Origin of the sequence: Chryseobacterium sp. CFS2 (assembly GCF_036543225.1) — a bacterium.
Lineage (GTDB): Bacteria > Bacteroidota > Bacteroidia > Flavobacteriales > Weeksellaceae > Chryseobacterium > Chryseobacterium culicis_A.
In genome coordinates this window covers 57,672-115,342 of sequence record NZ_JAZHQU010000008.1, presented here as the reverse complement: position 1 = coordinate 115,342, position 57,671 = coordinate 57,672, and the positions used below count along the sequence as shown (strand labels likewise).

55 protein-coding genes and 1 riboswitch (2 of these 56 cut by a window edge) are annotated in these 57,671 nt (G+C 36.3%); of the genes, 38 read left to right on the top strand and 17 right to left on the bottom strand.

What is annotated here, in order from left to right:
• From panB to ODR02_RS18185, 12 genes are all read left to right on the top strand, one after another.
• Positions 1 to 215, top strand: partial view of a 3-methyl-2-oxobutanoate hydroxymethyltransferase gene (gene panB / locus ODR02_RS18240; protein ID WP_047381678.1) — the 3' portion only. Its footprint begins 601 nt before the window's first position; only the last 215 of its 816 coding nucleotides appear in the window; its start codon lies beyond the left edge, outside the window; its stop codon occupies positions 213 to 215.
• Between the two features lie 3 nt (positions 216 to 218).
• Entirely contained in the window at positions 219 to 536 is a 318-nt protein-coding gene (locus ODR02_RS18235) for a hypothetical protein (protein WP_209786723.1), read from the top strand.
• 11 nt (positions 537 to 547) lie between these two features.
• The gene (locus ODR02_RS18230) at positions 548 to 1,225 is read left to right on the top strand and encodes an RluA family pseudouridine synthase (RefSeq protein ID WP_209786724.1); all 678 of its coding nucleotides are present in this window, start codon (positions 548 to 550) and stop codon (positions 1,223 to 1,225) included.
• 21 nt (positions 1,226 to 1,246) lie between these two features.
• A complete protein-coding gene (locus ODR02_RS18225; protein WP_309512988.1) occupies positions 1,247 to 2,089 on the top strand; it encodes a hypothetical protein in 843 nt (280 codons plus the stop codon).
• 106 nt (positions 2,090 to 2,195) lie between these two features.
• A riboswitch (TPP riboswitch) is annotated at positions 2,196 to 2,291 on the top strand.
• 58 nt (positions 2,292 to 2,349) lie between these two features.
• The gene (gene thiS, locus ODR02_RS18220; RefSeq protein WP_105684220.1) at positions 2,350 to 2,556 is read left to right on the top strand and encodes a sulfur carrier protein ThiS; all 207 of its coding nucleotides are present in this window, start codon (positions 2,350 to 2,352) and stop codon (positions 2,554 to 2,556) included.
• Between the two features lie 24 nt (positions 2,557 to 2,580).
• Positions 2,581 to 4,392, top strand: coding sequence for a phosphomethylpyrimidine synthase ThiC (gene thiC, locus ODR02_RS18215; protein WP_209786726.1), 1,812 nt, complete (start codon positions 2,581 to 2,583; stop codon positions 4,390 to 4,392).
• Positions 4,389 to 4,976 carry a thiamine phosphate synthase gene (locus ODR02_RS18210; RefSeq protein ID WP_309512987.1) on the top strand — a complete coding sequence of 196 codons (588 nt, stop codon included), beginning with the start codon at positions 4,389 to 4,391 and terminating at the stop codon, positions 4,974 to 4,976. Before thiC ends, ODR02_RS18210 begins: the two co-directional genes overlap by 4 nt.
• Entirely contained in the window at positions 4,952 to 5,689 is a 738-nt protein-coding gene (locus ODR02_RS18205) for a hydroxymethylpyrimidine/phosphomethylpyrimidine kinase (protein WP_309512986.1), read from the top strand. The genes ODR02_RS18210 and ODR02_RS18205 overlap by 25 nt, the downstream gene beginning before the upstream one ends.
• 5 nt (positions 5,690 to 5,694) lie before the next feature.
• The gene (locus ODR02_RS18200; RefSeq protein WP_209786729.1) at positions 5,695 to 6,309 is read left to right on the top strand and encodes a thiamine phosphate synthase; all 615 of its coding nucleotides are present in this window, start codon (positions 5,695 to 5,697) and stop codon (positions 6,307 to 6,309) included.
• On the top strand, positions 6,306 to 7,082 hold the full coding sequence (locus ODR02_RS18195; protein ID WP_209786730.1) for a thiazole synthase: 777 nt from the start codon (positions 6,306 to 6,308) through the stop codon (positions 7,080 to 7,082). The genes ODR02_RS18200 and ODR02_RS18195 overlap by 4 nt, the downstream gene beginning before the upstream one ends.
• Before the next feature lie 9 nt (positions 7,083 to 7,091).
• Positions 7,092 to 8,210, top strand: coding sequence for a 2-iminoacetate synthase ThiH (thiH, locus tag ODR02_RS18190; RefSeq protein ID WP_309512985.1), 1,119 nt, complete (start codon positions 7,092 to 7,094; stop codon positions 8,208 to 8,210).
• Between the two features lie 147 nt (positions 8,211 to 8,357).
• A complete protein-coding gene (locus ODR02_RS18185; protein ID WP_309512984.1) occupies positions 8,358 to 9,068 on the top strand; it encodes a HesA/MoeB/ThiF family protein in 711 nt (236 codons plus the stop codon).
• 207 nt (positions 9,069 to 9,275) lie between these two features.
• Here ODR02_RS18185 and ODR02_RS18180 read toward each other — a convergent pair whose 3' ends face one another.
• Positions 9,276 to 11,504: an outer membrane beta-barrel protein gene (locus tag ODR02_RS18180; RefSeq protein WP_309512983.1), complete on the bottom strand. Its 2,229-nt coding sequence runs from the start codon at positions 11,502 to 11,504 to the stop codon at positions 9,276 to 9,278.
• A gap of 183 nt (positions 11,505 to 11,687) precedes the next feature.
• On the bottom strand, positions 11,688 to 13,811 hold the full coding sequence (locus ODR02_RS18175; RefSeq protein WP_309512982.1) for an outer membrane beta-barrel family protein: 2,124 nt from the start codon (positions 13,809 to 13,811) through the stop codon (positions 11,688 to 11,690).
• 189 nt (positions 13,812 to 14,000) lie between these two features.
• On the opposite strand from ODR02_RS18175, the gene ODR02_RS18170 reads away from it, so the two are divergent.
• Complete coding sequence (locus ODR02_RS18170; protein WP_309512981.1) at positions 14,001 to 15,020, top strand: sensor histidine kinase; 1,020 nt, start codon at positions 14,001 to 14,003, stop codon at positions 15,018 to 15,020.
• The gene (locus ODR02_RS18165) at positions 15,013 to 15,690 is read left to right on the top strand and encodes a LytR/AlgR family response regulator transcription factor (protein ID WP_209786736.1); all 678 of its coding nucleotides are present in this window, start codon (positions 15,013 to 15,015) and stop codon (positions 15,688 to 15,690) included. Before ODR02_RS18170 ends, ODR02_RS18165 begins: the two co-directional genes overlap by 8 nt.
• A gap of 159 nt (positions 15,691 to 15,849) precedes the next feature.
• On the opposite strand, the gene ODR02_RS18160 is transcribed toward ODR02_RS18165, so the two are convergent.
• Positions 15,850 to 18,117 carry an aconitate hydratase gene (locus ODR02_RS18160; RefSeq protein WP_309512980.1) on the bottom strand — a complete coding sequence of 756 codons (2,268 nt, stop codon included), beginning with the start codon at positions 18,115 to 18,117 and terminating at the stop codon, positions 15,850 to 15,852.
• A 318-nt stretch (positions 18,118 to 18,435) separates the two neighbouring features.
• A complete protein-coding gene (locus ODR02_RS18155) occupies positions 18,436 to 21,219 on the bottom strand; it encodes a bifunctional aconitate hydratase 2/2-methylisocitrate dehydratase (RefSeq protein WP_309512979.1) in 2,784 nt (927 codons plus the stop codon).
• 287 nt (positions 21,220 to 21,506) lie between these two features.
• On the opposite strand from ODR02_RS18155, the gene ODR02_RS18150 reads away from it, so the two are divergent.
• The 12 genes from ODR02_RS18150 to ODR02_RS18095 all read left to right on the top strand — a co-directional run bounded on the left by ODR02_RS18150 (position 21,507) and on the right by ODR02_RS18095 (position 33,596).
• On the top strand, positions 21,507 to 22,277 hold the full coding sequence (locus ODR02_RS18150) for a WG repeat-containing protein (RefSeq protein WP_245169810.1): 771 nt from the start codon (positions 21,507 to 21,509) through the stop codon (positions 22,275 to 22,277).
• A gap of 322 nt (positions 22,278 to 22,599) precedes the next feature.
• A complete protein-coding gene (locus ODR02_RS18145; protein ID WP_309512978.1) occupies positions 22,600 to 24,717 on the top strand; it encodes a TonB-dependent receptor in 2,118 nt (705 codons plus the stop codon).
• 229 nt (positions 24,718 to 24,946) lie between these two features.
• Positions 24,947 to 25,699 (top strand): hypothetical protein, encoded by a 753-nt coding sequence (locus ODR02_RS18140; RefSeq protein WP_209786741.1) that lies wholly within the window; start codon positions 24,947 to 24,949, stop codon positions 25,697 to 25,699.
• A complete protein-coding gene (locus ODR02_RS18135) occupies positions 25,687 to 26,229 on the top strand; it encodes an acyl-CoA thioesterase (protein WP_047381641.1) in 543 nt (180 codons plus the stop codon). Before ODR02_RS18140 ends, ODR02_RS18135 begins: the two co-directional genes overlap by 13 nt.
• A gap of 78 nt (positions 26,230 to 26,307) precedes the next feature.
• Positions 26,308 to 26,694, top strand: a complete 387-nt coding sequence (locus tag ODR02_RS18130) for a GxxExxY protein (RefSeq protein ID WP_309512977.1) — start codon at positions 26,308 to 26,310, stop codon at positions 26,692 to 26,694.
• A gap of 46 nt (positions 26,695 to 26,740) precedes the next feature.
• Positions 26,741 to 27,670 carry a 2-hydroxyacid dehydrogenase gene (locus ODR02_RS18125; protein ID WP_309512976.1) on the top strand — a complete coding sequence of 310 codons (930 nt, stop codon included), beginning with the start codon at positions 26,741 to 26,743 and terminating at the stop codon, positions 27,668 to 27,670.
• A gap of 302 nt (positions 27,671 to 27,972) precedes the next feature.
• Positions 27,973 to 28,146, top strand: coding sequence for a bacteriocin-like protein (locus ODR02_RS18120; protein WP_209786743.1), 174 nt, complete (start codon positions 27,973 to 27,975; stop codon positions 28,144 to 28,146).
• Between the two features lie 24 nt (positions 28,147 to 28,170).
• Positions 28,171 to 29,043: a hypothetical protein gene (locus ODR02_RS18115; RefSeq protein ID WP_309512975.1), complete on the top strand. Its 873-nt coding sequence runs from the start codon at positions 28,171 to 28,173 to the stop codon at positions 29,041 to 29,043.
• Positions 29,024 to 29,866: a GLPGLI family protein gene (locus ODR02_RS18110; protein ID WP_309512974.1), complete on the top strand. Its 843-nt coding sequence runs from the start codon at positions 29,024 to 29,026 to the stop codon at positions 29,864 to 29,866. The genes ODR02_RS18115 and ODR02_RS18110 overlap by 20 nt, the downstream gene beginning before the upstream one ends.
• A 200-nt stretch (positions 29,867 to 30,066) precedes the next feature.
• The gene (locus ODR02_RS18105; protein ID WP_309512973.1) at positions 30,067 to 31,329 is read left to right on the top strand and encodes a serine hydrolase domain-containing protein; all 1,263 of its coding nucleotides are present in this window, start codon (positions 30,067 to 30,069) and stop codon (positions 31,327 to 31,329) included.
• Positions 31,330 to 31,354: 25 nt separating this feature from the next.
• The gene (locus ODR02_RS18100; protein WP_309512972.1) at positions 31,355 to 33,133 is read left to right on the top strand and encodes an Ig-like domain-containing protein; all 1,779 of its coding nucleotides are present in this window, start codon (positions 31,355 to 31,357) and stop codon (positions 33,131 to 33,133) included.
• Between the two features lie 4 nt (positions 33,134 to 33,137).
• Entirely contained in the window at positions 33,138 to 33,596 is a 459-nt protein-coding gene (locus ODR02_RS18095) for a heme-binding domain-containing protein (RefSeq protein ID WP_309512971.1), read from the top strand.
• Positions 33,597 to 33,699: 103 nt separating this feature from the next.
• Here the strand turns inward: ODR02_RS18095 and ODR02_RS18090 are convergent, their stop codons facing one another.
• The 5 genes from ODR02_RS18090 to ODR02_RS18070 all read right to left on the bottom strand — a co-directional run bounded on the left by ODR02_RS18090 (position 33,700) and on the right by ODR02_RS18070 (position 37,967).
• A complete protein-coding gene (locus ODR02_RS18090; RefSeq protein ID WP_309512970.1) occupies positions 33,700 to 34,212 on the bottom strand; it encodes an NUDIX hydrolase in 513 nt (170 codons plus the stop codon).
• Positions 34,209 to 35,123 (bottom strand): site-specific tyrosine recombinase XerD, encoded by a 915-nt coding sequence (gene xerD / locus ODR02_RS18085; RefSeq protein ID WP_209786750.1) that lies wholly within the window; start codon positions 35,121 to 35,123, stop codon positions 34,209 to 34,211. Before xerD ends, ODR02_RS18090 begins: the two co-directional genes overlap by 4 nt.
• 6 nt (positions 35,124 to 35,129) lie before the next feature.
• Positions 35,130 to 35,552, bottom strand: a complete 423-nt coding sequence (locus tag ODR02_RS18080; protein ID WP_034692520.1) for a deoxycytidylate deaminase — start codon at positions 35,550 to 35,552, stop codon at positions 35,130 to 35,132.
• 54 nt (positions 35,553 to 35,606) lie between these two features.
• Positions 35,607 to 36,374 (bottom strand): enoyl-CoA hydratase-related protein, encoded by a 768-nt coding sequence (locus ODR02_RS18075; protein ID WP_209786751.1) that lies wholly within the window; start codon positions 36,372 to 36,374, stop codon positions 35,607 to 35,609.
• A 105-nt stretch (positions 36,375 to 36,479) separates the two neighbouring features.
• The gene (locus tag ODR02_RS18070; RefSeq protein ID WP_209786752.1) at positions 36,480 to 37,967 is read right to left on the bottom strand and encodes a catalase; all 1,488 of its coding nucleotides are present in this window, start codon (positions 37,965 to 37,967) and stop codon (positions 36,480 to 36,482) included.
• A 133-nt stretch (positions 37,968 to 38,100) separates the two neighbouring features.
• Between ODR02_RS18070 and ODR02_RS18065 the strand changes: the two genes are divergently transcribed.
• From ODR02_RS18065 to porY, 9 genes are all read left to right on the top strand, one after another.
• Entirely contained in the window at positions 38,101 to 39,051 is a 951-nt protein-coding gene (locus ODR02_RS18065) for a LysR substrate-binding domain-containing protein (protein ID WP_047428937.1), read from the top strand.
• A gap of 238 nt (positions 39,052 to 39,289) precedes the next feature.
• Positions 39,290 to 40,570, top strand: a complete 1,281-nt coding sequence (gene metK / locus ODR02_RS18060) for a methionine adenosyltransferase (protein ID WP_105684155.1) — start codon at positions 39,290 to 39,292, stop codon at positions 40,568 to 40,570.
• Positions 40,571 to 40,655: 85 nt separating this feature from the next.
• Complete coding sequence (locus ODR02_RS18055; RefSeq protein ID WP_209786753.1) at positions 40,656 to 41,147, top strand: hypothetical protein; 492 nt, start codon at positions 40,656 to 40,658, stop codon at positions 41,145 to 41,147.
• Between the two features lie 192 nt (positions 41,148 to 41,339).
• Entirely contained in the window at positions 41,340 to 41,930 is a 591-nt protein-coding gene (locus tag ODR02_RS18050) for an RNA polymerase sigma factor (RefSeq protein WP_105684157.1), read from the top strand.
• A gap of 202 nt (positions 41,931 to 42,132) precedes the next feature.
• A complete protein-coding gene (locus tag ODR02_RS18045; protein WP_105684158.1) occupies positions 42,133 to 42,828 on the top strand; it encodes a YjjG family noncanonical pyrimidine nucleotidase in 696 nt (231 codons plus the stop codon).
• A 199-nt stretch (positions 42,829 to 43,027) separates the two neighbouring features.
• Positions 43,028 to 43,477 (top strand): PepSY-like domain-containing protein, encoded by a 450-nt coding sequence (locus tag ODR02_RS18040; protein ID WP_309512969.1) that lies wholly within the window; start codon positions 43,028 to 43,030, stop codon positions 43,475 to 43,477.
• A gap of 35 nt (positions 43,478 to 43,512) precedes the next feature.
• The gene (locus ODR02_RS18035) at positions 43,513 to 43,713 is read left to right on the top strand and encodes a PepSY-like domain-containing protein (protein ID WP_309512968.1); all 201 of its coding nucleotides are present in this window, start codon (positions 43,513 to 43,515) and stop codon (positions 43,711 to 43,713) included.
• Between the two features lie 137 nt (positions 43,714 to 43,850).
• Positions 43,851 to 44,522 carry a response regulator transcription factor gene (locus ODR02_RS18030; RefSeq protein WP_309512967.1) on the top strand — a complete coding sequence of 224 codons (672 nt, stop codon included), beginning with the start codon at positions 43,851 to 43,853 and terminating at the stop codon, positions 44,520 to 44,522.
• On the top strand, positions 44,522 to 45,817 hold the full coding sequence (gene porY, locus ODR02_RS18025) for a sensor histidine kinase (RefSeq protein WP_309512966.1): 1,296 nt from the start codon (positions 44,522 to 44,524) through the stop codon (positions 45,815 to 45,817). The genes ODR02_RS18030 and porY overlap by 1 nt, the downstream gene beginning before the upstream one ends.
• Positions 45,818 to 45,863: 46 nt before the next feature.
• On the opposite strand, the gene trpS is transcribed toward porY, so the two are convergent.
• From trpS to ileS, 7 genes are all read right to left on the bottom strand, one after another.
• On the bottom strand, positions 45,864 to 46,832 hold the full coding sequence (gene trpS, locus ODR02_RS18020) for a tryptophan--tRNA ligase (protein ID WP_309512965.1): 969 nt from the start codon (positions 46,830 to 46,832) through the stop codon (positions 45,864 to 45,866).
• A gap of 301 nt (positions 46,833 to 47,133) precedes the next feature.
• Complete coding sequence (locus ODR02_RS18015) at positions 47,134 to 47,778, bottom strand: SanA/YdcF family protein (RefSeq protein WP_309512964.1); 645 nt, start codon at positions 47,776 to 47,778, stop codon at positions 47,134 to 47,136.
• A 14-nt stretch (positions 47,779 to 47,792) separates the two neighbouring features.
• Positions 47,793 to 48,431 carry a lipoprotein signal peptidase gene (locus tag ODR02_RS18010; protein WP_309512963.1) on the bottom strand — a complete coding sequence of 213 codons (639 nt, stop codon included), beginning with the start codon at positions 48,429 to 48,431 and terminating at the stop codon, positions 47,793 to 47,795.
• The gene (locus tag ODR02_RS18005; protein WP_309512962.1) at positions 48,431 to 48,625 is read right to left on the bottom strand and encodes a DUF2683 family protein; all 195 of its coding nucleotides are present in this window, start codon (positions 48,623 to 48,625) and stop codon (positions 48,431 to 48,433) included. The genes ODR02_RS18010 and ODR02_RS18005 overlap by 1 nt, the downstream gene beginning before the upstream one ends.
• Positions 48,626 to 48,642: 17 nt before the next feature.
• The gene (locus ODR02_RS18000; protein WP_209786762.1) at positions 48,643 to 48,888 is read right to left on the bottom strand and encodes a DUF6576 domain-containing protein; all 246 of its coding nucleotides are present in this window, start codon (positions 48,886 to 48,888) and stop codon (positions 48,643 to 48,645) included.
• An 80-nt stretch (positions 48,889 to 48,968) separates the two neighbouring features.
• Entirely contained in the window at positions 48,969 to 49,349 is a 381-nt protein-coding gene (locus ODR02_RS17995; RefSeq protein WP_002983772.1) for a TraR/DksA family transcriptional regulator, read from the bottom strand.
• A gap of 58 nt (positions 49,350 to 49,407) precedes the next feature.
• Positions 49,408 to 52,803 carry an isoleucine--tRNA ligase gene (gene ileS / locus ODR02_RS17990; RefSeq protein ID WP_309512961.1) on the bottom strand — a complete coding sequence of 1,132 codons (3,396 nt, stop codon included), beginning with the start codon at positions 52,801 to 52,803 and terminating at the stop codon, positions 49,408 to 49,410.
• Positions 52,804 to 53,250: 447 nt separating this feature from the next.
• Here ileS and ODR02_RS17985 point away from each other — a divergent pair, with 447 nt between their 5' ends.
• The 3 genes from ODR02_RS17985 (at position 53,251) to ODR02_RS17975 (ending at position 56,984) form a co-directional block, all read left to right on the top strand.
• Positions 53,251 to 54,939, top strand: a complete 1,689-nt coding sequence (locus tag ODR02_RS17985) for a M23 family metallopeptidase (RefSeq protein ID WP_309512960.1) — start codon at positions 53,251 to 53,253, stop codon at positions 54,937 to 54,939.
• A 67-nt stretch (positions 54,940 to 55,006) separates the two neighbouring features.
• Entirely contained in the window at positions 55,007 to 56,299 is a 1,293-nt protein-coding gene (locus ODR02_RS17980; RefSeq protein ID WP_309512959.1) for a phenylacetate--CoA ligase family protein, read from the top strand.
• Between the two features lie 76 nt (positions 56,300 to 56,375).
• Positions 56,376 to 56,984: a hypothetical protein gene (locus ODR02_RS17975; RefSeq protein ID WP_309512958.1), complete on the top strand. Its 609-nt coding sequence runs from the start codon at positions 56,376 to 56,378 to the stop codon at positions 56,982 to 56,984.
• 35 nt (positions 56,985 to 57,019) lie between these two features.
• Here the strand turns inward: ODR02_RS17975 and ODR02_RS17970 are convergent, their stop codons facing one another.
• Positions 57,020 to 57,671, bottom strand: partial view of an NAD(P)/FAD-dependent oxidoreductase gene (locus tag ODR02_RS17970; protein ID WP_309512957.1) — the 3' portion only. 605 nt of this gene lie beyond the right edge of the window; the window shows 652 of its 1,257 coding nt (coding positions 606-1,257); its start codon lies off the right edge, out of view; the stop codon is at positions 57,020 to 57,022.

The following is a 57,671-nucleotide window of genomic DNA, read 5'->3' as shown; positions in this document are numbered from 1 at the left end:
AAAGCATTTCTATCCCTACCATCGGAATCGGTGCCGGAGCAGATTGTGACGGACAGGTTTTGGTATATCATGATATGGTAGGAATGAACAAGGGATTCAGCCCGAAATTCTTAAGAAGATATCTTGACCTTTACACGGAAATTACAGGAGCCGTTTCTCAATATGTAAAAGATGTGAAGAATGTAGAGTTTCCCAACGAAAACGAAAGTTATTAATCCATGCAGAATCAACAACAATCTATCCAGGGAATATTATCTATCGCAGCTTTGATTTGCCTTGCTGTAGGATGGTTTAATTTATTTTCCCCGGAAATCAACCATTTACTTTCAAGAAAAGTTTTTTATGTTCTGATAGGAGCCAGCTTCTTTATTCAGGCGCCATTGCTTACTAACAAAAACTTTGTCTATGCTATGTATGCTGCCGCTGCCATCTGTGTATTGGGAGCATTCATTCCGGAAGATTCAAAACTTTCTGCACTAAAAACAGTAGGACTTCTGGCAGGAATTATCCTTTCATTATCCAATAGAAGAAGATAGACGGAAGAAATATGAAGGAGCAGATTATATATGAAGATAACCATCTTCTGGTGATTAATAAAAAGGTAGGTCAGCTTGTACAGGGTGACAAAACCGGAGATGAATCACTATTAGAATCCATCAAGAACTTTATAAAAATAAGAGATGCTAAGCCGGGAAATGTTTTTCTCGGCTTGGTTCATCGTATAGACCGTCCTACATCCGGGCTGGTAATCTATGCAAAAACCTCCAAAGCGCTTTCCCGTCTTACCCAAATGGTGAAAAACCGTGAAGTGAAAAAGACCTATTGGGCGGTTGTAGGAAAAGAAATGATCCCACAAAGCCAAAGATTGGTCCATTACCTGAAGAAAAATGAAAAAAACAATAAAGCCATTGTTTTTCCGAAAGCGACTGAAGGCGCAAAAGAAGCCATTCTGACTTATCATGTGATCAAAACATTAGACAATTATTTGTTGCTGGAAATTGACCTTGAAACAGGAAGACACCATCAGATCAGAGCACAATTATCTAAAACAGGAATTCCGATCAAAGGCGATCTGAAATATGGAGCTTCACGTTCCAACCCGGATGGAGGAATTAATCTTCATGCAAGAAAGCTGGAATTTATTCATCCCGTTACCAAAGAAAATATTGAAATTACAGCTCCGGTGCCGCAAAATGATGCGATCTGGAGAGCTTGTGAAGAATAAGCATATCATAACAACTATACCATGAAATTCAAATCACTTTTATTAGCCACATTGCTGGTTATGGCATCTTGTTCAGACAATGATGAATTGCCGGTTGATCATTCGCAACAGACGATTACTGAAAATACTAGTAAAATATCGTGGAATTATCCTGTTTTGTCACCTGTCTTTAATGGATTGGAACAAAATTATATGTTTGAATATGATGCTCAGGGAAGAATTAGTAAAAAAACAGGAGGAATTTTGAAGTCTACAGGAGCTTCGGGGGCTCCGGACCGATTTACAAATCTGATTTATACTAAAATATCTTATACGGGAAATACAGCTGTTGTAGGAAGCTACAGCTCAGATCCATCATTTAATGTTCAGTTGAATGAAAGGAAATTTGAATTTGATAATCAAGGTAGAGTTGTTAAAGTAGTTATTCCACAGGTTAATAATTCATATATGGATAAGTATTTGACCTATACTTATGATACTTCAGGAAAATTAATTGAGATTTTAACTGAATATCCTAATGTTCCCTACGATCCGACTGACCCTCAAGATTATATTTTGACCTACGTAGAAAAGTTTATTTATAATAATTCAGGAAATTTAGAAAAGGCAACTAAAACTGAAAAGCATAATAATATTGATGCTTATATTACGAATGAAATTACATTTGATAACTTTGATGCTGCACAAAATCCATTTAAGAATTTAGGTATTTTTGAAGATTATTTCTATTTGTCATTATCAAAAAATAATCCTCAAAGAATGATCTCAAAAGAATATAAACCTTATAGTTCCGAATTTTTTCTGAGCCAATCAAATTGGACTAATCAATATAATTCTGATGGAAGCTTGAAGCTTTTTTACTAAAGAACTATTTAAAATAAAAATGAAGACTGTCTCAAAACCGAGATGGTCTTTTTTCATTATAAGCAAAAATCAATTTTGCTTATTTCAAAATAATGTCTAACTTCGTTCCCAACTTTAGGGGTGTCTGTATCAACAGACTGAGACTTTACCCTTTGAACCTGATCTGGATCATACCAGCGTAGGGAAAAGTAGATGACTTTTGCTGTACATTCTATTGTACAATAATGGCCATTCCTAAAGTATATTTAAAATTATTAGGAATGGAACTTATAATCAACCACACCCGAAAAACATTTGATGTACTTCCTGAAAACCTGGAAGCATTACTGGCTATTGAGCTACCCGGAAAGAAAAAGGGTATTGCTGTAGCCCTCAACAATCGCATTATTCCCCTGTCAGTCTGGGCGGAAACCATCCTTAACAATAACGATTCAGTTTTAATCATTACTGCCACTCAAGGCGGTTAATTTTCATATTTAATACCAATACTTATGGCTCACTCCATTACATGTTCGCCATTTCCGAACTCAAAGAAAATCTATGTTGAAGGAACATTACACCCTATCAATGTAGCAATGCGTGAAATACAGCTTAGCCCAACCAAACTTAGCAATGGCGGCTTTGAACATAATGCTCCGGTAACCATTTACGACACTTCAGGACCTTATACTGACGAAAATGCAGTTATTGACATACAAAAAGGACTTCCGAGAATCAGAGAACAATGGATTCTGGATAGAAATGACGTGAATATTCTGGAAGGAATTACCTCAGAATACGGAAAAGCCCGTTTAGCAGACCCACGTCTTGATGAACTGAGGTTTTCCTATGACCATAAACCTAAAGTGGCGCAGGAAGGAAAAGAAGTTACCCAGCTTTATTATGCAAAACAGGGAATCATTACTCCGGAAATGGAATACGTAGCGATCAGAGAAAATCAAAGAATTGAACAGCTTGATTCCGTATCAAAAGAAATGGCTTTTCAGCATCCGGGACACAGCTTTGGAGCGAATACTCCGAAAAGTAAAATTACTCCGGAGTTTGTAAGAGACGAAATTGCTGCCGGAAGAGCAATTATTCCTAATAATATCAATCACCCGGAAAGTGAACCGATGATTATCGGAAGAAATTTTCTGGTGAAAATCAATGCCAATATCGGAAACAGTGCCGTTTCATCCAGTATTGAAGAAGAAGTAGAAAAAGCGGTTTGGGCTTGCCGATGGGGAGGAGATACTATTATGGATCTTTCAACCGGAAAAAATATTCACGAAACAAGAGAGTGGATCATCAGAAACAGTCCGGTTCCAATTGGTACCGTTCCTATTTATCAGGCATTGGAAAAAGTGAAAGGAGTTCCCGAAGATCTGACATGGGAAATTTTCAGAGATACTCTGATTGAACAGGCAGAACAGGGCGTTTCTTACTTCACTATTCATGCTGGTGTCTTGTTGAGATACATCCACTTAACCGCTAAAAGAGTAACCGGAATTGTTTCCAGAGGAGGATCAATCATGGCGAAATGGTGTTTGTTCCATCATAAAGAAAGCTTCCTGTATACTCATTTTGAGGAAATCTGCGAGATCATGAAGAAGTATGATGTAGCTTTCTCTCTGGGAGATGGGCTTCGTCCCGGATCTATTGCAGATGCCAATGATGCCGCTCAGTTTGCAGAACTGGAAACTTTAGGGGAACTGACAAAAATTGCATGGAAGCATAACGTACAGGTAATGATCGAAGGCCCGGGCCACGTTCCGATGCATATGATCAAAGAAAACATGGAAAAACAGCTGGAAGAATGCCATGAAGCTCCATTTTATACTTTAGGTCCTTTAACGACGGATATTGCACCAGGTTATGATCATATTACCTCAGGAATCGGGGCGGCGATGATCGGTTGGTTTGGCTGTGCGATGCTTTGTTATGTAACACCAAAAGAACATTTAGGTCTTCCGAATAAAGATGATGTAAAAGTTGGGGTAATTACTTATAAACTGGCAGCCCATGCGGCAGACTTAGCAAAAGGTCATCCGGGAGCACAGTACAGAGACAATGCATTAAGTAAAGCCAGATTTGAATTCAGATGGGAAGATCAGTTTAATCTTTCATTAGATCCAGAGACGGCAAGAGCTTATCATGATGAAACACTTCCGGCAGAAGGAGCAAAAATTGCCCATTTCTGTTCTATGTGCGGACCGAAATTCTGCTCAATGAAAATTACTCAGGAAATCCGTGAGTCTGCAGAAAAAGGAATGCTGGATAAGTCTCAGGAATTCATTGAAAAAGGGAAAGAAATTTATATATGATTCTCGTTATCACTCCTGAATTGATTGTCCCGAACGAAACAGGTTTTATTAATCAGATGTTTCAGGAAGGACTAGACCTTCTTCATATCCGTAAACCATGGATTACTCGAGATGAAATGATTGAGTTTATCAGCCAAATTGATGACATTTTTCATTCACAGCTGGTATTGCATACTCATTTCGATCTGGGGAAAGAATATAACATTTCAAGGTTTCATTTCAGGGAGATTGATCGGAAGGAAGAAGTATACAAGCCTTTTGCAGAAGAAAATATCATTTCAACTTCAGTGCACGATATTGCAACATACAATACTTTGGACAAAGAATGGGATTATGCTTTCATAAGCCCGTTCTTTCCTAGTATATCCAAAAAGGGTTATGGACTGGATTCTACTATTAAGCATGAAGTAGCACAGCGGAACAATCCGGATGTAAAATTGATTGCTCTTGGTGGAATTGACCAGAATAATATCCACGAAGTTTTTGAAACAAATGCAGATGGAGCAGCTTTGTTAGGGGCCATCTGGGAAAATGAAGAACCTTTAAAAGTATTCAAAGAATGCAGGAACGTCCTTATGTCATAAGTATTGCGGGTTTCGACCCTAGCGGAGGAGCAGGTTTGCTATCAGACAGTAAAACCTTTGAACAATCGAAAGTGATGGGACTGGGAGTGTGTACAGCATTGACATTACAAACCGCTTCCCAATGCCTGAGTCTGGAATGGCGTCCTGTAAAAGAAATCACAGAAGCGATTCAGGTGCTGATGGAGAATTACCCGGTTTCAGCAGTGAAAATCGGAATTGTAAAAGATGCAGAATTTCTAAGTAAGATTATAGAAACGGTTAAAGAAAGCAATTCTGAAGTAAAAATCGTTTGGGATCCTGTTCTGAAAAGTACTTCCCAATTTACTTTTTTTGATCTTGAAACACTTCCTCAATTAAAGAATACGGTTAATAAACTTAGTTTAATAACTCCCAATTATAACGAATACAGTGTTTTAAAGGAAAATAATCTTTTACCGGATACTCATCAATGTGCATTACTGATTAAAGGTGGCCATAGAGAAGATCACTTAGGAACGGATGTTTTAGTTGAAAATGAAAACGAAACTATTTTACTTCCGCGGGAAAAAAATACAGCATATTTTCCTAAACATGGTTCCGGCTGTGTTTTATCTTCTGCCATCGCAGCAGAGCTCGCCAAAGGTGAAAATAGGGAAACGGCCTGCCGGAATGGGAAATCATACATTGAAAAATTTTTAAAAAGCAATCCCACTTTACTGGGAACGCATTCATAGAAAATATGGAAAAATTACAATACATATCACAGGGAAATACAAAACAGGAACAGGAGCTTCATATCCGAAAAGCCTTGGACAATGGAATCCAATGGGTTCAGGTTCGATGGAAAAATGCTCCGGAAAATGAATTGATCAGTCTCTGTGAAATATCAAAACAGCTTTGTTCAGAATATCATGCAGTTTGTATCATCAATGACCATGTACAGCTGGTAAAAGAAATAGATGCTGATGGTGTGCATTTGGGATTAAATGACAGCTCTATCGAAAAAGCAAGACTGATTTTAGGTGAAAATAAAATCATTGGAGGAACAGCGAATACGCTTTCAGATGTCATTCAAAGAATTAAAGAATCCTGTGATTATATTGGTTTGGGACCATTGAAATTTACCACCACTAAAGAAAAGCTGAGCCCTGTTCTTGGGTTTAAAGGGTATCAGAATATCATTGATGGATTAAGAGAAAAATCAATAGATATTCCCAAAATATTTGCCATCGGAAGTGTTACCCTTGAAGATATTTTACCGTTACAGAAGATCGGAATTTATGGTGTTTCCGTTTCAGGGCTTATTACCAAGCAGCCTACCATTATTAAAGAACTAAACAAAGTAATGATATGAACAATCAGAAATTAGAAATAGCAGGAAGAATTTTTGAATCAAGACTGTTTTTAGGGACAGGAAAGTTCGGAAGTCTCACAGATATGGTGCAGTCTGTCATTGCATCAGAAACCGATATGGTGACTATGGCTTTGAAAAGAATTGATGCCCGGTCCCATGAAGATAACCTGCTTGATTCTTTAAGAGAAACCAATGTTCATCTTCTGCCTAATACTTCAGGAGCAAGAACGGCAAAAGAAGCAGTATTAGCCGCACAGTTAGCCCGGGAAGCACTGGAAACAAACTGGGTGAAACTGGAAATTCATCCGGATCCAAAATACTTGCTACCAGATCCTATTGAAACCCTATATGCCACTGAAGAACTGGCTAAACTGGGATTTGTAGTAATGCCTTACATTCACGCTGATCCTGTTTTGTGCAAACGCCTTGAAGATGCAGGAACGGCCGTGGTAATGCCTTTGGGAGCACCAATTGGAACGAATAAAGGATTAAGAACACAAGACTTTTTGGAAATTATTATCAGCCAAAGTAATGTTCCTGTAGTAGTAGATGCGGGAATCGGGGCACCATCCGATGCTGCAAAAGCAATGGAAATGGGAGCAGATGCTGTTTTGGTGAATACAGCCATTGCCGTTGCAGGAAATCCATTGAATATGGCTGTTGCTTTTAAAGAAGGTGTGATTGCCGGAAGAAGAGCGTTTGAATCAGGATTGGGAGCAATCGCCAACCATGCTGAAGCTTCAAGCCCGCTCACTTCATTTTTATTTGAATAAATCTGACTCATGAAAAGCTTTAAAGATGTTTTTGAAAACTACCAATGGGATGAGGTAAAGAATAAGCTTGAAAAAGTAAGCTTGTCTGATGTAAGATACAGTCTTCAAAAAAAGAATAAAACGCTTGAGGATTTCCTGAATCTCCTGTCGCCGGCCGCTTCTCAGGAACTGGAACTGATGGCAAGAATGACACAGATGCTTACTCAAAAAAGATTTGGAAAAACCATTCAGCTGTATGCACCGCTGTACCTCAGCAATGAATGTCAGAATATCTGTACCTATTGCGGATTCAGTCTGGATAATCATCTGAAAAGGAAAACTCTTTCCGATACGGAACTTATGATTGAAGCATCGGTTCTGAAATCAATGGGTGTGAACCACGTATTGCTGGTAAGTGGAGAAGCCAATAAAATAGTAGGAGTTCCTTACTTTCAGAATGCTGTCCGCAAGTTAAGACCTCATTTTTCCAATATTTCCATTGAAGTACAGCCCTTATTGGAAGAAGAATATAAACTGCTTCATGAAGAAGGAGTGCATTCCGTTTTGGTGTATCAGGAAACCTATCATCAGGATGTTTACAGAGAATATCACCCGAAAGGAAAAAAATCAAATTTCCATTTTCGGTTGGAGACACCGGACAGGATAGGAAGAGCAGGAATCCATAAAATTGGGCTGGGCGTTCTTCTTGGACTTGAAGACTGGAGAGTGGATAGTTTTTTCAACGCGTTACACATAGATTATCTCCAGAAACAATATTGGAAAAGTAAATTCTCGGTTTCCTTTCCCAGGCTCAGACCGGCTGAAGGAATTATTGAACCGAATTTTATTATGGAAGACAAAGACCTCCTCCAACTTATTTGTGCCTACAGAATCTGGAATGAAGACCTTGAAATCTCTATTTCCACCAGAGAAAATGAAGTCTTTAGAAATAATATAGTATCTCTGGGAGCAACAGCCATGAGTGCCGGTTCAAAAACAAATCCGGGAGGCTATGCTGTAGATAAAGAATCTCTGGAACAGTTTGAAACCAGTGACGAACGTAGCATGGAGGAAATCAGACTCATGATCAAAAAATCGGGTTACGATCCTGTTATGAAAGACTGGGATTCTGTGTATAGTGGATTTTAAAATTTTTAAACCATTAAGAAATTTGAAGAAGTGAAGGTTATTTAAGAAAAATCGAAGATTTTTAAGCCACTATCTTTTTTGAAGCGAAGCTCAACTTAAGTTTCCTTACAAACTTAAAGAATCTTAATGGTTCAATTATCATAAAGTATGAAAAAAGAAGATAACTTTTCACGGTACAGCCGGCAGATATTTATCGAAGAAATAGGGCTGGAAGGGCAAAAGAAAATAATAGATTCAAAAGTTCTCGTTATTGGCGCAGGAGGATTGGGAAGTCCTGTTATACAATATCTGGCTGCTGCAGGAGTGGGCACTTTAGGCGTTGCAGATTTTGATGAGGTGGAACTTCATAACCTGAACAGACAGATTATTCACACTGAAAACAGCGTAGGATTATCCAAAGTGAAGAGTGCCGAAACATTTGTAGAACACCTTAACCATCAGGTTGCCTTTACAGGAATCGAAGAGAAAATAAATGAAAATAATGCTGAAAAAATACTTTCTCAGTACGATGTTATTATTGACGGTTCAGACAATTTTTCAACAAGATATCTGGTGAATGATACTTGTGTAACATTGAGAAAAACGCTTGTTTATGGCAGTATTTTAGGATTTTCCGGACAGGTTGCAGTTTTCAATCATCTCGGGAGTAAAAATCTTAGGGATATTTTCCCTGAACCGCCTTTTGATGAAGAGATGCCGGATTGCGACAGCCTTGGTGTTTTAGGCGCTTTGCCAGGAATAATAGGCAGCATGATGGCTCTTCAGACTTTAAAAATTATCACCGGCCTTCCCGTACATATAAATCAGCTTACATTGATAGAGGCAATGGATTGGAGATTTCAAACAATAGATTTTTGATCTAAATATAAACGCTAATATCACTAATTTTTTCACAAATAACACCATTTTAATATCAATAGGAATGGGCTCTGATCCTGAGCGTAGACGAAGGAAGCCCGTTTTACTTTTTAAAATACCATCCATAGGCTTTAGCCAAAACCGATATTCCATACAAAAAAGAGGCGGTCACCTTAGGTGCCGCCTCTTTTATTTTATCTCAAAAAATTATTGTGCCTGCTGCATTACGCCGCCGTTATCTTCTTTTTTGGTCTGGTTAAGAATATTTGGATCCTCTTTCGCCAGTTTATTTCTTGTTGGAATTTTATAATTGATAGAAAGCCCGAAGTTTCTTGTATCATATTTACTATAGATCATTACCGGAGTTCCTGATGGTGGGTTAGAACGTACCTGCATCATCTGTCCATTGAAAATATCATTCGCAAAAACAGAAAGTGTCAAACGGTTGTTCATAAACTTCTTCGTCAGTGTAATATCAAGCGAGTTGTTGAAAGGCTTCTCTGCTGTAAAGTAGAAATATCCTGCTTTTGGAGTCAGATAGCTGTAATTGGCTGTCAGTTTGATATCTTTAGGCAAAATAATCTGCGTCATGATATTGAAAATCCAGAATCCTTTATTGTTCAGGTTGTCGATTTCATGTTTCTGATAACCAGCATATAAGTACATGAAATTAATTTTATCAGGATTAAAATTAAATTTCATAATCTCGCTCAAAGGTTTGCTGAAAATCATAAAAGGAACGGGTAATCCCACATTGAAATTGTGAATTTTCATATTTGAAATGTTCACCTGCTCATTAAAGAGTTTTCTTCCGTCTTTTCTGATGATCTGTGCCACCTGATTGCTTGCCGAACTTACACTATATCCGATAAATGCATAATCAAAAGCGGATACTTTTATTTCATAATTATCAAAAATAGTGGGTTGTAGATTCGGGTTACCGTTTACTTCCGTACTTGGTCCGGAGAACGTCACGTTATTCGGGTTTAAGGCAGAAATACTTGGTAAGCTGATTTTTCTGTTGTAGTTCGCGGCAATATAAACCTGATTCATCATGTTATACTGTACACTTGCATTCGGGAAAAACTTAAACTTATTGAAGGCAATCAAATTCGCTTCCACCAGTTTTGCATCCTTATCAAAATATCTTGTTACTCCGGAAATATCATAGTTTTCAGCACGCGAACCCAAGGTGAAATCAAACTTTTTCAATTTAGCCTGAAACTCTAAATAGGTTGAAGCAGTCTGTCTCTGATATTCAAGATTGGTTAGGCCAAAACTTTTTGTATCATAATCCTGTTTTTCATACAATCCGCCAAAGCTTACTTTTCCACCATCAAGAAGTTTGATAGGCTGGGCATAATCTACTTTAAAGTTGGCAATATTCATGACAGATTTATTATTCAGAATATCTTTTAATCCATTGGTAGGACTATCGAGAGGTTCAGTGGGATACTCTACAAATGTCCCATCCTGAAAGTAGTTATCCTGAGCAAATTTGCTGTCTGATCTTGTATACCCAAACTGAAAGTCGAGTTTTTGAGATTTGTCGGCAAAACGTTTCTGATACGTTACCACAGCTTCCTGTCTCAAATTATCGGTATGAGCAACATCCGAAGATGTATAAAAAGCTTCTCTTAAATCTTTCAGATTTCTCTTGAACGGTAAATCTCCATGCCCGTCACTTAAAGTGTAGTTGTCATTATTGTTGTGATAAATATCGTAGTTTAATAATAATCTGTCCTGTCCTAAATCAAAAGTCAATCCGGATTTTGCAAAATATCCCCGTGCGTATCTATCGGTATGGCTTGTTAAAAGCTCATCCTGCTGGCCATTCAGCATACTTTCACGGTAATTCTGTCCTACGTTCAGCTGCCATCCGAAATATTTATTTCTTGCATTTAAATTAACAGAATTGGTTGTTCTGCTTCTGTATTTGTCATAATTCGTGAAAGAATAATTCCCCGAGTAAGTAGCTGTTAAATATTTATTGGCATTTTTGTTGGTGATAATATTCATGATAGCGCCTCCGGAAGTAGCCGGGAACTCAGCTCCAGGCTGGGTAATTACCTCAATTCTTTCTACAGAATTAGCCGGCATTCCTTCCAGGAAGGAGTTCAGCTCATTGGATGTGATGTTCAGAGGTCTTCCGTTAAGATACACTTCCAGCATTTTTCCCTGATACATCATTCCTGCAATGTCCGTAGATACAAGCCCGGGAAGTTTTTTAATTCCTTCCAGAACGTTTCCATTATTCAGTTGAGGTTGCTCAGAAAAGTCAAAAATAGTACGGTCCGCCTTTTGTTCAACGGCTTTTTTAGTTTTAGTGATGACAATACCTTCAATTTGTTTCTCTTTAGAAGTTGTATTGCTCTTTTCCTGAGAGAAAACCAGCATAGAACTTACCAGAGATAAAGCGAATATAGTTTTTTTCATAATGTTTTTACTACTATTCGGTTAGACGATGAAAAACAAATTTTGTTACAATCAGCACAGTAATTTTATTTATTTCAATGAAGAAAATTCAATAAAATCATATTCTGCAGAAGAAGTAAAAAGCCTTCTTAATACTGTCGAATAGCTATTCCCTGCAATAACAGGAATTCTTGCTATAAATTATTATTGTGCTCGATCTTTTTCTTCAAAATTGATCGCTCTTTTGTTCGATTTTACTTTCTGATTCCCAAAATTGTAGGTGATACTTAATGTCAGTCTTCTCGCATCCCAATAGTTGTTGAATGATTGTGTATTATCTGTAAAATACAGATCAGCCTTAAATCCGGATTGTTTAAAAATATCACTCACTGAAAGATTGACCTGCAGGGCTTTTTCCACAAAGCTCATTTTTACTCCCGCATCAAAACTTGCTACGCCTTTGATGGAAGCGGAGCCGTCTCTCGAGGGAAGATTATGCCAATAATTGACAAATAGCATGAAGGTCTTAGCCTTGTTCAGCTGGAATGTATTGTTGAGAGAATAATAAAATGACTGACCGTTTTTAGGAACCAGATTAAATCTTGTAATCTGTGTTTCATTATAACTGAAAGAGGTTGAAATATTACTTTCCCAGATTTTGAAAAAAGTATCTGTATAATTGAAATTGATCCCGTAAATATTCTGGTTGTAATAGTTTTCATAGGTACTGATAAGATCAATGCCGTTCAGGAAGGAAATCTGGTCAAAATTATTCTTTGTTCTCTGATAATAAAGATTGGCTGAGAATTTATTTTTAAAAATATAATTGAATTCAATATTATGATTAAAAGAAGGTTGCAGACTTGGGTTTCCGGCATAATACGTATTAGGATTAGAATACCATCGGAACGGATCTAAAGCCCGGAAATAAGGACGGTTGATTCTGCGGGAATAGTTAATACTGAATTGGTTATCCTGACTGGCTTTATAAGAAACATAGGCTGTAGGGAAAAATTTTCCGTAATTATTCTCGGATTTAGACTGGGTAGTAGGAGAGAATCCATTGGTTTGTGAATATTCATAACGTAATCCTGCTTTCACCGACCATTTTTCACCAAGATCTTTACTGGCACTGACATAAGTGGCATAATTTTTTTCATTATAATCAAAAAGATTGCTCTTTGCAGGATCTATGATATAATTTCCATGGATGAAATTGAAATATCTAATGTCAGAATTATTAGAAAACTGACTGTATTTAGCGCCGGTTTCCAACTGAATTTTTTTTAAGTTTAAAGTCAGATCAGCCTGCCCTGAATAGATTTTATAGTCTACACCAGAAAGATTTCTTACCGTCTGTATTGAATTATCAGCAACATTTCTTGTGGTAAAATTGACCTCCGTATCAGGAAGGTTTCCATAATAATTGGTACCAAAACTTAGCTTATGTTCTCCCATTTTCTGGTCAAAATACAGATTAAGCATTTGGGTTGTATATGGAGAACGATGCTTTGAATCCGTCTCTGTTTGTAAAGTAGGCGTACCATCTGTAAAGTAACTTTGTGTTGAATTGATATCCATATTGGTATGGCCCTTTGTAATATCGTATACCAATCCGATATTGGAGTTTTTAGAAAGTGAATAATCAAAATTGGCATTCAGGCCGAGTCCGTCATTCATATCCCTTCTCTCATTTCTGCTGATAGAAGAACTTTGCCCTATAATTCTATAATTTTCTACCGATTTTTTGTCACCATCATATCCCATCAGCTTTACGGAAGCTTTAATCTTTTCATTCTGATAATTTATTCCTGCTACCGTACTGAATGCAGCATATGTTTTTTGAGTGTAATTAGTAGTCAGGTAGACGTTCCATCCAAGATTCTGATTCTTTTTAAGGACAATATTAATGATTCCGCTATTTCCCTGTGCTTCATACTTGGCAGGCGGAGTCGTGATCACTTCAATTTTCAGTATATTTTCAGAGCGAAGGTTTCGGAGATAGTTGATCAGTTCAGATCCGGAAAGATTAAGCATCCGGTCATTTACCATCACAGAAACTCCATTTTTTCCTGCAATGGAAAGAAGTCCTTTGCTCTCATCTACCTGTAATAAAGGAGTGCCAGCCAACACCTCAGTTCCGGAACTTCCGTGTGAAAGCATAGAATTCTGAACATTATAAACAAGACGATCTACTTTACGCTCTACCAGAACTTTCTTACCATTTACTGTTACTGCCTCAATTTTGTTGACGTTCGCAGTGTCTTTTGTTTGTGCTGTAGCAAAAGAACAAGCAAGGGTAACCATAAATAAAATGTGTTTTTTCATATGATAAATGATGGATTAAATGACGATTGTGTTACATTTCTTTGGCAAAAGTATTGGAGGTGCCTTTGAAATGAAATAGCATTTAGATGAAGGGCATGATTATGCTTATCAAAAAAGTTTCATCGGGAAAAAACAGGCTTTTATCGAAAAGGGTTAACGAATTATCCTGATAGAGATTTATCTTTGAGTATGAATAAAAAGCAAATTATCTGGCTGCAAATTATTTATTGGGGATTCAATTTTTTTGGAACTGTTATTACTCCTAATTTTTTTATACCGGAGAGCAATCGTGGTGAAGTACATATTTTGAGAATTACCTTCTTTATTGTAAAAATTGCTACCTTCTATATTTCCTATCTGTTTATATTTCCAAAGGTTTTTAAACTTGAGAAACTGTATTCAGCGGTTTTCGTTTTTATTCTGACCCTTTTGTGTTTTGCCAGCATGAGATATGCTTTGGAGGAAATGATCCTCCCTTCTACTCTTGGATTCCGGAATTATGATGAAAGAACAGGCCTTCTCTATTATTTTTTCGATAATATTTACAATAGCTCTCTGACTACTTTTATAGCTGGGATTTTATGGATACTGGAGAAATATGGTGTTGCTGAAAATGACAAAAAGCAGCTGCTGATTGAAAAGAAACAGGCAGAGCTTCAGGCATTAAAAACCCAGATCAATCCTCATTTTATTTTTAATTCATTAAATAATATTTACTCTCTTGTCTATCAGAAATCAGACAAAGCCTTGCCAGCAATTGAAGAACTGGGACAATTGTTAAGATACAGCACAAAGGATCTTGAAAAAGATTCAATTCCTTTGGATAAGGAAATTGGATATATTGATAGTCTGATTGCCCTGGAGAAACTTAGAATTAGAAAACCTGAGCTGTTGCTCATAGAAAAAAATATTCAGTATCCTCACCTTAAGATCTCGCCAATGCTGTTGGTTCCTTTTGTTGAAAATGCCTTTAAACATGGAGATTTCCGTGATAAAGGTTTTGAAATGAAAATCTCAGATCATGATAAAGTGCTGCATTTTTATCTTTTCAATTCTAAAACACAGAAAATGAAAGATACTGTTTCCGGAATAGGAATTCAGAATGTGAAAAAAAGACTTGAAATATTGTATCCTAACCATCAGCTGGAGATCAGAGATTGGGAAACAGAGTTTATTGTAGACTTAAAAATTGATTTACGCGATGAATAAGATAAAATGCATTATTGTTGATGACGAGCCACTGGCAATCTCTCTTCTTGAGCATTATGTAGAAAAACTCCCTTTTCTTGAGCTGGTATTTTCTACAGAGAACCCGATTTTGGCTTTAGAATACCTTCAGAAAAACGATTCAGACCTTATCTTTTTAGATATTCAGATGCCGGAGCTTACGGGAATCAATTTTATGAAGATTGTAGGACCTGATCAAAAATATATTTTAACAACGGCTTATTCAGAATATGCCCTGGAAGGATATGAACATAATGTTGTGGATTACCTGCTGAAACCTATTTCATTTGAAAGATTTCAAAAGAGTGCATTAAAGGTGCAGGAACGGTTTTCTTTTCCTCAGGAGGAAAATTCATATTTCTTTGTGAAATCCTCAGGACAAAGACATCGTATTGGTTTTCATGAGATTTTGTACGTTGAGAGTATCAAAGACTATGTCAATATCCGGACGGAAACCGATGAGTTTATTGTGCTGGATACGCTTAAATCAATGGAAATCCAGCTTTCCGAGAGGTTTGTACGTGTTCATAAATCCTTTATTGTCAATTTGGATAAAATAAAAAGCATTGGTGCTAAAAAAGTGAACTTTCCCGAGTATGAAATTCCCATTGGAGAAAGTTATAGAGCAGGTCTTCTGGATAGATTAAAGTAAAATTGTAAGTTTTGGCTAAAGCCAGATGTATTTTATAATTTTAAATGTGGGCTAAAGTCCGCTCCTATTGAATTTATTAGCAGGAATTTTTGGTATGATAATAAAAAAAGACGACTTCTAGTGAAGCCGCCTTTATATTAATTAATCTAACAATTAATCTTATTTTTCCTGTTGTTTGATCAGGTTCAGAGCAGAACCTGCCTTAAACCACTCAATTTGTTGATCGTTGTAAGTATGGTTGGCCATGACGATATCTTTAGTTCCGTCAGCATGAACGAATTCTAAAGTCAATTGTTTTCCTGGAGCAAACTGGTCAAGATCTAAGAAGTTTACCGTGTCATCTTCCAGGATCTTGTCATAGTCAGCTTCATTAGCGAAAGTAATTCCAAGCATTCCTTGTTTTTTAAGGTTGGTTTCGTGGATTCTCGCAAATGATTTTACCAATACAGCTTTCACACCAAGGTGTCTAGGCTCCATTGCAGCGTGCTCTCTTGAAGAACCTTCACCATAGTTCTGGTCTCCCACAACAATTGTTGGAACGCCTGCTGCTTTGTAAGCTCTTTGTACAGCCGGAACTTCACCGTATTCACCGGTTAATTCGTTTTTAACCTTATTGGTTTCCATGTTGTAAGCATTTACAGCTCCAATCAACATGTTGTTTGAAATATTATCTAAGTGACCTCTGTATTTCAACCATGGTCCAGCCATAGAAATGTGGTCGGTAGTACATTTTCCGAAAGCTTTGATCAATACCTTAGCGCCCTCAATGTTTTTACCATCCCAAGCCGGGAATTCTTCTAATAACTGCAGTCTGTCTGAAGTAGGGCTTACGTTAACAACAACGCTGGAACCATCTTGCGAAGGAGCCTGGTATCCGTTGTCATCTACAGCAAAACCTTTTTCAGGAAGCTCAAAACCTTTAGGCTCATCAAGCTTTACCTGTTCACCTGCTTCGTTAGTTAAAGTATCTGTAATTGGGTTGAAATCTAATCTACCTGAGATGGCAACAGCAGCTACCATTTCAGGAGAAGCTACAAATGCGTGGGTATTTGGGTTACCATCTGCTCTTTTGGCGAAGTTTCTGTTAAAAGAGTGAATAATGGAGTTTTTCTCTCCTTTTTCCGCCCCTTCTCTGTCCCATTGCCCGATACATGGTCCACAAGCATTGGTAAAGATTCTTGCATTTTCAAATTTTCTGAAAGAATCTAAGAAACCGTCTCTTTCCGCTGTGAATTTCACCTGTTCAGAACCAGGGTTGATCCCTAAAATAGCTTTAGGTTTTACTCCTTTTGATACCGCATCTTCTACAATGGAAGCCGCTCTTGATAAATCTTCATAAGAAGAGTTGGTACAAGAACCGATAAGTGCCCACTCAACTTCTAAAGGCCACCCGTTAGCCTCAGCTTTAGCTCTGAATTCAGCAACTGGAGTCGCCAAGTCTGGAGTGAAAGGTCCGTTTAAGTGTGGAGTCAGTTCAGAAAGGTTAATTTCTATTAATTGGTCGAAATATTGTTCCGGGTTGGCATATACTTCAGCATCACCCGTTAAATGTTCAGCAATTTTATCGGCAGCATCTACCACATCCTGTCTTCCGGTAGCGGTAAGATATCTTCTCATAGAATCATCGTATCCGAAAGTAGACGTTGTAGCTCCGATTTCTGCACCCATGTTGCAGATGGTTCCTTTACCTGTTGCAGAAAGTGATTCTGCCCCTTCACCGAAATATTCTACGATACATCCTGTACCTCCTTTTACGGTAAGAATTCCGGCTACTTTTAAGATGACATCTTTTGCTGAAGTCCATCCATTCATTTTACCGGTTAATTTTACCCCGATAAGTTTAGGCATTTTAAGCTCCCAGGCCATTCCTGCCATTACGTCTACGGCATCAGCACCTCCTACACCAATCGCTACCATTCCAAGTCCTCCAGCATTTACAGTGTGAGAGTCTGTACCGATCATCATTCCGCCAGGGAAAGCATAATTTTCCAGTACTACCTGGTGAATGATCCCTGCTCCCGGTTTCCAGAACCCGATTCCGTATTTATCACATACAGAACTCAGGAAGTTGAATACCTCAGAGTTTTTGTTGATACCCTCCTGTAAATCTTTGTCAGCACCTACTTTTGCCTGGATTAGGTGATCCGCATGAGCTGTTGAAGGAACCGCTACTTTAGCTTTTCCTGCCTGCATAAACTGTAAAAGTGCCATCTGAGCGGTTGCATCTTGCATGGCTACTCTGTCTGGCGCAAAGTCTACATAAGAGTTTCCTCTTTCATATTCTTGTGTAGCATTTCCTTCCCAAAGATGGGTGTAAAGAATTTTTTCTGAAAGGGTAAGAGGTTTTCCCACGATTTGTCTTGCTGCTGCAATTCTTTCCGGGTAACGCTCGTACACTTTTTTGATCATATCAATATCAAAAGTCATATCGTATTTTAATTTTGTTCTTTTTCCGTTATTGCTTCTTTTTCTCTGGTGTTTGAAAAAGAAAAATCACTTTTAATGCATCAAAAAACGTTCCTATAATCCATAAATAGGGTGTTTTTGACTTTAAAATCAATAGATTTTATAACTTTCAATTTAAGAAAAAATAGAATTTATTTTCCGGATTTTATCGAAAAAAAAACGTAACTATCTTAAAATAGAAACGTTCTAAACAAAAAATGGAAGATTTTAAATCCTAAAGGACCAAAATCTTCCAATGATATAGTTTAAAATAAGTCTTTCGCCGTATTTATTAATCTCTTAGTGAGCGCTTGTACTTGTCAATTCCTTAATAGAAGGAACAAAAGTAGTAAGGTCAATACCCTCAACAGCAGCTTTGTACTCATCAATGCTAGGAATTCTTCCGATAATCGCAGAAAGAACAACAACCGGAGTTGAAGCAAGCAGAGATTCTCCTTTTTTACGTTCAGAATCTTCCACTACTCTTCCCTGGAAAAGACGGGTAGAAGTCGCTAAAACAGTGTCTCCTTTTGCCGCTTTTTCCTGGTTACCCATACAAAGGTTACATCCGGGACGCTCAAGGTACATTACGTTTTTGTATTCAACACGAGCTTCTCCTTTTGGAGCATTATCATCAAATTCAAAAGCGGAATATTTTTCTAATAATTCCCAGTCTCCTTCTGCCTTCAGTTCGTCAATGATGTTATAAGTAGGAGCAGCGACTACAAGAGGAGCGCTAAATTCTACCTTTCCTTGTTGTTTTTCAATGTTTCTAAGCATCTGAGAAACGATTTTAAGGTCTCCTTTGTGAACCATACAAGATCCTACGAATCCAAGGTCTACTTTTTTCTCGCCTCCATAATAAGAAAGATCTCTGATGGTATCGTGAGTATATCTCTTAGATACATCATCATTGTTTACATCCGGGTCAGCAATCATTGGTTCAACAATTACATCAAGATCTACCACTACTTCTGCATAATATTTAGCGTTGGAATCCGGAGTCAAAGCAGGTTTTTCTCCTGATCTGATTTCTTCAATTCTCTTATTTGCTTTATCAATTAATCCCTGAAGAACTTTGTTGTGGTTGTCCATACCTTTGTCAATCATGATCTGGATTCTTCCTTTTGCAATTTCCAGTGATTCGATCAAAGTGCTATCTTCAGAAATGTTGATAGAAGCTTTTGCTTTCATTTCAGCAGTCCAGTCTGTAAAGGTAAATGCCTGGTCAGCAGGAAGCGTTCCGATGTGAACCTCAATGATTCTACCCTGGAATACGTTTTCTCCTCCAAACTGCTTCAACATCTGAGCCTGCGTTGCATGAACCACATCACGGAAATCCATGTGTTCTTTCATGTTTCCTTTGAAGGTTACTTTCACAGATTCCGGAATTGGCATAGAAGCTTCTCCAGTAGCTAATGCAAGAGCAACAGTTCCTGAGTCAGCACCGAAAGCCACCCCTTTAGACATTCTTGTGTGAGAGTCACCACCAATGATGATAGCCCACTCATCTACAGTGATATCATTCAATACTTTGTGGATTACGTCAGTCATTGCGTGGTATTCACCTTTTGGGTCACGGGCTGTAATCAAACCGAACTCGTTCATGAATCTCATTAGCTTCGGAATATTAGCCTGAGCTTTTTTATCCCAAACAGAAGCGGTGTGACATCCTGACTGGTAAGCACCGTCAACGATTGGCGAAATCACAGTTGCTGCCATGGATTCAAGCTCTTGAGAAGTCATAAGACCTGTCGTATCCTGAGATCCAACGATATTTACCTGTACACGAACGTCTGAACCAGCGTGTAAAACTTTCCCTGGAGTAGTTCCAACAGCATTTCTGTTGAATATTTTTTCTACAGCGGTAAGTCCTTGTCCTTCATGAGAAATTTCTTTTGACGGAGCAAAAACAGCAGGAGCTTCAACTCCTAAAAGCTGAGCTGCAAATGTCTGTAGTTTTTTACCAAATACAATGGCGTAAGATCCACCCGCTTTGATGAATTCCATCTTTTGCGGAGTGAAAGATTTGGTAAGGTCGATCAATTCTTTATCGCCGTTATATAATTTCTTTTCTTTTGTATTAATCGTTAAAACGGTTCCTGTAGCTACTGAATATGCTTCCTCAAGAACAATGTCACCATTTTCGTTACGAATTGGGTTTCCGTTTTCGTCAACTTTCTTTACCCAGTTTTTAAGGTCAACACCAATACCACCGGTAACGTCTACTGTGGTAAGGAAAATTGGGGAAATACCATTTGTTCCTCCTACAATTGGAGCAATATTTACGAATGGTACATATGGGCTCGCCTGTTTTCCAGTCCAAAGAGCAACGTTATTTACTCCGGACATTCTTGATGAACCTACACCCATTGTTCCTTTTTCAGCGATAAGCATGACGCTTGCATCAGGATGTTGAGCCTGTAAAGCTTTAATCTCTTCCTGAGCCTGAGGAGTAATCATACATTTACCATGAAGTTCACGGTCTGATCTTGAGTGAGCCTGATTACCCGGAGAAAGTAAATCTGTAGAGATATCTCCTTCACCTGCAATAAATGTTACTACTTTAATTTCTTCAGCAACTTCGGGAAGTTTTGTGAAAAACTCTGCTTTCGCGTAGCTTTCAAGAATTTCTTTTGCAATTTCGTTACCGCTATTGAATGCTTCCTTCAGACGGGTAGTGTCTGCTTCGTAAAGGAACACCTGTGTTTTAAGAACATTAGCCGCTTCTTTAGCAATTGCTGCATCATTTCCTAAAGCAAGGTCTAACAACACTTCGATAGAAGGTCCACCTTTCATATGAGATAATAATTCAAAGGCAAATGCCGGAGAAATTTCTTCTACTAGAGATTCACCTAGAATAATTTCTTTTAAAAATTTTGCTTTTACTCCCGCTGCACTTGTCGTTCCGGGTAGTGTGTTATAAATGAAAAATTGAAGAGAATCTGATCGGTCAGCATTACCTGAATCTTTAATTTGCGTAATAATTTCGCTTAGTAATTCAGCACCATCAATTGGCTTTGGATGAAGCCCCTGGGTTTTTCTTTCTTCAATCTCTTTGATGTAATCCTTATAAATACTCATAATAGAAGGTCTTTCAAAATTAAAGGTAGGCCTGCTTTTTCTTTATCGGTGTGTATAAATACAGTTAATGACATTTTGAGTTCTCGCATTTTGATGCAACATTAACCGAATAAAGTCAGCATAATCTACACTTTTCCAAAAGTTTTTTAAAATTATCAAACAATTCAAAATGTTCCCAAAATTACGAAATTTTACTATTTTATAAGAATGAAATTATTTAGATTCTTTATAAATATGAATTTTATAATATCTATTTTTGGTCGTATTTTTGTAAGCAAATGGAGAATATGAAAAATATCCTGAATGTTTTATGTGTTTTTATTTCGATTTTCGTTTTCTCTCAGGCTCAATCTGTGAAGAAAATTCCTGCGAAGAAAGGAACAAAAAGCACGGTTAAAAAAGCAGTTGCAGCCAATAAAGCTAATGCTGATCTTGTTGTGATCAATAAAGATCTTCCTCTTTTGATTCCTAAGAAGAAAGGGGATCAGTTCGGGTATGTTAACCAGAATGGGAAATTTATTATTCAGCCGGAATATCATATTGCCGTATTTTTTTATGAAGACTGCAATCTTCTGAATTCACCTAATGAAAAGGTCAGAAAATTTGGAACAAAAGAGTATGCGACGGTAGAGAAAAATATGATTTCGTACCGTGTAGACCAATCGGGAAAGAGAGTATATCAGTTCAAAGAAGCAGATTTTGGAAAATGCAAATTCGAAAAATATAAACAACAGTTGTTTCAGGCCTATATTCTCAATGGCTTTTATGGGATTATTGAAAAATCAAAGTTTGTGAATGCCGCTGATTACAGACAATATCAAATCTATCCTCAATATCAGTATCTGTTTATTCTGGAGGGAGATGATGTAGCTAATCCTATGATTGTGGCTTCCAATAATGATAAATTCGGAGTTATTGATGTCAACAATAAGATTGTTATTCCGTTTGAATACTCGAATATTAAAAGAAATTTCAGCTGGAAACTGGGAAAAATGTTTGAAGTGACAAAAGATGGCTCAAATTATTACTACATCGACTCCAACAACAAAACTTACTAGATAATTATAAATGATGAATGATGAATGATGAATGATGAATGATTTATTTGATAACTCCTATTTTTCATCGTATTTTTCTTCATCCAATAACCTAATACTTCGCACCTCGTAACCCGTTATCCCGAATCTCGAAACCCGAATCCCAATTCATATATTTTTTGTATTTTTGCCGTTGAAATAAAGGGGTGCTTTAACAGGCTGAGATTATACCCAACGAACCTGGAACAGGTAATGCTGTTTAGGGATGTGTCTTTCTAAGACGCTGAATTGTATAATATCTTATCGATCCCCTTTTATTCATTAAATGTCAAAGATTTATAGAATGAAAGGATTATTTTTTTTAGGGCTTAGCGTAAGCTCTGTAGCTTTTATCCAGGCTCAGAATAAAGATTCTCTGAAGGTCAGGGAAATTGAAGCGGTCAACTTTACTAAAAGACTTCCGGTTGCAAAGGAAATCATCAATGTACAGAAAGATTTAGACGGGAAAAATTTGGGACAGGATCTTCCTATCCTTTTAAAAAATCAAACTTCTGTAATCTCCACCTCAGATGCGGGAAACGGAGTGGGATATACCGGTTTTAGAATTCGTGGAGTTTCAGGAAGTGCCATTAATGTAATGATGAATGGTGTTCCGTACAACGATTCTGAAAGCCAGGGAACATTTTTTGTAAACGTTCCGGATTTAACAAGTTCTGCCTCACAGATTGTCATTCAGAGAGGAGTGGGAACTTCCAATAATGGTATTTCTGCTTTCGGAGCAAGTATCAATGTACTTTCCAAAGATCCGGAAGAGAAGTTTTATTTTAAAACCGACGACAGCTACGGATCATTTAATACCTATAAATATTCAGCTGAAATAGGCTCCGGGAAATTCTGGAACAACCGTCTTTCTGTAATGGGAAGATATACCCATATTCACTCTGACGGATATATCGACAGAGCTTCATCCAATTTACACTCTTATAATTTTACCGCTTTATTTGAAGAAGGAAATACGAAGTTACGTTTAATGGCTTTCGGAGGTAAAGAGAAAACGTATCAGGCTTGGAATGGGATTGATCGTAAAACCTGGGAAAAAGACCCGAAATTCAATGTTTCGGGAGCAATTTATGATGCCAATTGGGAGAATATTGTAAGTTTCTATGACAATGAAACCGATAATTACAGACAGAACCATTATCAGTTACTTTGGGAGCAAAAATTCAGTGACCGATGGAATCTGGAAACAACTTTTCATTATACCAAAGGAAAAGGATATTACGAAAACTATAAGCAGGGAAATCTTTTTTCAAGATATAATCTGCCTGATATCATTGAAGGTGGACAAACCATAAAATACTCTGATTTTATCAGAAAAAAATGGCTGAATAATGATTTCTATGGTATGGTTTCTACCTTGTACGGGAAGTTTGAAAATCTGGATCTGAACTTTGGAGCTGTTGTGAATCAATATTACGGAAGGCATTATGGAAATGTTACCGGTGTATTTTTCCCTCAGATTCATGAACGTGAATACTACAGAAACCGCTCGGTAAAGAATGAAGTGTCTGGTTTTGCAAAAGCATTATTCAGAGTAGATAACTTTGAATTCTTTGGTGATTTACAACTAAGAAAAATCAATTACAATACCAAAATCCTGATGGCAGGTGATGGTGAAGGTGCGGATTTAAGCAAAAACTGGCTGTTCTTTAATCCAAAAGCTGGGGTGAACTACCGAATTGAAGGAGGGAAGGTATTCCTTTCTTATGCTCATGCCCACCGTGAACCGAACAGAGATGACCTGATGGCCAATAATGATGTGAAAGCTGAAAAACTTCATGATATTGAAGCTGGTTTTGAAAAGCAGTTCGGAATCGTATCACTTACTGCGAATGTTTACTATATGTATTATGTGAATCAGTTGGTTTTAAACGGAGAATTGAATAACGTAGGAGCATTCATCAGAACAAACTCAGGAAAGAGCTACAGAAGAGGAGTTGAGGTTGGAGCTTTGGCTAAACTATCCAAACAATGGGAAGTTTCCGGGAATGTAACCTTAAGCCAGAACAGGAATCAGGATTTTAATATTCAAAATGGGGATACTCCTAAAAGCCTTGGAAATACACAGATTTCATTTTCTCCGAATGTAATTGCTAATTTGAGCTTGAAATTTAATCCTACAAAAAATTTCCAGTTTGTTGTAATGAACCAGTATGTGGGAAAACAATATCTTGATAATACAGAAGATGCAAACTTACAGCTTAAAGATTATTTTCTGACAGACTTTAATGCGCAATATCAGTTTAAAATTGCCAATAATGAAATCGCTTTAAAACTGTTGGTGAATAACCTGTTCAACAAAAAATATGTGAACAATGGATCTGTATATGAAGGGCAGCCCTATTATTTTTCACAGGCAGGAACAAACTTTATGTTTGGGATGAGTTGGAAGATTCAATAATCGTGAAAAGGCAAAAAGGTTTTGAGAACAGATCTGTAGGATCATAAATTGACCTTTTTATTTTTGACTGTTTTACCATTTTCATAACAATTGTTAAGCTTAAAAAAAGAAGTTTAAATAACCGTATTCCTATTTTAATACGGAATAATCAAAGGACTGTTTCGGCAGTCTTTTTTATATCCATTAAATTTTACAAAAAGTCACGAAAAAGTTATAAATTTGCTGCCAAATGAATATTTCAGCATACATTTTAGAATATTTAAAACAATTTGGAACTGCCACGGTTCCAGGCTTCGGGGTGTTTTCACTGAAAAATTCCAAGGCAATTATCAATTCCGAAAACGGAAGCATCCTGCCTCCGGCCAGTCAGATTGAATTTACAATAGACTACGAAATACAGGCTGAAGATCTTACTGCTTTTATTGCAGGACAGAAACAGATGTCCCTGGAAGCTTCAAGAAGTGATCTTAAGATCCAGACTGATTTTTGGAAGAAAAAACTTCAGGCCGAACAGGTTCTTGAAATTCAAAACCTTGGAACAGTTTTCATTGAAGAAGGGCATACCCATTTCAAAGGAAAAAGAATAGAATCCGGACGTCCTGACTTTTACGGACTGGAAGAGATTCGTTTTTCAGATATCAATAACGGGGAAAAGGTAAAAACTTTAGTGAACCGCGAAAAAGATTTTAAATTCAGAAAAACAATTCTCTGGGTTTTCCTTCTGATTATTCCGGTTCTAGGAATTTTATATCTGGCATTTACCCAGCAGGAACTTATTTTTGGAAAAAAATCTTTCAAGAATGTTTCCGTACAGACTTCTACCCATCGAATTGTAAAAGATACAGTAAAGGTGATGGTACATACTCCGCAAACACCCGTTTCAGATTCTTTGAAAAAAGATTCATTAGCAAAACCTGCCGGAAAAGCAAAACAATCTGCCCCGGCCGCTCCAAACAACACTAAGAATAGATGGCAAAAATAAAAAAAGCGTCAGAATCTCTGACCATTATGACCAATATCGTTCTTCCGAACGAAACCAACTCTTTAAGAAACCTTTTCGGTGGTGAACTATTAGCAAAAATGGACCGTTGTGCGTCTATTTCTGCAGCAAGACACTGTGAAAGAAGAGTTGTTACAGCTTCTGTAAACCACGTATCTTTCAATCATCCGATTCCGGAAGGTGGAGTAGTGGTATTGGAATCTAAAGTTTCCAGAGCATTCTCTACTTCCATGGAAGTGTATGTGGATGTATGGTTGGATGATCCGATCAATCAGAAGAAAATTCACACCAATGCCGGTATTTATACCTTTGTTGCTGTAGATGAATTCAACCGCCCGATTCCTATCCCGGAAATGGTTCCGGAAACAGAAGAAGAGAAAGAAAGATTTGCTGCGGCTTTCCGTAGAAAAGAACTTTCATTGATTCTTTCAGGAAGAATGAAGCCTCTGGAATCTGTAGAACTTAAAAAGTTATTCCAGGAACCACAGGAGTCTAAAAAAGACAAAAAGTAAAAACACAAAAAACACAAATGTCTAGCACGAATTTTCACAAATGGTTTGTGCCTGATCAAATGAAAAAAAATAATGAAAATGGATATTTCAGAAAATGATATATCAAAAATTGTTTATGAGGCCGGGTATATAGTTCATAAAGCGTTGGGACCTGGACTTTTGGAAAGTGCTTATGAAGAATGTCTGTTTTATGAATTAAATAAACATGATATTCTTGTAGAAAGACAAAAACCGATGCCATTAATTTATGATGAAATTAAAATGGATGTTGGCTATAGACTTGACTTTTTAATTGAGAAAAAATTTGTGCTGGAAATAAAATCTATAGAATCATTACAGGATATTCATTTAGCACAAATACTTACCTACCTCGGCCTAAGTAATTGTAAACTTGGAATGTTGATTAATTTTAATACCATCCAGTTTAAAAACGGAGTAAAAAGAGTTATCAACGGGATATTATAATTTGTGCTATTTGTGCAACCAATTTGTGCCATTTGTGTTTAAAAAAATGAAAATACTTCTTTTAGATAAAAACCATCCTCTTATTACTGAACAGCTTCTGGCTCAGAATTTTATATTGGAAGAGGATTTTACGTCGTCTTATGATGAGGTTTGTGATAAAATTGAGAATTACGACGGTATTATTATCAGAAGCCGTATTCCTTTAGACAAAAACTTTCTGGAAAAAGGTAAGAATCTGAAGTTTATTGCAAGAGTAGGAGCCGGAATGGAAAATATTGATATTCCTGTTGCCGAAAAACTGGGGATTCAATTGATCAATTCTCCGGAAGGAAACAGAGATTCTGTAGCAGAACATGTAGTAGGAATGCTGCTTGTTATCATGAACCGACTTTTTATAGCTTCTCAGGAAGTGAAAAACGGGATCTGGAAACGTGAAGAAAACAGAGGTGATGAGCTGTTAGGAAAAACAGTCGGATTAATTGGGTATGGAAATATGGGGAAAGCTACGGCTAAAAGACTTTCCGGTTTTGGATGTAAAGTGATTTTCCATGATATACTTCCAGGCCTTTCAGATGAATATGCCACACAGGTATCATTGGAAGAACTGAAACAGTCTGCAGAAGTTGTAAGCTTACATATCCCTTTAACTTCGGAAACGCATTATCTTATTGATGAAACGTTCATCGCAGAAATGAAAAACGACTTCTATTTTGTCAATACAGCAAGAGGAAAGAATGTGAAAACTAAAAGTTTAGTGGAAGCATTGAAGTCTGGGAAAGTAAAAGGTACTTGTCTGGATGTATTAGAGTATGAAAAGTCTTCTTTCGAGAATATTGAGGCCGAAAATGAAGATTTAAAATATCTTCTCGAATCAGAAAAAGCCATTGTAACACCACACATTGCTGGCTGGACGCATCAGAGCAAAGAAAAGCTGGCTCAGTTTATTGTAGATAAAATTGTTGCTTCACATTGTTAGGCAAAAAAAATAATAAGATAAAAAGCGAATTTACGAAAAGTGAATTCGCTTTTTTATTTACTATGAACACTTTTTTAATTGTTGTCGCTGTATGACTTTTTGTTGTATTTACAGTGGGAATTAGCAGTAAGAGAAAATTTAAATGTTCACTAGAATATGAATCATTTAAAATGGGAAAGACTGAGGATTAGTCTCTCTGTATAAACTAAGAAGAAATCTACCACTTTATTTTTTATAATAAAATTCCCTAATGATTGAATAATTGTATATATTTATAGTCCAATTCTAAAATATTTATTATAATGAAAAATTTAAGACAAGTTTCAAAAGAGCAATTAAAAAAAGTTTTTGGAGGAACAGGTCCTCAGGCTAACTGTCATTGTAGTCCATCGGGATCAGGAAAACCTGCGATAGATATTATTGCTGATAATGCGGTTGATTGCTTTAATAAATGTGAGGAGTATAGAAATAATTAAAATTTTTCAATTTGCACTTCACAAATGAAACAGTCATTTTTAGGTAAGAGGATATTCTGTATCCTCTTATTCAGTTATTCAGTATTATCATCTCAAAAAATTACTATTATTAATAACAATACCGGGTCGGTTACTATTAAAAATAATAAGACAGAAGTGATATTAAAAGAAGGGAATAAAAAGGAATTCTCAGGTATAGTAAATAAAATTTCAATTAAAGGGACTCAAGATCTGGATAGATCTTTGACGATATATCTTGAACCTACCGAAAAATTAATATTAACTATAAAGAATAATACAATTGTTTATCAGGGAGATCAAGCCGCTATTAATGAATATCTCAATGAAAAATTAAATGTAGATACATATGGGAAAATGAAGGACTATTTACAGGCAAGTGAAAAAAAGAGTTTGAGTCCTTTAAAAATAAATTCCGAATTATTTCTTACAAACATTTTAAAGAAAGTAAATTTAAAATCTATAATTATTTCTTCAGAAGATACTAATTCTACGAAAAAAATAAAAACTCATATAAAGTATAACTGGCTTTATACCATTTTTTCTTCTGTTATTAGCTTAAAGGATAAAAATTTCAGCAAAGAAGTTATTAACTATTATTATCAGAAATATATTGAATCGGATATTACAGAATTCAGCTGCAATGGAGCATTCCAATATAACGTTATGGAAATATTAATAAAAAATAAAGATATAGTATCTGCTCATTTTCCGATGTATACTATTGTTGAACATTCTGATTCTGATAATATAAATCAGTATCTTCCAAAAACTTGTCAAAAATATTTTTTTTTCAATAAATACCGTTACTTTGAACATATTAATGACCCTCAGAAAGATTATTATGAAAAAGTTCTAAATGAAAAATTTACCGATTAATTACTATACAATGCGAAAGTTTATATTTTATTTATATATTTTTTTATCATCATGTACTTATATAGCTGCACAAAATTATCAGGTCACATATGAAGTGCAATTTAAGCCAGTAAAGGATAAAGATTCATTAGTAAAAGAATATATGGCTCTAAAAATAATTGCTAATCAAAGTATTTTTTATAACCTAAATAAAGAAAAAATTGATTCTCTAGTCAGTAAGTCGGATTATAAAGGAGTATCAGCAATTAAAAATTCTTTTTTAAGAATAAAAGTATTCAAAGACTTTTCAAAAGATTATTTTACTGTAGGTGGTAATTTTAACCAATTCAATTATTGGTATAAAGAAGATAAGATTAATTTTTATGATTTAAAGAAGTATGGTAAATATAAGGGCTATATGGCCAATGAAGCATTCGCCGATTTTGGGAAAAGAGTATGGCACGTTTTATATACCAATGATATTCCAATCAATGATGGTCCTTATGTTTTTTCAGGATTACCCGGTTTAGTTATTAAAGCAGAGTCAGTAGATGGAAATTATACTTTTGAATTAATTGGAATTAAGAAATTAGAGAATCAGCCTGAAATGAATGCTATCAAAGAAAACATAAGAAAAGAGAAACTAAAGAAGAATATTAATGACTTTATAAAAGATCCTGCGGCTCATAATATTAACTTTAAAAATGATTTGGGAGATAGTTTTAGTTATGAATTTAAAGGGATTAAAGACAATAACTATAATGCTACAAATGAATATTTAAATAAAATATTTAATCAATTCAATAACTATCCAGATAAGGACATTCCTGTTATAACATTTTAGAAATTCTGTACTGTTTTATAAATTAGAGGATAAGTTACTATGATTGAGTTGGATTAGGTCAGAACAGGATTAAAGAATCTTAAAACAATTCTTGTCCAAATTTCACTTTTTCTCTCATGAATGTTAAATAATTCATAATATCCACCTCATGTTTATTATTTATTTTGAGTTTTATTAAATTGCCGCTCATTTTGAATCTCATGACGACGCGTAATTTTGTACTTATCTTAACTGTTTTCTTATCAATATTTTCTTGTAAAAAAAAGTCTGAAGCTAAAGGTGCTTCGGCTGAAAATACAACCAATCTTCCTAACTATGGAAACGTAGATTTGGGAGATGTCTTCACGAAAGGTGATGGGCAGCTTCTAAACAGACAGACTACGGTAAGTTATATCGATCAGTATTACAAGAAGATATGGGAAGCAGGAGATCTTAGTGGCGGAATTCTTGTTGCCAAAGGTGATGAAATTCTATATGAGAATTACAGAGGTTTTGGAAGAGAAGGAAATCAGATGCCTATTGATAAAAATACACCTTTACATGTAGCGTCAGTTTCAAAGACCTTAACTGCAATGGCGATGATGAAGCTAATTGAGGCCGGTAAAATAAAACTTACAGATCATCTTACTCAGTTTTTTCCAGGATTTCCTTATCCTAATGTTACGGTTCAAACGTTATTAGATCAAAGAAGTGGTCTTCCGAAATACGAATACTTTATTACTAAAATACAGCCTGCACCGGCAGAACTTTCCAAGCCATTCATTACCAATCAGGATGTATTGAATATGATTATCAAATACAAACCTGATCTGGCAAGAGATACGGATACAGGGTTTATGTACTGTAATACCAACTTTGCTTTATTGGCCTTGCTGGTTGAAAAAGTTACCAAAACTCCTTTTCCTCAAGCGATGAAAGAAATGGTTTTCACTCCGCTGAAAATGAATAATACGTACATTTTCCAGGAAAAAGATATTCCTACCGCTTCACAGTCATTCTATTATGGAGGAAACAAACTGTATCCTTTAGACAGACTGGATCTTATTTACGGAGATAAAAATGTATACACGACCCCAAGAGATTTATACAATTTCTCAAAAGCCATGTTTTCAAAAAATTTCCTTAAACCAGAACTTATGGAAATGGTATTTGCTCCTTATAGCAATGAAAAAGCAGGAATGAATAACTATGGTTTAGGATTCAGAATGAAAATATTTGATAACGGTGAAAAGCTTACTTATCATAACGGATGGTGGCATGGTACGAATTCCGTATTTGCCCACCTTTTAAAATCTAAAGTGACCATTGTAGCTATTGGAAACAAATATTCAAACAAAGTATATACAGCCCTTGCATTATCAGGCTTATTCGAAGATTTCCCTTTGCAGAAGGATAAGCTTCATACCGTGATGCATGACAATAAAGATACTTTGAATTCCGGACAGGAAGTTTTTGGAGAATAATGTTTACTTTTGCCTAAACATTTTCATGAAAAGGTTTCTTTTATTATTCGTTATCTGTTTTCTTGTTCATTCTTGTGCAAGAGTAGGATCTCCTATTGGAGGACCTAAAGATACCCTTGCGCCGAAGTTTTTAAGCTCAAACATTGATACCACAAGAATTAATGTCAAAAGAGATATTCGCGAACTCCGTCTGGATTTTGATGAATATGTGACTTTAAAGGACATCAACAAAAATCTGATTATTTCACCTCCTATAAAAGGGATAACAAGGATTCTTCCTTCGAATATAGCCAATAAATTTGTACTGATCCAGTGGACGGATACTCTTCAGGCCAATACAACTTATAATTTCAATTTTGGAAATTCAATTGTTGATAATAATGAATCCAATATACTGAGGTATTTTAATTTTGCTTTTTCCACAGGAGATAAACTGGATGATCTTTATGTGAGCGGTGAAGTAAAGGATGCATTGGATATTAAAAAGAAGACCGGAACAACAACGGAGAATAAACTGGTGGTTGGATTGTATCAGGTAAAAGATACCATGGATTACAAGAAAAAGCCTTACTATATCACCAAGGTGGATGAAGACGGATATTACGAATTAAACTATCTGACCCCAGGGAAATATAAAATTATTGCTTTTGAAGATGAGAATGGAAATTCTATGTATGATCCGGGTAAAGAAAAAGTAGGGTTCCAGAAAGATCCGATTAATGTTGAAAAATCTATTTCAGGATTAAATCTAAAAGTTTATCCTTCCAAAAAGCCTGTGAAATATGTAGAAATGAAAGAAACTGCAGGAGGCGTTCTGATGACATTCGAGGGGAATCCAGATGAAGTTAAAGTTCAGTCATTGAATGAGAAATTGAAGGATGTAAAAATAACACATAATCCAAAATCTGATTCCGTTAGAATCTGGTTTGATGCAGTGAAAGATGACGTGGGACAGACCGCCAATGAAAAGCTTATATTCACACATAATAAAGGTCCGAAAAAAGACAGTGCTTACAGCGTTTCCTTATTTTACAGATATAATAAGAAGAATGCTATGGATGTCTTCAGTGACAATGATGGAACTTCCATTGCTCCAAAAGCCGATTTAAAAATTGCTTCCAACTATATTGTTGATAAAATTGATCCTTCAAAATGGACACTGAAAATTAAAGGAGACAGCCTGACAACTTTGCCATTTACCGCAAAAATCTCAGAAACAAATCCTTACCAGATCCAGGTTCAGTCAGATTTTGTGATGGGAAAAAGCTATGAGCTTACTGTTCCTAAGGAAACGATATCCTCATTCTATACAAAAAATACACAATCTAAGCGTTTCGACTTTGATGTGGCTAAAGTAGACCAGTTTGGAAGTGTTGAATTCTCTATTTCGAATGCGCCAACTACCAATTATTGGATTCAGCTGGTAGATTCTTCAGACAAGATAGCCTATCAGAAATATATCAAAGGAGATCATATAAAATTTGATATCCTGAAACCTGGAGAATATATTGTAAGAATTCTGGTGGATAATAACGGCAATAAATATTGGGATGAAGCAGACTTTGCTAATGATGTTTTTGCTGAAGATGCTTATATTTTCTACAAAAAAGTAATTGTGAGAGGTCTATGGGAAACAAGGGAAGAATGGGATCTGAAAGATTCCAGAACACTTGATAACCCTAAAGGAACAACAGCTCCTGCACCAACGCCAGCCGTGGAAACACCACCAGCTGCTGCTGAAGTGAAACAGGAAGTTAAGAAAGAATTGAAATCCTCCAATGCAGTTTTAACTCCGGTAAAGTAAGCTGATGAAAATAGTTAAGAAAATAGTATTCTGGACATTGGTAGCATTTGCTCTGATTCAGTTTTTTCCTATTGACAGAACCAATAAACCTATTGATCCTGCTGTAAACTTTGTGGAGGCAAGGAAATCACCGGAAAAGATCAGAACGCTGCTTAAAAATGCATGTTATGACTGTCATTCCAATGAGACGGTTTATCCGAAATATGCCTTTATTGCTCCTGTTTCATGGTCTGTAAAAAGCCATGTGAATGAAGGCCGGGAACATCTGAATTTTTCTACCTGGGGAAATTATAATAAGGATTTGAAGGAGAATATGCTTACGAAATCTATTCAAACAATCCAGAATAGGACAATGCCAATGCCTGGTTATATTGTCTATCATCAGGAAGCCAATCTTTCAGAAGCAGAAAGAGCATTATTGATTCAGTACTTTGAAGAAATGCTTAAGGCTAAAACGTATTAATTCAATCATAAAAAAAACTCTCGCAGATTTTACAGATCCAGCAGATGATTGTATTTACAATCTGCTCAATTTGCAAAATCTGCGAGAGAATATATTACAAAAATTATTTCTTTAAATAACTCTCGAAAAATCTCTTCTGGGAATCAAAAGCAATGTCCTCTAAGTTTAGCTCCTGTAAAGGAATCCAGACTGCCTCTGAAATCTCAGAGAGCTCAAGATTTACCTCAAACTTTTCCGAAACATTATACTCATAAAATAGATCAATCGTATTATAATCAATCTCTTTGTATTGATAGATGTTAGGAAGGCTGGTAAGGTATTTCAGGTTAGAAATATCAATATCAAGCTGAAGTTCTTCAAAAAGTTCTCTTTTACAGGTTTCCTCTGCACTTTCTTTTGGGTCGACAAATCCTCCGGCAAGATCAAGTTTTCCTTTTTTGGGATCTCTGTTTCTTCGGGTAAGATAAATTTCGTCTCCACATCTGATGACAACTGCTACTGCACCTGCCACATTATTATACAAAGTAAAACCGCATTCCGGACAGTTCCATTTCTTTTCACCATCCCAGTGTAAGGACTCTTTGCCACAGCTTGGACAATATTTCAATAGTTTCATTGAGCAATATTAATATTTCTCGGGTGATAACTCAAAATAACATCCCTTAATTCTTCAGTTTTCAGATGCGTATAGATCTCCGTTGTCGTAATACTGGAATGTCCCAGCATTTCCTGAATATAACGCAAATCTGCCCCATTCTGTAATAAATGGGTTGCAAACGAATGTCTGAAGGTGTGTGGAGATATTTTTTTGTTGACCCCGGCTTTATCTGTAAGTTCTTTAATAATAAGAAATACAATCACTCTGGACATAGAAGTCCCACGGCTGTTCAAAAACAGAGTGTCTTCATATTTCTTATTAATTTTACCTTTAGAACGTACCTCTTTGATATAACTTTCCAGCATATCTGCAGTATAGTCAGCTAAAGGAACAAAACGGGTTTTGTTTCCTTTTCCGTGTACTTTGATGTACTGCTCTTTGAAGTTGATATTGGAGATCTTCAGATCAATCAGTTCGGAAACCCGAAGTCCGCAGCCATATAGTACCTCTATGATGCAGTGGTTTCTTTTTCCGAGATCTGTATTGACCTCAATAGCAGCAATAATTTTGTTGATATCAGGCAAGCTTAAAGTATCTGGTAGATATAATCCCAATTTAGGGCCTTCAAGTAACGCCGCAGGATTGTCTTCACGATATTCATCCTCCAGCAGAAATTTAAAGAAAGCTTTAATGGAAGATATCCATCTTGCCTGTGATCTCTCACTGAATTTCTGTTTGGAAAGATTGAAAATGTATTCCTGCAGGTTTTCGTAACCGATGGAGTCTGGACCGACGTTTTCCAGATCCTCTTCTGCGTAATCTTTTAATTTCTTAATGTCCCGAACGTAGGCGTCGAGTGTGTTTTCTGAAAAATTTCTTTCGAAACGAAGAAATATTTCAAAATCTTTGATCTTTTCATCCCAAGTCATTTGTGCTTATTTTTTTAGTTCACAGTCCGATATTTGTTCTATTTCAATATTATGGTTTCTCAGGAACGATATCCCATCGTCATCCGAATACTCATTAATGTACACCAGTCTCGTAATTCCTGCCTGTAAAATCAGCTTGCTGCATTCTTTACAGGGAGACAGCGTCAGATATAACGTTGCCCCTTTTGCAGATTGAGTGGAAGCTGCTAGTTTTAATATAGCGTTGGCTTCTGCATGCAATACGTACCAGTGTGTTTTCCCTTCTCCATCTTCACAGCAGTTTTCGAATCCCGAAGGAGTCCCGTTGTAACCATCTGAAATAATCATCCTATCTTTTACGATAAGAGCTCCCACCTGTTTTCTCTTACAGTAGGAGAGTTTTGCCCATTCCTGAGCCATTTTTAGATAAGCTTTATCAAACTTATTCATACCGCAGCATTGTTTTTTTTCGAAATAATTTGGATTAAAATCTTTTAGAAAGATTTAGAAGTTAGGTTTTCTCTTCTCTAGAAACGCAGTAACTCCTTCTTTCTTATCTTCCATGTCAAAAAGTTCACCGAAATACTTGATTTCAGCTTCAAAACCTTTCTCCGTGTCAGATAAATTCACGGCATTTATAGCCTTGGATATTGCCATTGGTGAATTATAGGCAATCGTGTTTGCTAATTCTTTCGTTTTGGTTAATAATTCTTCAATAGGATATACTTCATTGACCAGTCCGATCTCTTTTGCTTTTTGAGCAAAGATCATTTTGGCAGAGAAGATCATTTCATTGGCAATACCTTTTCCTACAAGCTTTGGAAGCCTTTGAGTTCCTCCATATCCTGGAATCAGTCCAAGAGTTACTTCAGGAAGCCCTAATCTGGCGTTTTCCGATGCATATCTGATGTGGCATGCCATGGCAAGCTCTAAACCTCCTCCCAATGCAAAACCGTTTACGGCTGCAATGACAGGTTTAGACATGTTTTCAATTTTGTTGAACAATGTGTTTTGTCCGTTTCTTGCAAGTTCTTCAGCTTTTTCCTGTCCGAAATCACTGAATTCCTTGATGTCAGCTCCCGCTACAAAAGATTTTTCTCCACTGCCTGTAAGGATAATTACCCTACAAGAAGTATCAGCGTTAAGCTCGTCCAGTGCAGTGCTGATTTCCTGAATTGTTTTAGCGTTTAAAGCATTTAAACTTTCAGGTCTGTTTATGGTAATGATAGATAATTTATCTTCTTTTTTTAATAATATGTTCTCGTAACTCATTTTTCCACTTTAAAATATCATCCTTTGCAAATTATGAATTTTTTACAAAAAAAAGGAAAAAATATTATTTTTTTTTCCTTTTTTTTAATTTATCCTTCCAAATAATTATTTGGAATGATTCATCATATTTGCATCAATATTGACATTTAGTTGAGAAGCCACTTTCATGCCAAGTTCAATATTAGCACGGAAAAAGTGACACAGCTGTCGATTGATAATTTCATCTTTTTTCGGTCCGGTTATACCATTCATGCTGCCTACAATATTTTTGATCAAATGATCTCTTTCTTCTGCATTCATTGCTTTTGAATATAAAAGCCCCGGTTGAGTATAGTGATCACTGTCGTTCTCATTTCTGTTATAGCTGGCAACATGAGCACTGTCTAGCTCATATTCATAGTTTTTATAAGATGGATCCGCTTTGATGTCATCAAAACTGTTGGGATGATAATTCGGTTGATCCTGATAATGGCTTGAATCTGCCATATAGCCGTCCCTTTGGTAGTTATTGACAGCAAAAGGACATCTGTTCACTTCCAGCTGATGCGAGTTTACCCCCACTCTGTAGCGGTGTGCGTCTGGATAAGAGAATAATCTTCCCTGAAGCATTTTGTCAGGTGAGAAGCTGATTCCGTTAATCAGGTTGCTGGGTGAAAAAGTAGACTGTTCCACATGCGCAAAATAATTAACAGGGACTTCGTTCAGTTCCATTTCTCCTACTTCGATCAAAGGGAAGTCATCGTGGAACCATACTTTGGTTACATCAAAAGGATTCCATCTGAAATCTTTTGCCTGTTCTTCGGTCATTACCTGTATGTATAAAGTCCATTTCGGGAAGTCTCCATTTTCAATAGCGTTGCAAAGATCTTCCTGGGCAAAGTCAGGGTTTTCACCAGCCATTTTTACAGCTTCTTCATCTGTGAAATTTTTTACACCCTGTTTTGTTTTGAAGTGGAATTTCACCCATACTCTTTCATTTTTATCATTAATCATGGAGAAAGTATGAGATCCGAAACCATGCATATGTCTGTAACCATGCGGAGTTCCTCTGTCTGACATTAATATAAGAACCTGATGAAGAGACTCTGGGTTTAAACTCCAGAAATCCCACATCATGGTGGCACTTTTTAAATTTGTTTTGGGTACTCTTTTCTGAGTATGGATAAAGTCCGGGAATTTTTTTGCATCCTTAATAAAGAATACCGGTGTATTATTTCCTACAAGATCCCAGTTTCCGTCTTCGGTATAAAATTTTAAAGCAAAGCCTCTTGGATCTCTTGCCGTATCTGCGCTTCCTTTTTCGCCTCCCACTGTGGAGAATCTTGCAAACATTCTGCACGAATTTCCTACTTTTGAAAACAGTTTTGCTTTCGTGTACTGGCTGATGTCATGCGTTACGGTAAAAGTTCCGTAAGCTCCGCTTCCTTTGGCATGCACAATTCTTTCAGGAATTCTTTCCCTAACGAAATGCGCAAGATTTTCCTGAAGAATAAAGTCTTGCAGCAATACCGGGCCTCTTGGTCCTACCGTCTGTGAATCCTGATGTTCAAAATAAGGTGCACCGTTACTTAACGTTAATTTTTTAGAATCCATATCATTAATGATTTGTATAAATGTTTTTCTTTTTCTAAATCCAAGTGTAAAGGTAATGAATATCAAATTTACTTGAATTTTTAATTGCTAATAGCAAAAACGTTATATCTTTGTAATAGATAATATTAATCAAATGAACATTCAGCAACTGGAGTATCTTATCGCTGTTGATAAGTATAAACATTTTGGTAAAGCCGCTCAGGCGTGTTTTATTACCCAACCTACGTTAAGTGCCATGATACAGAAATTTGAGGATGAACTGGATGTAAAGGTTTTTGACAGAACTACCCACCCGATTCGTACCACAGATGTAGGTCTTCAGATTATTGATCAGGCAAAAGTGATTATAGAGTCTGTCAATGAGCTGAAAAACAAAGCCAATCTTTTGAATAATATTTTAGGAGGAACCATTAATCTGGGGATTATTCCTACGGTGTCTTCTTTCATTCTGCCAACGGAAATCTTTAAATTCCTTGAAGATAATCCGAAGATCCAGATGAATGTAAAAGAAATGACTACGGATAATATTATTAAAGCTTTGAAAGCTGGTGAACTGGATGCGGGAATTATCTCAACACCTTATGACACTGCTGACGAGTTTTATCAGGATTTCTTATTCAATGAAGAATTGATGATTTACAGTTCCAATACGGAAGCCAACAAAAAGAATTCTTACATCATTCCGGAAGATCTGAATGTAGAGAAAGTATGGTTGCTTGAAGAAGGAAACTGTTTAAGAAACCAGTTTGAAAATATCTGTCACCTGAAAGAAAATACCTTGAAGCCTAAAAATTTAGACTTTCTGGCTTCCAATATCCAAACCTTGGTACACATGGTAGATAAGGTAGGAGGAATCAGTATTCTGCCGGAACTGGCATTGAGTCAGCTTTCAGAAGAGCAGAAGAAAAATGTTTTCAGATTCAAAAAACCTTTCCCTTACAGAGAAATCAGTATTATTTATTATAAGCCAACATTTAAGCAAAAAATAATTGATGAATTGTCACATTCTATCAAAACTTCTTTAGAACTTAAGCTGAATTATCACGAAAGTCCGAAAGAATTTGTAAGCATTAAGCCTCAGTAATGGAAATGCTTTAAAGTGATAGAAATCATCAATTTAAATAAAATTATAATTAATAAACAAAAGTTTTGAGTATTACGAAAATAGTGCTTAAATTTGCTGACGTTTATTACGAGGAAAAATTTGACCTGATTGCAACCTCTATAAAAATATGCTAAAACAGTATTCTTTTTTCTGGGCAATTTTATTTCATATTTTTCTTCAACACTATTTTTTAAATCTTTAAAAACAAAAGAATTATATGTCTTATTTATTTACATCTGAATCAGTTTCAGAAGGACATCCGGATAAAATAGCCGATCAGATTTCCGATGCATTAATCGACCATTTCTTAGCCTATGATAAAGATTCAAAAGTAGCATGTGAAACTCTTGTAACTACCGGACAGGTGGTATTGGCAGGAGAAGTAAAATCAGATGCTTACCTTGATGTACAGACCATTGCCAGAGAAGTAATCAATGGAATCGGATATACAAAAGGAGAATATATGTTTAATGGAGATTCTTGTGGAGTGATCTCTGCCATCCATGAACAGTCACCTGATATCAATCAGGGAGTTGACAGAGCCGTAAATGATGAGTCTTTTGAGGCTAAAGCAAATGCACAGGGAGCTGGAGACCAGGGAATGATGTTCGGGTATGCTACCAATGAAACGGCAAACTATATGCCTCTTGCATTAGATCTTGCCCACACAATCCTTAAAGAACTTTCTGCCATCAGAAGAGAAAATAAGGAAATCACTTACCTTCGTCCTGATGCGAAAAGCCAGGTAACTATTGAGTATTCTGATGATCACAAACCCATCAGGATTGATTCTATCGTAGTTTCTACTCAGCACGATGACTTTGGAGCGGAAGAAGAAATGTTGAACAAGATCCGTGAGGATATCAAAAATATTCTGGTTCCAAGAGTGGTTGCACAGCAAACAGAAGAAATCAAAGCTTTGTTCAATGATCAGATCAAATATCACATCAATCCTACAGGTAAATTCGTAATCGGAGGACCTCACGGAGATACTGGTCTTACAGGGAGAAAAATCATCGTTGATACCTACGGTGGTAAAGGCGCTCACGGAGGTGGTGCTTTCTCAGGAAAAGACCCTTCTAAAGTAGATAGAAGTGCTGCTTATGCAACAAGACATATTGCTAAAAACTTAGTGGCTGCAGGAGTGGCTGATGAAGTTTTGGTACAGGTTTCTTATGCAATCGGGGTAGCTGAACCTTGTGGTTTATATATCAACACTTACGGAACGGCAAAAGTAGATCTTCATGATGGAGACATTGCTAAAAAAGTTTCTGCTATTTTCGATTTAAGACCTTATGCAATCGAGCAGAACTTAAAATTAAGAAACCCTATTTATCAGGAAACAGCTTCTTACGGACATATGGGTAAAGAGCATTATGTGGCTGATAAAACGTTCAACAAAGGACAGAAAAACGAGATTACCTTAAAAGATCTTGAGTTCTTCACTTGGGAAAAACTTGACAAAGTAGAGGAAATTAAAACCGCTTTTGGAATTTAATTTCTCTTTAAAGAATAATAAATGAACTGCTTTATCTTTGGATAAGGCAGTTTTTTTTAATTTTACACCTTAATAATATAGAAAGATGATGAATTTTCGAACTGTAGTTGCTGCCCTGTCCCTGTTTTTGCTGAGTACATTGGTAAAAGCTCAATATACTATGCACAAAATGATCAGTGTGGGATATACTTACCAGAACCAGAGTTTTGGTGAAGTAGGGGGTAAATTGCTCTTCCTTAAAAATGATGATGTGATTTACAGATTGGGAGGATCTGCAATGATGGGATCTGTAGATTCAAAATTTGCTATTATGCCGAAACTGCAGGCTGATGTACTTCTTAATTTTCAGAAAAATGTAGATTTCTACCACTCTTATTACTTTTTAGCCGGAGTGGAGGGAACGAATAAATATATTGCCCCCAAAATAGGAGTTACCCTGTTTGGTATGCTGGACCTTACAGGAGGCTATGCTTTTCCCATCGGAGATACCCGATTGAATGGGAAAGAGATGAAAGGGTTAAATGTTAATTTTTCATTAAATATCCCTACAGTCTTGATTCATGACATGTTTAAATGATTTTTTTTAGATTTTTCTCTATAAAATTTAATAATAGGTTAACAGTTATTAAAAAATTATTATATTTACATCATAATAATTGTACCTGCCTATAGAAGAGACTCTACTCTAGAACTGTTTTGTTTATACAGCAAAGGCCAGATGAATATCTGGAGGAATACCTGTCTGCAAATATTTATATTGAGAAGAGTTATGAAATCAAAATCGGATAGTTTACTAATTTCCCTTTACCAGAAAGGAGACGAGGGCGCATTATCAACCCTTATTCACCGACATCAGAGAGAACTTTTTACATTCATTTTTTACAAAATTAATGATGAAGATTTGGCCAACGATATCTTTCAGGATACTTTCATGAAGATTATTGTGATGCTGAAAGAAGGACGCTATAACGAAGAAGGTAAATTTATTCTTTGGGCAAAAAGAATTTCCCACAATTTAATCATCGATCATTTCAGGTCTAAAGCCAAGAATATCAAAGTTTCAGAAACTACTTTTGAAACGGATGAATATTCTATTTTTGATTTGATCAGAGAGCCTTCGGAAAACATTGAAGATCAGCTGGTAACCAATCAGATTCAGGAAGATCTTCTAAGGATGTTACAGTTTTTACCACAAAACCAGCAGGAGGTAATCAAACTGAGATTTTTTGACGGCTTGAGTTTCAAAGAAATTGCAGACCATACCGAGATGAGTATTAATACAACTTTGGGCAGAGTAAGATATGCGCTCATTAACCTGAGAAAAATCATGGATGAAAACAATATAATATTAACCAGATAGATAATATTTAGTGAAATTTCACGTTTTAAGGAAAACATACTTCGCTTATGAAAAAAAATGACTCCTTAAAAGTGAAAACTTTGAAACCTAAGAAACAAACAATTGATTTTTTGCTGAATTTTTCTAAAAGCCTTGAAATTGTGAAAAGCAAGAGCAAAAATTATCCTATTACAAAAAATTAAAATTATTAACTTTGTGCTGTATGAAAATGCAGCATGTTTTTTTTGACCTGGATAATACACTCTGGGATCACCGCAGAAATGCCTACCTTACCATCAAAGACCTTTTTGAAAAACAGGAAATAACTTCGAAGTATCATATTGACTTTGAGGAGTTTCATTCTGTTTATCACGATATCAACGAAGAATTGTGGGAAAAGATCAGAGACGGAATTATTGGCAAAGAGTACTTGAGAGAACACCGTTTTTATGATTCATTTAAACATTTTGGAATAGATAATAAAGAGCTTGCCCTTTATTTTGAAGAAAACTTCCTTGATAATATTGTGAGTCATAATGAACTGGTAGAAGGAGCAGAAGATGTTTTGGAATATCTGAAAGCTAAGAATTATACATTACACATTATTTCCAACGGATTTCAGGAGGTGACAGAAAGAAAATGTACCCTATCAGGAATCGCTCCCTATTTTAAAACAATTACCAGTGCCGATGCTGTGGGAGTAAGAAAACCTAATCCAAGGATTTTTGAATACTCTCTGGGACTTTCTGAAGCCAGAAAAGAAGAAAGTATTCTGATCGGGGACGACTGGATTGCTGATGCCCTTGGAGCAACTGATTTTGGAATGGATGCCATCTTTTTCGATGTCTATAAAGAAGATAAGCAGAAAGAAGGATTAAAAGCCATTACCCATCTTCAGCAGATTAAAGAATATTTATAAAGTGTAAGATTTTACCATCTATAAAAAAGCCATTAAGTTGATCTTAATGGCTTTTCTGTTTTCAGTGAATTCTGGAGAGATGATCTGTGAATGCATTAAACTTTAAGGGAGTTATTTTTTATTGAAATCTGTTTTCCCAATTCTTTCCCAATTTGATGATGAACTTTGCAGCATAATAACAACAAAAAAATTTAATAGTATGAAAAATGTAAAGAAAATCACCGGAGTATTAATGATCATATTTTTATTAATTGGAGGTTGGGTTTCTGCTCAGGATAGAGCAATCACTGCGAATCAGTTACCGAAAACGGCTAAAAACTTTCTTGCTTCCCATTTTAAAGGAATTCCTGTAAACTCAGCATTAGAAGACAGAGAAATCTATGGAGTAGACGAATACAAAGTATATCTTACCAATGGAATGAAAATAGAGTTCGACAGCAGTGGAAACTGGAAAGAAGTAGATGGTAAACACCAGAAGGTTCCGTATGGTTTCATCCCTGCATCAATCAGAAATTACAGCAGCAAGAATTTCCCTAATACTTACATCATTAAGATGGAAAAGAAAAGATGGTCTTATAAAGCAGAACTTTCCAACGGATTGGAGCTTGAATTTGACAGAAACGGGAATTTTAAAAAAATCGATGATTAACATTTAACCGAATACAAACACCAAATATTAATAGTATGGTCAACTGGAATTTAATAAACAGCAACGGAAGAACGATTTCTTCTGCCCAGATTAGAAAAAATATAGTTTCATTTATGACAAGAAACTATCCTTGCAGCATCATTGACTCTATTGAACGAAAATATAACGCTTATAAAATTCATCTGATGAATGGTTTGTGTCTTGTGTTTGATGCAGACGGGCGATTTGTTAAGTAAGAAGCCGGAGGCAGGAAGAGGGAAGTGATGGATGGCGATATAAAAAACTTCTCACTTCCTGCTTTCATTCTTCCCGCTTTTAATTTCTTATATTTGATAGAAGTTAATCATACAGCAGAGCATATAGATCCGGAAATATGAAGATTTTAATTGTAGAAGATGAGCCCGCACTGAAAGATACAATACAGAAATTTCTGGAATCAGAACATTTCATTGTAGAATATGCGGAAAATTACAGCAGCGGACTGGAGAAAATTATTTCGTATGAATACGACTGTATTTTGCTGGATATTATGCTGCCTGACGGAAACGGTATCGATCTTCTTAAAGAGATCAAAAAAATGCACAAGAAAGATCCGGTAATCATTCTTTCTGCCAAAGATTCTGTAGATGATAAAGTGACCGGACTGGAAATAGGGGCTGATGATTATCTGGCCAAGCCTTTCCACCTTGCAGAGCTGATGGCGAGAATCAAATCTGTGATCAGAAGAAAAAATCAGGATGGTGAGAATATTATCCGCTATAAAAATATAACTATTAATCCGGAGCACAGAACGGTGAAAGTGGGTGATGAGGAGCTTGTCCTTAACCGTAAAGAATATGACCTTTTGTATTATTTTGTCATCCATCCGGAAAAAACCTTACAGAAAACAACGTTGGCTGAAGCAATCTGGGGAGATTATATCGATCAGGCAGACAGTCTGGATTTTATTTATTCCCAGATTAAAAATCTTCGTAAAAAATTAAAAACCCTCCATGCAGAAGCTGATTTCCAGGCTGTGTATGGAATAGGATATAAATTTATCTGATGAAAACCTCATTAAAATATTACACCATAAAATATCTGATCATGATCCTGCTGTTGATTATCGCAGTATGGGCAGGGTTATTTTATGCCTATATTCTGGATGAAGTGCATGATAATGTGGATGACGGGTTGAGGGATAGAAAGATTCAGATTATTAAAGCGGTGTATCTTAACCCTGAGTTGTTGAAGAATAAGGAGTTTGGTTTTAATGAGTTTAAAATCAATCCGATTAAACCCGAAGAGTATCAAAACAAAAGCAGGCTGTACAACAAGATGTACTACATGGAGTATGATGATAAAGACCAGCCTTACAGAGTGTTGGAAGCAGACTTTATCGATCAGTTCAAAGATCATAGACGGCTTGTCATAAGAACTTCAACGGTAGAAGAAGATGAGTTGATATATGATCTTACAACAGCATTGATTGTCCTTTACATCCTTTTGGTTATCAGCATTGTAGCGGTTAATGGTTATCTGCTTAATAAAGCTATGAGACCTTTTTACCAGATTCTGGAGAAGCTTAAGAAATATCAGTTCGGAATTCCTTTTTCCCAGGAAAAACAGAATTACAAGATCACAGAGTTTGAAGAATTAAATGTGGAAATCAATGAAATGATTGAGCGTAATGAACTTGTTTTTTATCAGCAGAAACAGTTTATTGAAAATGCTTCCCATGAACTTCAGACACCTTTGGCTATTGTGATTAATAAAATTGACCTTTTGATTCAGAATGATGATCTGGACAAAAAGAGTATGACCTTTCTTACCGAAGTTAAAAATGACCTGAGAAGAATGGTGGGACTGAATAAATCTTTATTAATGCTTTCTAAAATTGAAAATAGTCAGTTTAATAGAACTTCAGACGTTGATTTTAACGGAATGGTTACCCAGCTCGTTCAGAATTATGAAGACTTTATTGCGTTTAAAAAAGTAGAAGTCAATATTATTGAGAAAGGAAAATTTATTGCAGACTTTAATCAGGATCTTGCAGATATTCTGTTATCAAACCTCCTTAAGAATGCCGTTAAATATAACAATGAAGAAGGAACTTTAAATATTATCATTGAAAATAACAGAATAACATTCCAAAACAGCGGAGCATCCATCCCTTTGGATAAATCCAGAATTTTTAACCGGTTCTATAAGCAGGGATCAGATCATACCTCTACCGGGCTGGGGCTATCTATCATCAAAACCATTATCAAACAATATCCGGGTTGGGATATTACTTATGAATTCGGGGATCAGATGCATTACTTTATCCTTACAAAGAATAATAATAGCTTCAATAAATAGAAAAAGCCTTTCGTTTGAAAGGCTTTCTTATGTAGGTAACTCAGAATTAAAATCCTAAGCTTGTTCTTACTCTTTTAAGAGTTTCCAGAGCAATAGGTCTGGTTTTCTCCGCACCTTGCTGTAATTTTGCTTCCAACTCATCTAGATTGCTCATATAATAAGCAAACGTTTCTCTTTCTTTGGCAAAGCGTATCAGGATAAGATCCAGCAACTCTTTTTTAGCATGTCCGTATCCGAAGTTTCCGGCAAGATACTTTGCTCTTAATTCCTCAGTTTGCTCAGGCGTTGCAATCAATTCATAGATCTGGAAGGTTTTATCCGTTGCAGGATCTTTAGGCTCCTCCAGAGATTTAGAATCCGACTCAATGCTCATCACTTGTTTTTTCAGCTCTTTTTCAGGTAAGAAAATATTGATAATATTTCCCATTGATTTAGACATTTTACGCCCATCAGTTCCAGGAACATATTTAGTGTCCTGCTGAAGTTCCGCCTGTGGTAAAACAAGAACTTCACCCATTTGGTTGTTAAATCTGGACGCTACATCTCTTGCAATTTCCAAATGCTGAAGCTGATCTTTTCCTACAGGAACAATCTCTGCATCATACAGCAAAATATCTGCAGCCATCAAAATTGGGTAAGTAAACAGACCTGCATTTACATCCTGCAATCTATCTGCTTTATCCTTGAATGAATGCGCCAATGTTAATCTTTGATAAGGAAAAAAACATGATAAATGCCAAGAAAGTTCACAGGTTTCAGCGATATCACTTTGTCTGTAGAAATATGTTTTTTCAGTATCTAATCCACAAGCAAGCCAAGCCGCAGCAATCTCGTAGGTATTTTGTCTTAAAGTCTGCGCATCTTTAATCTGTGTAAGCGTATGAAGATTCGCAATAAATAAAAATGATTCATTTCCTTCCTGCTTGGATAGTTCAATAGCAGGAATAATTGCCCCTAGTAAATTTCCAAGATGGGGTGTGCCGGTGGCTTGAATGCCGGTAAGAATTCTTGACATTTGTTTAAAATTTATATTTAAAAATTAATGAATAGCAAATTTACGAGGTTTGACGGAATAAAGAAAGATAAAAGATAAAAGATAAAAGATAAAAGATAAAAGATAAAAGATAAAAGATAAAAGATAAAAGATAAAAGATAAAAGATAAAAGATCTTGTTATTAAAATTCAATAGAGGTGGGCTTTAGCCCAGCTAATGATAAATCACCTTTCCATTGACTTTAGCCAAAACCTATCAACCTTCAATAATTTATATGCCTTTACGCATCATCCGTGAAAATCCGTGAAATCTGTGGGAAATATTAAGGAATCACAATCTTCTCTCCTCCAAACTTCGGTTCCACTCCAAAAAGAAGATCCCAATAGGCCTTAGCTTTCGCAAAATACTCTCTCAAATTGGTTTTTAAGCCTGCATATTTATTCACATCAGCAGCATTATATCCAAAGGCTTCCATTCCATTTTTTCTGGCGAGGAAAACGGCTCTTTCATTGTGGAATTTCTGAGAGATAATAACCAGTTTCGTCTGGCTGAAAATATCTTTTGCTCTTACCACAGAATCCAGTGTTCTGAATCCGGCGTGATCCAGAATAATTTTATCCTTTGGAACTCCACTCTGCATTAATGCCAGCTGCATATCTTCAGGTTCATTATAATCTTTGGTGCTGTTGTCTCCACTGACGATAATGTACTGTATTTTTCCGCTTTTATATAAATTGCTTGCAGCCTTAATTCTGTTATAGAAATAAGCATTTGGAGTTCCGTTGCTCAAAAGCTTTCCTGTTCCTAATAAGAGTGCGGCTTTTGCTTCCGGTACATCAGTGATGTTATAAGAAACAAATGGTTCGCTGTCTTTTTTGATGCTGTAATTCGCCCAGGCAATAAAAATAATTCCTGCAACGAAAAGAAGCAGGAAAATTTTAAAAATATTTTTGATTATTTTTTTCATCCGAAATATATCGTTTAAAACTCCAGACCGTTCGGGAAAGCTTTCTTTCTGAATATTAATAAGAATGCTGCTCCTACAGTAATGGCAGAATCTGCAACATTGAAAATATATTTGAAAAACTCAAGGTGTTTTCCTCCTATCAAAGGCCAGCTTTCAGGAACATTCCAGTCTACCAATGGGAAGTGAAGCATATCTACCACACACCCTTTCATAAAAGTAGAATATCCGTGTCCGAAAGGAGCAAATTTAGAAATACCGCCATAGCCGATCCACCGGTCTATGCTAGGGTCGTATACGGTTCCGCTGTCGAAGATCATTCCATAGAACATTCCGTCAATAAGATTTCCGATGGCTCCTGCAAAGATAACAGCCATTGGAATCAAGAGGTAATTGGAAGCTCCTTCCTTTAACCATTTTTTAAACATATAGACCATTCCTCCGATCAGGAAGATTCTTAGGATCACCAGAAAATACTTCCCGATGATACCTCCGAAGTGAAATCCATAAGCCATTCCCGGATTTTCCACAAAGGTTAGCTTAAAACCTGGCAGAACAGTAATGCTGTCATCCAGATTAAAATGGGTTTTAATATAAATTTTCGAAGCCTGGTCAATTAATAACACCAAAAATGTTATCGCTAAGATCTTTTTCATTATTGCCCTTTAGGTTTTGAAGGCTTTGCAGCCGGCTTTACATTTTTATTGTCGCTTGCTTTCTTGACTACTTTCTGCCCGTTATATGAACTTTTAACATGAGCTTTTTCAAATTTAATGTTCATTTCTTTAAGGACACCTTTCAGTGCACTAAGCTCCATTGCATTTTTTGGATGTACTATAATAGATTCCATTTCTTATTATTTAATTTTTACATTTTGGACAATTCATCAAGTCTTTTTCTATCTTTTTCAGACAGATCATTGACTCCGTTTTTGCCCATCTTACTCAAAAGTCTGTCGATCTCTTTCTCCCTTTCACGTTTATTAGAATTGAATTGATCATCAATCGTATAGTTTTTCTGCTGTTCAGGAAAGAATCTGTTTTTGATCCATTCTCTATTGAAAAACAGTAATACTAAGGCGATAACGAATCCCAAAATTAATAATTCGCTCATGGGTATACATTAAAAATTAGGTTTATAAAGTATCCGTGAATACGATATAAACCCAATATTATTTTTTACAAACCTTACGGTTATTTTTGCATGTTTTTCGCTTCGATGCTCAGTGTAGCATGAGGAACGGCTAAAAGTCTTTCCTTAGGAATCAGTTTTCCTGTTACTCTACACACACCATACGTTTTATTTTCGATTCTGATCAAAGCATTTTTAAGGTCACGCACGAATTTTTCCTGTCTTCCTGCTAAAATAGAGTTTTGCTCTTTGCTCAGCGTTTCTGCTCCTTCTTCAAAAGCTTTGAAGGTAGGAGAGGTATCATCAGTTCCGTTATTCTGGTCATTGATGAAACTTTCTCTGATAAGCTGAAGATCTTTTTCTGCTTTTTCTATTTTTTCTTTAATGATCGCTTTAAATTCCTGTAAATCAGCATCGCTGTATCTAACTCTTTCGTCTGACATATTCTTTCTCTTTTTTAATAAAATTATGAAATGGAATTTGAAATATAATAACTACATGTTAATTTTTTTCAACATTTATCTTAAAATTAACCTCATCTATTTCGATTTCGTTAAAATTTGAAAGTGAAGATACAATTTCTATTTTATTTGACAAGACTTCAGAAGAAATATATTCCTCATTTTTCTTAATATCACTTAGGAAAGGAGTACTTTCTTCTAGTGTGATTGAAATTCTGTCTGTCAGTTCAAAGTCTTTATCTTTTCGCAGGTTTTGAATTCTGTTAATAAACTCTCTTGCGATCCCTTCAGATTTTAATTCATCGGTTAACGTCAAATCTAATGCCACAGTTGTTTTACCATCGGAAGTAACAGTCCATCCCGGGATGTCTTTTGTAGAAATTTCCACATCGTTAAGAGTAATTTCATATCCCTGAACATCTATTTTTCCTTCTTTTTCAAGACTGGCAATCTGTTCTGTAGTAAGATTGGCAATTTCGGCACCTACCACCTTCATATCTTTTCCTAATTTAGGACCAAGCGCTTTGAAGTTGGGCTTTATCTGTTTTACAATTAAGTGAGAGGCTTCTTCAGCATTGATTAACTGTAATTCTTTCACGTTTACTTCCTGTTTGATAAGATCTGCCACAGCAAGAATCTGTTCTTCTGTTTTAGAATCCAGTACAGGAACCAATACTTTTTGTAACGGCTGACGAACTTTTACATTTTCTTTCTTTCTCAGAGAGAATACCATACTTGTAATGTTCTGAGCTAAGTGTGTTTTCTCCACCAGATCCTGATCGATTAAGCTTTCATCAGCTACCGGGAAGTCTGTAAGGTGTACAGATTCACAGTTTTCTTTTCCGGTTACTTTATTTAAATCCTGGTATAACTGATCCATAAAGAACGGAGCAATAGGAGCAGATAGTTTAGCAACTACTTCAAGACAGGTATATAAAGTCTGATAAGCAGATATCTTGTCATCAGAATAATCTCCTTTCCAGAAACGTCTTCTGCACAATCTTACATACCAGTTACTCAGATTGTCATTGACAAAGTTACTGATCGCTCTTGCCACTCTTGTTGGCTCATAGTCTTCATAGAATGCTTTTACTTCTTTGATTAAAAGGTTCAGCTCAGAAAGGATCCATCTGTCAATTTCAGGACGGTTTTCCACTTCTTTTTCCGAATAGTTGAATCCATCAACGTTTGCATACAGTGTAAAGAATGAATAAGTATTGTAAAGTGTTCCGAAGAACTTTCTTCTTACTTCGTCAATTCCTTCAATGTCAAACTTCAGGTTTTCCCATGGGTTTGCATTGGAGATCATATACCAACGGGTAGCATCCGGTCCGTATACAGAAAGTGTTTCGAACGGATCTACAGCATTTCCTAAACGTTTTGACATCTTCTGTCCGTTCTTATCCAGAACAAGACCATTACTCATTACATTTTTATAAGCAACAGAATCAAACACCGCAGTTCCGATGGCGTGAAGCGTATAGAACCATCCACGGGTCTGGTCAACACCTTCTGCAATGAAATCAGCCGGGAATGCTTTATTGTTGTCAATTAATTCTTTGTTTTCAAAAGGATAATGCAACTGCGCATAAGGCATAGAACCTGAATCGAACCAAACATCAATCAGGTCACTTTCACGTCTCATTGCTTTTCCTGAATCAGAAACCAATACTACTTTGTCTACTACGTTTTTGTGAAGATCCACAAGCTCATAATTAGACTCAGCCATATTTCCGATGATGAAACCTTTGAACGGGTTTTCAGTCATCAGTCCTGCAGCAATGGATTTCTCGATTTCATTGTATAGCTCTTCTACAGAACCGATGATCTTTTCTTCTTTCAGATCGTCTGTTCTCCAGATTGGCAACGGAATTCCCCAATATCTAGAACGGGAAAGGTTCCAGTCGTTTACATTCTCCAGCCAGTTGGCAAAACGTCCTTCTCCGGTAGCTTTCGGCTTCCAGTTGATTTCTTTGTTTAAATTAACCAGTCTGTCTTTTACAGCTGTCATTTTCACAAACCAGGAATCCAAAGGATAATACAATACCGGTTTATCTGTTCTCCAGCAGTGTGGATACGAGTGGACATATTTTTCTACTTTGAAGGCCTTGTTCTCTGTTTTCAACAGGATCGCAAGTTCTACATCCCATGATTTCTCAGGAGAAGTTCCTTCATCGTAATATTCGTTTTTGATATAGGTTCCGGAGAATACCTCTGGAACATTTTCTCCTTTGATGAATCTACCCTGTAAATCTACTAATGGTACAAGGTTATCATTTTCATCTTTTACCAACATTGGCGGAATCTCAGGCTGAGCCATTTTAGCAACTCTCGCATCATCCGCACCGAAAGTAGGTGCCGTGTGAACGATACCAGTACCATCCTCCGTAGTTACGAAATCCCCTAAGATCACTCTGAATGCATTTTCAGCATTATCGTTTGGCGTAAACCAAGGAACTAATTGTTCATATCTCGTGTCAACAAGTTTTTCTCCAGTAAACTCTTTTAAAACCTTGAAAGGAATTACTTTAGTTTCCGGAGTATAGTTGGCAAAATATTCATCTGTACCTTCTGCATATTTTTTACCGAAAACCTTAGGTAAAAGAACTCTTGATAAAACAACTGTTACGGGTTCAAATGTATATTGATTGAAAGTTTTAACTACAACATATTCTATATCTCTACCTACAGTAAGAGCGGTATTGGATGGCAGCGTCCATGGAGTCGTCGTCCATGCAAGGATATGTACATCTCCGTCAACATCATTGAACAATGCTGAAGAGTCTTTCTTTACTTTAAACTGAGCCACAACCGTTGTATCTGAAACATCACGATAGGTTCCGGGCTGATTCAGCTCGTGAGAAGAAAGTCCTGTTCCTGCTTTTGGAGAGTAAGGCTGGATGGTGTACCCTTTGTACAACAAGTCTTTGCTATACAATTGTTTCAATAACCACCAAACGGTTTCCATATATTTTGACTTGTACGTGATGTACGGATCATCAAGATCTACCCAATATCCGATTTTTTCGGTAAGGTTGTTCCAAACGTCTGTATAACGCATTACTGCTTCACGGCAAGCTTTGTTATAGTCTTCAATAGAGATTTTTTTGCCAATATCTTCTTTAGTGATTCCTAACTCTTTTTCTACACCCAGTTCCACAGGAAGACCATGCGTATCCCATCCTGCCTTACGGAAAACCTGCTTTCCGTTTTGAGTCTGGTAACGGCAGAAAATATCTTTCAATGCTCTTGCCATTACGTGGTGAATTCCAGGCATACCGTTTGCTGAAGGCGGACCTTCATAAAAAACAAACTCAGGATTTCCCTGACGAATCTCAACACTCTTATTGAAAGTTTTATTTTGTTTCCAAAATTCCGCTACATTCTCTGCTACGTCAATAAGGTTGAGGTTTTTGTATTCTTTAAATTGGCTCATTGTAAATATCTCAATATCGTTGATTAATTAAGTCTGCAAATTTACTAAAATTTGTCGGTTTATAATATATGTTTTATTTTGATATCTTCTATTAAAAAGTTCAATTTCAGAAATATAATAAAGAAAGTGAGAAAACGTGAATGGTGAATGGTCAATAAGTGAATTTTTCTGGGTGTTTTTTATATGAAATTTAATGCAATTTATTCAATAGGAGCGGACTTTAGCCCGCTTAAATAATAAAAACAAATCCAACGGCTTTAGCCAAAACCTAATGATTGCGCAAAGTTCACAAAGATCTATGGATAATGTAAGATCGGTCGCAAAGGAGTTTCACTCAGCAGAGGAAATAGGGGTAAAAACAAAATTGGTTTGAAAAAGGCTGGTGCAGCAACCGCTTATTGGCTGGAATTTTGTACATTTAAGTAGACCTATAAACCCAAATGCTGTATGAAAATCTTTTATCACTTGATGCTTTTTGTTTGTTTTATCAACACAGGCATTGTACAGGCTCAAAATAATTATCCACAGAATTATTTCCGGAATCCACTCAATATTCCCATGCAGCTGGCAGCTAACTTCGGAGCAATCCGTACGAATCATTTTCATATGGGACTGGATCTGAGAACAAACAGCCAGGAGAATTTACCGGTTCTTGCAGCAGCAGAAGGTTATGTGAGCAGAATCAAAGTGGAGCGGTATGGATTTGGAAACGCCATATACATTACCCATCCCAATGGATATACTACGGTGTATGCCCACCTGAACAAATACTTCAACACGCTCGATGAATATGTAAAAGAAAAACAATATAAAGATGAAAAGTGGGAGCAGGACATAACGTTTCAGCCTGGGCAGTTTCCTGTGGAGAAAGGGCAGCAAATTGCCTTGAGTGGAAATACCGGAGGATCCGCAGGTCCGCATCTGCATTTTGAAATAAGAGATAACAAAACAGAAGAGTGTCTTAATCCGTTACTTTTTGGATTTGCTATCCCTGATAATATAGCACCAATTATCAGTGGATTGTATTGGTATGACCGACGTTTCAGTACTTATGAACCCGGAGCTAACGCAATTGCAGTGAAAAAAACTGGAAGTGGCTATAGTGCTGATGTAATCCGTGTAAACTCGCCTTTAATAAGTTTTGGAGTGAAAGCCGTAGATAAAGCCAACAAAGGATTTAATCTTGGAATTTATCAGGCTGAATTGCTAATGGATGGCAAGCTGATTTACAGTTTTAAAATTGATAAAATCCACTATGATGATACCCGTTATATCAATGGCCGTATAGATTATCCTAAATTCATCAGAGATAAAATGGGAATTCAGCACCTTGCTGATTTACCCGGAATGAAACTTCAGAATTACAGCCTTCCTGATCAAACAGGGATTATCAAACTTCAGGATGAAAATGTGCATACCATTGAAATTGTTCTGAAAGATGTCAAAGGAAATAGAAGCCGGTTAACAACAAAAGTTCAGTTGAACAAAACCTCAGACAAAGTGCCTTCCACAGGGAAAATGGTAACACCTAATGAAGGAAAAACTATTACCACTGAAAATTCGGAGATTACTTTCAGTAAAAATGCGGTCTATGATGCGGTCAATTTCAATGCCTATGAAAAGGCGGAGGCAGATCCCAATACAGCTTCAAACAGTATTATTTTACACAGTTCCTATATTCCGGTTCACGATGAATATACTTTAAAAATAAAGCCTAATAGGAAATTAACCAATGCAGAAAAAGATAAAGCCGTTATTGTCCTTGACTATGGCAGCGATAAAACCGTTGTCAAGGTAAAATGGAATGGTGACTGGGCAGAAGGGAAATTCAACAGATTGGGTACAGCGAAATTATTGATAGACATTAGTTCTCCATCCGTTTCATCCGGCTGGGCAGAAGGAGCATTGGTGAATAGCGGTTCTTTATTGCTCAAAGGAACAACGAAAACAGGAGGTATTGTTTCATTCCGTGCAGAACTGGATGGTAAATGGCTTCGTTTTGCCCGTGTAAAAGATAATTTTGTTTACACATTTGACGAAAAGTGCCCCAAAGGATCAGGTTCTCATACTTTAAAGGTAACCACATCGAATACCGCCGGAAATACAAACATACAAACCTTTACCTTTCAGAGATAAATAATCTTTTAATACTTAAATCTTTTAATTTTAATTAAATAAATTTGCCTTTTAAAAATTAAAATCATTGGAATTTCATCCGTCAATTGAGAAAGCAGATATTCAGGAAATCAAACTATTTCAGGAAGAAAAACTTCATGAGCTTTTGGCTTATCTTGAAGCGCATTCTCCTTTTTACCAGAAACTGTTCAAAGAAAATAATATCCATATTGCAGACATTCGTACTTTGGAAGATCTTCAGAAGATTCCTACCACTACAAAGAATGATCTTCAGCAGTATAACCATGATTTTTTCTGCATAACACCGGATAAAATTGTGGATTACAGTACTACTTCCGGAACATTGGGAGATCCGGTTACATTTGGGTTATCCGATAGTGATCTTGAAAGGCTTGCTTATAATGAGGCAATATCTTTTGCCTGTGCCGGGATTCAGAAAGGAGATGTTGTTCAGATGATTACCACCATAGACAAAAGGTTTATGGCGGGGCTTGCCTATTTTCTGGGCTTAAGAAAAATGGGTGCGAGTGTGGTGAGAATGGGACCCGGAATTCCTGAACTGCAATGGGATTCTATTTTCAGATACAAACCTAAATATTTGATTACCGTTCCTTCTTTTCTGTTGAAAATGATTGACTATGCTGAAAAACACGGATTGGATTATAAAAATTCCAGTGTTTATGGTGCGGTATGTATCGGGGAAAGTATCAAAAATCAGGATTTTACAGATAATATTCTTTCACAGAAAATCAAAGAAAAGTGGGATATCAAACTCTTTTCCACCTATGCTTCTACCGAAATGAGTACTGCCTTTACAGAATGTGAATATCAGATCGGAGGCCATCACCATCCTGAGCTGATCATTACAGAAATTCTGGATGACGACGGAAATCCTGTGAAAGAAGGAGAAAGCGGAGAACTCACCATTACTACTTTGGGAGTGGAAGCAATCCCTTTGTTAAGGTTTAAAACCGGAGATCTTGTAAAAGCACATGATGAACCCTGTCAATGTGGAAGAAATACGATGAGGCTAGGACCCGTAGTAGGAAGAAAACAACAGATGATCAAATACAAGGGAACAACACTGTATCCCCCAGCCATGAATGATATTTTGAATGATTTCAACAATATCTTATGCTACCAGATCGTTATTCAGGCCAACGAAATCGGGCTTGATGAAATTATCATCAAATTAAGTACTGAAGCGGAACACGAAGGGTTTGTGAATGAAGTAAGAGACCATTTCCGTGCAAAATTAAGAGTAAGTCCGAAAATTGAAATTATAGATTTTGATATCCTCTCTAAAACAGTTTTTAATCCAAACAGCAGAAAACCCATTACTTTTATTGATTTAAGATAAAATTAAAAAATAAAGAGTCGATAGAGATTGTCTTTTATAATATCTTTGGGCTCTTAAAGTAAAAAGCTAATACACTATGAAAAAACTATTATTGCTGGTCTTTGTAGCTATAATGACCACTGCTTTCGGACAGGAAAAAATGAAATTAGTTGCCGGAAGTTTGGGTGTTTTGAAAGATCAGACTGAAGTAAACGTTGAGGTTAAGTTTGAGAATGTACTATTTATGAAAGAAAATATTACAGAAACTCAATATCTTGAAAACAGGAAAAAACAAGTTCTGGATAATCCTAAAAGAGGAGAAGAGGCATGGAAACAATGGATTGAAGAATGGGAAAAATACAAAAAGGAATATTATGTGGACTATTTTGCAAAGGGTTTGAATAAGACCTATAAAAATATTTCATTTAAAAAAGATGCTGCTGCAAAATATACCCTGCGCTTGGAAACAAATTGGATATTTCCGGGCTGGCATGCCGGAATTACTGCAATGACTGCTGAAATATCAGGTAAAATAAAACTGGTGGAAACAGATAATCCTTCTGTTGTTTTAGCTGAAGTAGAACTTAATAAGTTTGATAAATTTGTACAAAATAAAGAATTTGTAATGGAGTACGGAAGAATAGCCTCAGCCTATGATTCTGCCGGAAGGTATTTAGGAAGAGAAATTAAAAAGTCTTTAAAATAAAACAAAAAACGGTCTGAAATTTCAGACCGTTTTTTTTATTGTTGACTTTGCTGCTCCTGTTTCTCTAATTTAATCAGGTTCGCAAGATTTTTAATAACTGTATCGTGCTTTCTCACAAAAGGATTGTCTTTATTCCACACATAACCTGCTAAAACAGCACAAATCTTTTTCTTGACATCCGCATTTTCCGGTTGATGGAAGAAGAGTTCCTGAAGATTTCCGGTATACCATTCTTTTACATAGGTGGTGAAAACATCCACTCCGTATAAAATATAATCCGAATATTCCGTCTGCCAGTCAATTTTTTCTCCGTTTAATTGTCTCAGAGCCAGTTTGGCTGCCAGCATTCCGGATTCTGTGGCAAAAGCCATTCCTGAAGAAAAAACTGGGTCAAGGAATTCTGAAGCATTTCCCGTTAAGGCAAATCCGTCTCCGAATAAACTTTTAACCGAACAGGAATAATCTTTAAGATGCCTGGGTTCAAAAAGGAAATCTACCTCTCCAAAACGTTTTACATAATAATCAGAAAGAGAAATTGCCTTTTTCAAAGCTTCAGCAGGATCTCCGTTTTCAGATAACTGATCAATATATTCAGTAGGTCCTACAATTCCTACACTGGTATTTCCATTAGAAAAAGGAATGACCCAAAGCCATACTTCGGTTTCAATAATGTCAAAAGAAATTAAA

Bases quoted from the DNA above. Each gene is read 5' to 3' on its own strand.
- ODR02_RS18235 (WP_209786723.1), top strand. From the start codon at position 219: ATGCAGAATCAACAACAATCTATCCAGGGAATATTATCTATCGCAGCT.
- ODR02_RS18230 (WP_209786724.1), top strand. From the start codon at position 548: ATGAAGGAGCAGATTATATATGAAGATAACCATCTTCTGGTGATTAAT.
- ODR02_RS18225 (WP_309512988.1), top strand. From the start codon at position 1,247: ATGAAATTCAAATCACTTTTATTAGCCACATTGCTGGTTATGGCATCT.
- thiS (WP_105684220.1), top strand. From the start codon at position 2,350: ATGGAACTTATAATCAACCACACCCGAAAAACATTTGATGTACTTCCT.
- thiC (WP_209786726.1), top strand. From the start codon at position 2,581: ATGGCTCACTCCATTACATGTTCGCCATTTCCGAACTCAAAGAAAATC.
- ODR02_RS18210 (WP_309512987.1), top strand. From the start codon at position 4,389: ATGATTCTCGTTATCACTCCTGAATTGATTGTCCCGAACGAAACAGGT.
- ODR02_RS18205 (WP_309512986.1), top strand. From the start codon at position 4,952: ATGCAGGAACGTCCTTATGTCATAAGTATTGCGGGTTTCGACCCTAGC.
- ODR02_RS18200 (WP_209786729.1), top strand. From the start codon at position 5,695: ATGGAAAAATTACAATACATATCACAGGGAAATACAAAACAGGAACAG.
- ODR02_RS18195 (WP_209786730.1), top strand. From the start codon at position 6,306: ATGAACAATCAGAAATTAGAAATAGCAGGAAGAATTTTTGAATCAAGA.
- thiH (WP_309512985.1), top strand. From the start codon at position 7,092: ATGAAAAGCTTTAAAGATGTTTTTGAAAACTACCAATGGGATGAGGTA.
- ODR02_RS18185 (WP_309512984.1), top strand. From the start codon at position 8,358: ATGAAAAAAGAAGATAACTTTTCACGGTACAGCCGGCAGATATTTATC.
- ODR02_RS18180 (WP_309512983.1), bottom strand. From the start codon at position 11,504: ATGAAAAAAACTATATTCGCTTTATCTCTGGTAAGTTCTATGCTGGTT.
- ODR02_RS18175 (WP_309512982.1), bottom strand. From the start codon at position 13,811: ATGAAAAAACACATTTTATTTATGGTTACCCTTGCTTGTTCTTTTGCT.
- ODR02_RS18170 (WP_309512981.1), top strand. From the start codon at position 14,001: ATGAATAAAAAGCAAATTATCTGGCTGCAAATTATTTATTGGGGATTC.
- ODR02_RS18165 (WP_209786736.1), top strand. From the start codon at position 15,013: ATGAATAAGATAAAATGCATTATTGTTGATGACGAGCCACTGGCAATC.
- ODR02_RS18160 (WP_309512980.1), bottom strand. From the start codon at position 18,117: ATGACTTTTGATATTGATATGATCAAAAAAGTGTACGAGCGTTACCCG.
- ODR02_RS18155 (WP_309512979.1), bottom strand. From the start codon at position 21,219: ATGAGTATTTATAAGGATTACATCAAAGAGATTGAAGAAAGAAAAACC.
- ODR02_RS18150 (WP_245169810.1), top strand. From the start codon at position 21,507: ATGAAAAATATCCTGAATGTTTTATGTGTTTTTATTTCGATTTTCGTT.
- ODR02_RS18145 (WP_309512978.1), top strand. From the start codon at position 22,600: ATGAAAGGATTATTTTTTTTAGGGCTTAGCGTAAGCTCTGTAGCTTTT.
- ODR02_RS18140 (WP_209786741.1), top strand. From the start codon at position 24,947: ATGAATATTTCAGCATACATTTTAGAATATTTAAAACAATTTGGAACT.
- ODR02_RS18135 (WP_047381641.1), top strand. From the start codon at position 25,687: ATGGCAAAAATAAAAAAAGCGTCAGAATCTCTGACCATTATGACCAAT.
- ODR02_RS18130 (WP_309512977.1), top strand. From the start codon at position 26,308: ATGGATATTTCAGAAAATGATATATCAAAAATTGTTTATGAGGCCGGG.
- ODR02_RS18125 (WP_309512976.1), top strand. From the start codon at position 26,741: ATGAAAATACTTCTTTTAGATAAAAACCATCCTCTTATTACTGAACAG.
- ODR02_RS18120 (WP_209786743.1), top strand. From the start codon at position 27,973: ATGAAAAATTTAAGACAAGTTTCAAAAGAGCAATTAAAAAAAGTTTTT.
- ODR02_RS18115 (WP_309512975.1), top strand. From the start codon at position 28,171: ATGAAACAGTCATTTTTAGGTAAGAGGATATTCTGTATCCTCTTATTC.
- ODR02_RS18110 (WP_309512974.1), top strand. From the start codon at position 29,024: ATGAAAAATTTACCGATTAATTACTATACAATGCGAAAGTTTATATTT.
- ODR02_RS18105 (WP_309512973.1), top strand. From the start codon at position 30,067: ATGACGACGCGTAATTTTGTACTTATCTTAACTGTTTTCTTATCAATA.
- ODR02_RS18100 (WP_309512972.1), top strand. From the start codon at position 31,355: ATGAAAAGGTTTCTTTTATTATTCGTTATCTGTTTTCTTGTTCATTCT.
- ODR02_RS18095 (WP_309512971.1), top strand. From the start codon at position 33,138: ATGAAAATAGTTAAGAAAATAGTATTCTGGACATTGGTAGCATTTGCT.
- ODR02_RS18090 (WP_309512970.1), bottom strand. From the start codon at position 34,212: ATGAAACTATTGAAATATTGTCCAAGCTGTGGCAAAGAGTCCTTACAC.
- xerD (WP_209786750.1), bottom strand. From the start codon at position 35,123: ATGACTTGGGATGAAAAGATCAAAGATTTTGAAATATTTCTTCGTTTC.
- ODR02_RS18080 (WP_034692520.1), bottom strand. From the start codon at position 35,552: ATGAATAAGTTTGATAAAGCTTATCTAAAAATGGCTCAGGAATGGGCA.
- ODR02_RS18075 (WP_209786751.1), bottom strand. From the start codon at position 36,374: ATGAGTTACGAGAACATATTATTAAAAAAAGAAGATAAATTATCTATC.
- ODR02_RS18070 (WP_209786752.1), bottom strand. From the start codon at position 37,967: ATGGATTCTAAAAAATTAACGTTAAGTAACGGTGCACCTTATTTTGAA.
- ODR02_RS18065 (WP_047428937.1), top strand. From the start codon at position 38,101: ATGAACATTCAGCAACTGGAGTATCTTATCGCTGTTGATAAGTATAAA.
- metK (WP_105684155.1), top strand. From the start codon at position 39,290: ATGTCTTATTTATTTACATCTGAATCAGTTTCAGAAGGACATCCGGAT.
- ODR02_RS18055 (WP_209786753.1), top strand. From the start codon at position 40,656: ATGATGAATTTTCGAACTGTAGTTGCTGCCCTGTCCCTGTTTTTGCTG.
- ODR02_RS18050 (WP_105684157.1), top strand. From the start codon at position 41,340: ATGAAATCAAAATCGGATAGTTTACTAATTTCCCTTTACCAGAAAGGA.
- ODR02_RS18045 (WP_105684158.1), top strand. From the start codon at position 42,133: ATGAAAATGCAGCATGTTTTTTTTGACCTGGATAATACACTCTGGGAT.
- ODR02_RS18040 (WP_309512969.1), top strand. From the start codon at position 43,028: ATGAAAAATGTAAAGAAAATCACCGGAGTATTAATGATCATATTTTTA.
- ODR02_RS18035 (WP_309512968.1), top strand. From the start codon at position 43,513: ATGGTCAACTGGAATTTAATAAACAGCAACGGAAGAACGATTTCTTCT.
- ODR02_RS18030 (WP_309512967.1), top strand. From the start codon at position 43,851: ATGAAGATTTTAATTGTAGAAGATGAGCCCGCACTGAAAGATACAATA.
- porY (WP_309512966.1), top strand. From the start codon at position 44,522: ATGAAAACCTCATTAAAATATTACACCATAAAATATCTGATCATGATC.
- trpS (WP_309512965.1), bottom strand. From the start codon at position 46,832: ATGTCAAGAATTCTTACCGGCATTCAAGCCACCGGCACACCCCATCTT.
- ODR02_RS18015 (WP_309512964.1), bottom strand. From the start codon at position 47,778: ATGAAAAAAATAATCAAAAATATTTTTAAAATTTTCCTGCTTCTTTTC.
- ODR02_RS18010 (WP_309512963.1), bottom strand. From the start codon at position 48,431: ATGAAAAAGATCTTAGCGATAACATTTTTGGTGTTATTAATTGACCAG.
- ODR02_RS18005 (WP_309512962.1), bottom strand. From the start codon at position 48,625: ATGGAATCTATTATAGTACATCCAAAAAATGCAATGGAGCTTAGTGCA.
- ODR02_RS18000 (WP_209786762.1), bottom strand. From the start codon at position 48,888: ATGAGCGAATTATTAATTTTGGGATTCGTTATCGCCTTAGTATTACTG.
- ODR02_RS17995 (WP_002983772.1), bottom strand. From the start codon at position 49,349: ATGTCAGACGAAAGAGTTAGATACAGCGATGCTGATTTACAGGAATTT.
- ileS (WP_309512961.1), bottom strand. From the start codon at position 52,803: ATGAGCCAATTTAAAGAATACAAAAACCTCAACCTTATTGACGTAGCA.
- ODR02_RS17985 (WP_309512960.1), top strand. From the start codon at position 53,251: ATGAAAATCTTTTATCACTTGATGCTTTTTGTTTGTTTTATCAACACA.
- ODR02_RS17975 (WP_309512958.1), top strand. From the start codon at position 56,376: ATGAAAAAACTATTATTGCTGGTCTTTGTAGCTATAATGACCACTGCT.